At 40.4% G+C, this 57,671-nt stretch carries 38 protein-coding genes and 1 tRNA gene (2 of these 39 cut by a window edge); 21 read left to right on the top strand and 18 right to left on the bottom strand.

Annotated features, from left to right (window positions below):
• The 8 genes in view from ACESQI_RS12325 to ACESQI_RS12290 are tightly spaced (at most 46 nt apart) and all read right to left on the bottom strand, a layout consistent with a single transcriptional unit that may run on beyond the window.
• Nucleotides 1-537 carry the 5' end (the start) of a hypothetical protein gene (locus ACESQI_RS12325; protein WP_373126193.1) on the bottom strand. The gene continues 1,185 nt to the left of window position 1, outside the view, so 537 of the gene's 1,722 nt are visible here — the first part of the coding sequence; its start codon is at nt 535-537; its stop codon lies beyond the left edge, outside the window.
• 10 nt (nt 538-547) lie between these two features.
• On the bottom strand, nt 548-2,128 hold the full coding sequence (locus tag ACESQI_RS12320) for a dockerin type I repeat-containing protein (RefSeq protein ID WP_195448589.1): 1,581 nt from the start codon (nt 2,126-2,128) through the stop codon (nt 548-550).
• Nucleotides 2,129-2,136: 8 nt separating this feature from the next.
• Nucleotides 2,137-3,759, bottom strand: a complete 1,623-nt coding sequence (locus ACESQI_RS12315; protein ID WP_007484081.1) for a dockerin type I repeat-containing protein — start codon at nt 3,757-3,759, stop codon at nt 2,137-2,139.
• Between the two features lie 21 nt (nt 3,760-3,780).
• Nucleotides 3,781-6,942: an SUMF1/EgtB/PvdO family nonheme iron enzyme gene (locus ACESQI_RS12310; RefSeq protein WP_373126190.1), complete on the bottom strand. Its 3,162-nt coding sequence runs from the start codon at nt 6,940-6,942 to the stop codon at nt 3,781-3,783.
• Nucleotides 6,943-6,988: 46 nt separating this feature from the next.
• Complete coding sequence (locus ACESQI_RS12305; RefSeq protein WP_007484077.1) at nt 6,989-8,641, bottom strand: carboxypeptidase regulatory-like domain-containing protein; 1,653 nt, start codon at nt 8,639-8,641, stop codon at nt 6,989-6,991.
• A 17-nt stretch (nt 8,642-8,658) separates the two neighbouring features.
• A complete protein-coding gene (locus tag ACESQI_RS12300; protein WP_007484075.1) occupies nt 8,659-10,197 on the bottom strand; it encodes a hypothetical protein in 1,539 nt (512 codons plus the stop codon).
• Between the two features lie 31 nt (nt 10,198-10,228).
• Nucleotides 10,229-11,098 (bottom strand): hypothetical protein, encoded by an 870-nt coding sequence (locus tag ACESQI_RS12295; protein ID WP_052322914.1) that lies wholly within the window; start codon nt 11,096-11,098, stop codon nt 10,229-10,231.
• Between the two features lie 2 nt (nt 11,099-11,100).
• Nucleotides 11,101-11,703 carry a hypothetical protein gene (locus ACESQI_RS12290; RefSeq protein WP_007484071.1) on the bottom strand — a complete coding sequence of 201 codons (603 nt, stop codon included), beginning with the start codon at nt 11,701-11,703 and terminating at the stop codon, nt 11,101-11,103.
• Nucleotides 11,704-12,777: 1,074 nt separating this feature from the next.
• Here ACESQI_RS12290 and ACESQI_RS12285 point away from each other — a divergent pair.
• Nucleotides 12,778-13,533, top strand: a complete 756-nt coding sequence (locus tag ACESQI_RS12285) for a LytTR family DNA-binding domain-containing protein (RefSeq protein WP_007484069.1) — start codon at nt 12,778-12,780, stop codon at nt 13,531-13,533.
• 30 nt (nt 13,534-13,563) lie between these two features.
• Here ACESQI_RS12285 and ACESQI_RS12280 read toward each other — a convergent pair whose 3' ends face one another.
• The 3 genes from ACESQI_RS12280 to ACESQI_RS12270 form a co-directional block, all read right to left on the bottom strand.
• The gene (locus ACESQI_RS12280) at nt 13,564-13,941 is read right to left on the bottom strand and encodes a DUF2141 domain-containing protein (RefSeq protein ID WP_373126187.1); all 378 of its coding nucleotides are present in this window, start codon (nt 13,939-13,941) and stop codon (nt 13,564-13,566) included.
• A gap of 824 nt (nt 13,942-14,765) precedes the next feature.
• On the bottom strand, nt 14,766-16,223 hold the full coding sequence (locus ACESQI_RS12275) for an aminoacyl-histidine dipeptidase (protein ID WP_007484065.1): 1,458 nt from the start codon (nt 16,221-16,223) through the stop codon (nt 14,766-14,768).
• Nucleotides 16,224-16,243: 20 nt separating this feature from the next.
• Nucleotides 16,244-17,230: a lysylphosphatidylglycerol synthase transmembrane domain-containing protein gene (locus ACESQI_RS12270; protein WP_002559301.1), complete on the bottom strand. Its 987-nt coding sequence runs from the start codon at nt 17,228-17,230 to the stop codon at nt 16,244-16,246.
• A gap of 70 nt (nt 17,231-17,300) precedes the next feature.
• Here ACESQI_RS12270 and rsmA point away from each other — a divergent pair, with 70 nt between their 5' ends.
• The 4 genes from rsmA to ACESQI_RS12250 all read left to right on the top strand — a co-directional run bounded on the left by rsmA (nt 17,301) and on the right by ACESQI_RS12250 (nt 23,124).
• Nucleotides 17,301-18,119, top strand: coding sequence for a 16S rRNA (adenine(1518)-N(6)/adenine(1519)-N(6))-dimethyltransferase RsmA (rsmA, locus tag ACESQI_RS12265; RefSeq protein ID WP_002559300.1), 819 nt, complete (start codon nt 17,301-17,303; stop codon nt 18,117-18,119).
• The gene (locus ACESQI_RS12260; protein ID WP_002559299.1) at nt 18,100-19,791 is read left to right on the top strand and encodes a phosphoethanolamine transferase; all 1,692 of its coding nucleotides are present in this window, start codon (nt 18,100-18,102) and stop codon (nt 19,789-19,791) included. The genes rsmA and ACESQI_RS12260 overlap by 20 nt, the downstream gene beginning before the upstream one ends.
• Nucleotides 19,792-19,809: 18 nt before the next feature.
• The gene (mgtE, locus tag ACESQI_RS12255) at nt 19,810-21,150 is read left to right on the top strand and encodes a magnesium transporter (protein ID WP_002559298.1); all 1,341 of its coding nucleotides are present in this window, start codon (nt 19,810-19,812) and stop codon (nt 21,148-21,150) included.
• A 120-nt stretch (nt 21,151-21,270) separates the two neighbouring features.
• Nucleotides 21,271-23,124, top strand: coding sequence for a DUF349 domain-containing protein (locus ACESQI_RS12250; RefSeq protein WP_002559297.1), 1,854 nt, complete (start codon nt 21,271-21,273; stop codon nt 23,122-23,124).
• A 141-nt stretch (nt 23,125-23,265) separates the two neighbouring features.
• Here ACESQI_RS12250 and ACESQI_RS12245 read toward each other — a convergent pair.
• Nucleotides 23,266-23,336: transfer RNA gene (locus tag ACESQI_RS12245), tRNA-Gln, on the bottom strand.
• Nucleotides 23,337-23,641: 305 nt separating this feature from the next.
• Between ACESQI_RS12245 and rsfS the strand changes: the two genes are divergently transcribed.
• From rsfS to ACESQI_RS12230, 3 genes are read left to right on the top strand one after another with little or no spacing between them, the layout of a single operon-like run.
• A complete protein-coding gene (gene rsfS, locus ACESQI_RS12240) occupies nt 23,642-24,001 on the top strand; it encodes a ribosome silencing factor (RefSeq protein WP_002559296.1) in 360 nt (119 codons plus the stop codon).
• Between the two features lie 9 nt (nt 24,002-24,010).
• Nucleotides 24,011-26,041, top strand: coding sequence for an ATP-dependent zinc metalloprotease FtsH (gene ftsH / locus ACESQI_RS12235; RefSeq protein ID WP_002559295.1), 2,031 nt, complete (start codon nt 24,011-24,013; stop codon nt 26,039-26,041).
• Nucleotides 26,042-26,053: 12 nt separating this feature from the next.
• On the top strand, nt 26,054-26,893 hold the full coding sequence (locus ACESQI_RS12230) for a phosphatidate cytidylyltransferase (RefSeq protein ID WP_007484060.1): 840 nt from the start codon (nt 26,054-26,056) through the stop codon (nt 26,891-26,893).
• A gap of 77 nt (nt 26,894-26,970) precedes the next feature.
• Here the strand turns inward: ACESQI_RS12230 and ACESQI_RS12225 are convergent, their stop codons facing one another.
• The 3 genes from ACESQI_RS12225 to surE form a co-directional block, all read right to left on the bottom strand.
• Nucleotides 26,971-27,714 carry a NigD-like protein gene (locus tag ACESQI_RS12225; protein ID WP_373126182.1) on the bottom strand — a complete coding sequence of 248 codons (744 nt, stop codon included), beginning with the start codon at nt 27,712-27,714 and terminating at the stop codon, nt 26,971-26,973.
• Nucleotides 27,715-27,805: 91 nt separating this feature from the next.
• Nucleotides 27,806-28,942, bottom strand: coding sequence for a lipid-A-disaccharide synthase (gene lpxB, locus ACESQI_RS12220; RefSeq protein WP_195348664.1), 1,137 nt, complete (start codon nt 28,940-28,942; stop codon nt 27,806-27,808).
• The gene (gene surE, locus ACESQI_RS12215; RefSeq protein ID WP_002559291.1) at nt 28,942-29,709 is read right to left on the bottom strand and encodes a 5'/3'-nucleotidase SurE; all 768 of its coding nucleotides are present in this window, start codon (nt 29,707-29,709) and stop codon (nt 28,942-28,944) included. The genes lpxB and surE overlap by 1 nt, the downstream gene beginning before the upstream one ends.
• 387 nt (nt 29,710-30,096) lie before the next feature.
• On the opposite strand from surE, the gene ACESQI_RS12210 reads away from it, so the two are divergent.
• The 5 genes from ACESQI_RS12210 (at nt 30,097) to ACESQI_RS12190 (ending at nt 36,280) form a co-directional block, all read left to right on the top strand.
• Complete coding sequence (locus ACESQI_RS12210) at nt 30,097-30,864, top strand: ParA family protein (protein ID WP_002559290.1); 768 nt, start codon at nt 30,097-30,099, stop codon at nt 30,862-30,864.
• Between the two features lie 9 nt (nt 30,865-30,873).
• Nucleotides 30,874-31,764 (top strand): ParB/RepB/Spo0J family partition protein, encoded by an 891-nt coding sequence (locus tag ACESQI_RS12205; protein ID WP_002559289.1) that lies wholly within the window; start codon nt 30,874-30,876, stop codon nt 31,762-31,764.
• On the top strand, nt 31,765-32,640 hold the full coding sequence (locus tag ACESQI_RS12200) for a DUF5683 domain-containing protein (RefSeq protein ID WP_234130731.1): 876 nt from the start codon (nt 31,765-31,767) through the stop codon (nt 32,638-32,640).
• A gap of 26 nt (nt 32,641-32,666) precedes the next feature.
• Complete coding sequence (locus tag ACESQI_RS12195) at nt 32,667-33,962, top strand: lytic transglycosylase domain-containing protein (RefSeq protein ID WP_002559287.1); 1,296 nt, start codon at nt 32,667-32,669, stop codon at nt 33,960-33,962.
• A 68-nt stretch (nt 33,963-34,030) separates the two neighbouring features.
• Entirely contained in the window at nt 34,031-36,280 is a 2,250-nt protein-coding gene (locus tag ACESQI_RS12190; RefSeq protein ID WP_007484056.1) for a bifunctional (p)ppGpp synthetase/guanosine-3',5'-bis(diphosphate) 3'-pyrophosphohydrolase, read from the top strand.
• 44 nt (nt 36,281-36,324) lie between these two features.
• On the opposite strand, the gene ACESQI_RS12185 is transcribed toward ACESQI_RS12190, so the two are convergent.
• Nucleotides 36,325-36,669 (bottom strand): MerR family transcriptional regulator, encoded by a 345-nt coding sequence (locus ACESQI_RS12185; RefSeq protein ID WP_002559285.1) that lies wholly within the window; start codon nt 36,667-36,669, stop codon nt 36,325-36,327.
• A 2-nt stretch (nt 36,670-36,671) separates the two neighbouring features.
• On the bottom strand, nt 36,672-37,640 hold the full coding sequence (locus ACESQI_RS12180) for a M23 family metallopeptidase (RefSeq protein WP_002559284.1): 969 nt from the start codon (nt 37,638-37,640) through the stop codon (nt 36,672-36,674).
• Nucleotides 37,641-37,832: 192 nt separating this feature from the next.
• Between ACESQI_RS12180 and alaS the strand changes: the two genes are divergently transcribed.
• The 8 genes from alaS (at nt 37,833) to ACESQI_RS12140 (ending at nt 56,913) form a co-directional block, all read left to right on the top strand.
• The gene (gene alaS / locus ACESQI_RS12175) at nt 37,833-40,451 is read left to right on the top strand and encodes an alanine--tRNA ligase (protein WP_002559283.1); all 2,619 of its coding nucleotides are present in this window, start codon (nt 37,833-37,835) and stop codon (nt 40,449-40,451) included.
• A 195-nt stretch (nt 40,452-40,646) separates the two neighbouring features.
• On the top strand, nt 40,647-42,863 hold the full coding sequence (locus ACESQI_RS12170; protein WP_373126176.1) for a GH92 family glycosyl hydrolase: 2,217 nt from the start codon (nt 40,647-40,649) through the stop codon (nt 42,861-42,863).
• 16 nt (nt 42,864-42,879) lie between these two features.
• Nucleotides 42,880-43,434 carry an RNA polymerase sigma-70 factor gene (locus tag ACESQI_RS12165; RefSeq protein ID WP_002559281.1) on the top strand — a complete coding sequence of 185 codons (555 nt, stop codon included), beginning with the start codon at nt 42,880-42,882 and terminating at the stop codon, nt 43,432-43,434.
• A gap of 51 nt (nt 43,435-43,485) precedes the next feature.
• The gene (locus ACESQI_RS12160) at nt 43,486-44,484 is read left to right on the top strand and encodes a FecR family protein (protein ID WP_007484053.1); all 999 of its coding nucleotides are present in this window, start codon (nt 43,486-43,488) and stop codon (nt 44,482-44,484) included.
• A gap of 67 nt (nt 44,485-44,551) precedes the next feature.
• On the top strand, nt 44,552-46,828 hold the full coding sequence (locus tag ACESQI_RS12155; protein WP_007484051.1) for a GH92 family glycosyl hydrolase: 2,277 nt from the start codon (nt 44,552-44,554) through the stop codon (nt 46,826-46,828).
• Between the two features lie 463 nt (nt 46,829-47,291).
• The gene (locus tag ACESQI_RS12150) at nt 47,292-50,669 is read left to right on the top strand and encodes a SusC/RagA family TonB-linked outer membrane protein (protein WP_373126173.1); all 3,378 of its coding nucleotides are present in this window, start codon (nt 47,292-47,294) and stop codon (nt 50,667-50,669) included.
• 20 nt (nt 50,670-50,689) lie between these two features.
• Nucleotides 50,690-52,513: a SusD/RagB family nutrient-binding outer membrane lipoprotein gene (locus ACESQI_RS12145; RefSeq protein ID WP_007484049.1), complete on the top strand. Its 1,824-nt coding sequence runs from the start codon at nt 50,690-50,692 to the stop codon at nt 52,511-52,513.
• An 89-nt stretch (nt 52,514-52,602) separates the two neighbouring features.
• Nucleotides 52,603-56,913, top strand: a complete 4,311-nt coding sequence (locus ACESQI_RS12140; RefSeq protein ID WP_373126170.1) for a discoidin domain-containing protein — start codon at nt 52,603-52,605, stop codon at nt 56,911-56,913.
• Nucleotides 56,914-57,480: 567 nt separating this feature from the next.
• On the opposite strand, the gene ACESQI_RS12135 is transcribed toward ACESQI_RS12140, so the two are convergent.
• Nucleotides 57,481-57,671: the final stretch of a hypothetical protein gene (locus tag ACESQI_RS12135; protein ID WP_373126169.1), read on the bottom strand. The gene runs 631 nt beyond the window's last position; only the last 191 of its 822 coding nucleotides appear in the window; its start codon lies off the right edge, out of view; the stop codon is at nt 57,481-57,483.

Raw genomic sequence — 57,671 nt, 5'->3', positions numbered from 1 at the left:
AGATACATGCCCCGTAAAGTCCGGTTGTTTAATCGTAGTTCCCGGTCTTTCGTTTTCTAACGGGACAATGATAATCTGGCTTACTGCCAAGTCATAACTTCCTGTAGGCAACATAGAAGAGACGGCAACGGATATATTAACCAATGCTCCCTTTTCTCCACTAAATGCCTGATTTTTCATAGAAAGGATGACCACCGTGTAACGTCCATCCTCCCGTCGATTGCAACTTAAAGAGTGGCTACTCTTTTTGCGATCGGTTAGCGTAATGGCAGGCACCTCCTCTTCGTCTTCATTGATTATGGTGTTAACAGACAAACCTTCCGGTAGTATCACATCAAACTGTAAAGCAGTCACCGAAAGAGAATTTACCAAATCGAAAGAAAGTGTCGCATTAGTACCTGCCGACAACGTAGCAGGTGCTAAAGTCAGTTGTGCCGTTCCGGCTGCAGAAGCGTTGTTTTCCGCCTGCACAAGTGCTGTATAAGCAAAAAGAAAAAAGCAAATACAAGCTAATCTTACTATAAATCTCTTCATCATTTCAGTCTATTTATTGTTTATCCAATATTAACTGGACAGTAGCTACCGCATCATCTACCGATACCTGTCCATCTCCATTCAGATCGGCATTACCCTCCACAAATGAAACAGAAGACTTGCCTAAGATATGATTGACGATCGCAACTACATCTGCCGTATCCACAGAACTATCACCATTGGCATCTCCTTTTACAATATCAGGAGATATTCCCCCTCCTTTTGTCACTACAGCTGTCACCACCAACGAAGGCAATTTGCCTTCCATCTGAGAAAAGACCTGGATAACTTCTCCCTCCTTCATTGCCCCAAGTGATACTTCCCACGAGTTATCGAGTATAGTCGATGAATAGATGCCTTCACCGGCTATCACTGTAATTTTTCCACCCGTAGGAGCGGTCCCTTTAACCAAACATTTGCTGCCGGCTTCACACGAAGTGACAGTCGGATAATCGGTCTGCGCTTTCAAATAAGGATAAGATTCTCCTTCGGCAATGGTCCATGTGTTATTGAAATCCCAACCGATACCAATATACGTAGTAGAACGCTTCAACGTTTTTTCGCCATAAGAGGTTCCGTTCTGTTTGTTATCTTCAGCAACAATTTCTTTCCCGTTCTGAAAGAGTCGGGTTTTGGCCCAGGCGAGATTACCTGTACCAACAAGTTGAGAAATACGATATGGAATATAAGAAGAAGAAGTTGTACTTATTTCATCTGCGATACATACGTTATTTGAAATGTAACCATTACTTTTAGAACTTACCCCGATAATACCACCAACTGATTCCTTGCCTTTCATGCTTCCCATTACATAATTATATTTTACAAAATCAGAAGTACTATTAGTTATATAACAACCAGAAACGCCTCCTGAATGCTGACCAGTTGCAGAAACATTACCAGAAAAGATATTATTCGTTGCAGTACCTTTTAATCCCCCCACTATACCTCCAACATTATCTGTTCCCATAACAATAGTGTTGCAATAGCATCCTGTTATACTATTACCTAAGTATCCAACAACACCTCCAACATAGGATCTCCCTGTCACGACTCCACTTATAACCAAACAGTTAGCAATCATTGTAGATAATGAATAGCCAGATAATCCTCCTACATTATCTCGACCTTCTATTATCGGTTTAACCAATATAACATTACTTATTTTCCCATAATTGTACCCAAATAATCCTACATTATCTCGGCCTTTTATTATCGGCTTAACCAACATAACATTACTTATTGTTCCGCCACAGTTGCCAAATAATCCTATATAATCAAGAGACGAACGATCTATTTTTAAGCCATAAATACATTTGTTATTTCCATCAAATGTTCCAGAAAATGATGTACCACCAGTGCCAATAGGCGCCCATCCGGCAGTAGGATTATTATCATTGATCCATTCCGTAAGATCAATATCATTCATCAGCTTATAAGAAGCTGTTAAATCATTCCTTACCTCCGACAATTCATATGCATCAGTTATCTGATAAGGGTCATTGGCTGTGCCTGAGCCATTTCCACTAAACTGCGCCTGTGCCCCAACAGTAAACAGAAGTAAGCATAAAAGAAATAAATATTTTCTCATCATCCTATTATTTATTGTTTATCTAAAATCAATTGGACAGTAGCTACCGCATCATCTACCGAGACCTGCCCATCTCCATTCAGATCGGCATTGGCCTCTACAAATGAAACAGAAGATTTACCTAAGATATGATTGACAATAGCAACTGCATCGACCGTATCCACAGAACCATCGCCATTGGCATCACCCTTTAAAATCTCCGGAGTATCTCCACTACCAGATGTTGCTACAGCTGTAACAAATATAGACGGCATTAAACCAGCATAACGAGTCATGACTTTCACCATTGTTCCTTTGGATATGGCACCTAATGTCACCGACCACTTATTATCAAGAATATATGATTCATAAATATCATTTCCAACCATGACATATACGCCACCATTTCCTGTAGCCGTGCCAGAAATACTTCCTTTATTTCCTGCGGTAAAAGAAGTTACTGTAGGAGGCGCACTCTGCCTCTTATTATAAGGGAAAGTTTCTCCTTCCACAATAGTCCACTGATTGGAGAAATCAAATTCCATACCCTCATAAGTACTTTGTTTCTTTAAAGTTTTAAGACCATAAGCTGTCCCATTATAATTATTATCTTCTAATGTAACAGATTTCCCATTTGCAAAAGCCTTAGTTCCGGAATAAGCAAAATTATTGGGCCATTCATTGTCAACGATTCGGTAAGGAGAAGAGGAAAAAGCACTAATTGTATCGGCCATTGATACATTATATTTTAGCAAAGTAGAACCATCGCTGATAAAATTTCCAGCTATTCCACTTACATGCTCCTCCCCTATAATGCCTCCCACAACAATATTTTGCAGACATTCACAATATGACAAATTACCTAGACGAGTCAGTTCACCTAAAATTCCACCCACATAAGATTTCCCCTGTACTTTCCCCATAAATGAATTATCACGAATAGATACTTTACAACTATATCCATAATTTGTAACACCCCAATTATTAGTAGATACATACCCATTTGCGCTTCCACAGATTCCCCCACATTTTGTTCCTTTAGCATTAATGACAGAAGAACTGTAACAACCTATAATACCAGCTGTAGTTACTCCAGGCACATAAATACTTACATTTAAACTTCCAACAATCCCTCCGACGCAATTAATTCCAGAAACAACTCCCCCAAAAACAACGATATTTTCAATATTGCAATGCTCTCCTTTTGAATTATTGTAAGTAACCAATGGGGCACTACCTACCAACGCGCCAACATTATCATTACCCGTCACTATAGGCGCCAGTAAAGCCAGATTCTTAATAGTCGTTTGCAACACATGCCCAAAAAGTCCAACATTATCCATTGTTGTTCTTTTAATATATAGCCCCTTGATAACTTTATTATTCCCATCAAACGTCCCTTGAAACGGAGTATCTGTGTTTCCTATCGGACTCCATCCTTGTGTTGGGTTATCCTCTTCAATCCACTGCTCCAAATCAACATCATTCATCAACTTATAAGAAGCTAACAAGTCATTTCTAACCTCAAACAATTCATCCGCATTTGTTATCTGATAAGGGTCACTGTCTGTTCCGGCACCTTTACCTCCAAATTGTGCTCTAACCAAAGTCGTGGTACATAATAAGAGACACAAGACAAATAGATTCTTCTTCATATTATTCTTTCTTTTAGTTATTTATTCCATTACTAATCTCACACCAAGTGTAGACATACTGTTTGAGGAAGCTATAAAGCTCCGCATAGATACCCTGCAATCATTGGCAGTATCACTGTAACTGCCTCCACGTATCACACGATTGCTACCCGATGCAGCCCCTGTCGGATTCGTTTGAGATGCGCTACTATAATTAGCATACCAATCCGAACACCATTCCCAGACATTACCACTCATATCATAAATATTCAATTCATTTGGAGTTTTCTCCGCAACAGGGTGTGTTTTAGCACCGGAGTTTCCACTAAACCAGCCAACAGAGCCACAAGAAGTATTTCCACTCCATCTCGTACCTTCACTGTTGTTTCCACCACGGGCAGCAAATTCCCATTCCGCCTCAGTTGGCATACGGAATCTTTTACCCGTCAATGAATTCAGCTTATTAATAAAGGCCAGGCATTGGTCATACGTAATATTGTAAACCGGATAGGTATCTCCACGCCCGTAAGTACTACTTATATTCGGATAACCTCCCGTCACTACATACCATAGATATTGGGTAACCGGAGTTTTACTCATATAGAAAGTAGAAACAGTCACTTTATGAACCGGTTTCTCGTCCGCATTGGCATTTACATCATAATTAGTGCTTGAAGAAGAAGTGGATTGAGCACCCATGTCGAAAGTTCCCCCTGTTACTTTTGCCATGTCCAACGTGGTCGAACCATAAGAAGTCTCTACCGTCAAAGTGGTATAAGGATTCACTTCCGTCTTGGTAGTTGTAAACGAGTTTTCCGCACCATAAGTAGTGCCTTTTTCATTGATGGCATAGGCACGGACATAATACTTCGTCTCAGGAATCAGCCCGATAGCTGTTTTAGCAAGCGAGGTAGCCTTTCCACAAGACAGTTTCTTATCCGATACAGTAGGGAAGGAACTGGTAGAATAACAAAAACCAGCATCTGCCAACGTTCCGTTTCCAAGCGATGTCACTGTTGCCGTAAAGGCAGCAGAGGTATTGCTGATAGTACCGAAAGTAATCCCGGACACGGCAGGAGCAGTTACCTCCAACGTGGTGAAAGTCATATCACTGCTATAGGCCGTTCCGGCTTCATTGGTGGCATAAGCACGAACATGATACAATGTATTCTCGGATAGTCCGGTAACCGTACGCCCGAATGCGGAGTTTGATGCACCATAACTGACTTTATTATCATTTATAGTGGGATTGGCTGACAGGCCATAACAGAAACCACAATCCGAAACTTTACCATCGCCATTGTCTGTTACGGAGCAAGCGAGTGAAACCTTTGAAACGCCTATTTCCGATGCAGTCACCGTTGATAAAGCGGGTAAAGTGATTTCATGAGTAGTAGTAAATGTCACATTGTTCCCATAATAAACCGTCCCGCCGGATGTATTGGCATACGCGCGTACATAATAAACCGTTTTGGGAGACAGCCCCTCCATTCTGCATGCAAAAGTATTGCCGTTGTCCGAAGAAACAGCTTTATATCCTGATATCGTCGGATTACTGGAAGTACTCCAACAAACACCGCGTTCCGTAACGGTATTTCCACCCAAAGCTGTAATCGTCCCCCCACTTATAGCAGCCTGATGGGTGATACTCGTCACCTGAGCAGTGGTCAAACTCAAATCACCTAATTTTGTTACAAACGTAACTTCATCTCCATAGGAAGTACCTATCTCATTCGTAGCATAAGCCCGGACATGATAAGTAGTGTTAGCAGAAAGATTCGTTAAAGTAGAATTGAAAGCACCGGTACTCTGGGTTTTACCAAGTTGGGTTTTAGTCGATAAATCGATAGTCGGATTAGCAGAAGTGCTCCACACATGTCCATATTGAATCAGTGAAGGCACATTACCCAGATTAATAATATTTCCGGAGAAACCGGCTTGTTCCGTACGTATATCAGAAGCGCTACCCGTCTCTACTGTCGGTTTAGAGGGAGTGCCGGAAGTGTTCAATCTCATCTCATTACTGTAGGAAACGCCCTCTGCATTTTCGGCATAAGCCCGTACATAATAGGCTGTATTGGCCTCTAAGCCGGTAAGGTTGTATGTAAAATCCTTGGGAACGATGCAATCTCCCAAATTACAGATCCCCGGTAAGTCTACAGTAGGTTCCTGCTCCGTACTCCAGCAGAAGCCATGACGGGTAACTTTGGCACTACCTATAGAAACAACAGCCCCTTTTAACTGTGCACTGTTGAAAGTAGGATTATCGATAGATATAAAAGATACGGTAGGTTTGGTTTTAGAAGGAATATTCATTTTAACCGGCACGGAGACCGACTGATCACCTACCTTAAGAGAAAGTTCTCCTGTATAATCTCCTGTAGACAACACTGAACGATTGACAGCAACTGTCACGACTTCCGAATAAGTAAATATCCCTTTTGTCTTATCAGGTACAATCCACTCATTGGAAGGAGTAAGAGAATAAGAAATAGTACCTGTACCCGTATTTGTCAATGTCAATTGCATGGAAGAGGTAATGGAACCAAAATCTAACTCTTCGGGAGATAAACTAACAGCAATGCCGGCTACGGACATTGTCACTTTGACTACAGCACTTCCTCCATTGGAAGTTATGGCAATTGTCTGGGAATAATTCCCCCGGCTCAATTCTGTCCGATCCACAGATACGACTACAGAAGATTGTTCGGTCACCGTAGTGTTTCCGGAGGTGGGAAGACAAGACAACCACTGGGCGTCTTCACTTATTTGCCATTTCAGAGTGCTCTGCCCGCTATTTGTGATATTAAGCGTAAGCGTTGTGGCAGATGGCCCAAAATCAAGACTTCCGGGACTGACCGTCAATACCGGTGAGAGAGGTTTTAATTGTATATCAGCCTGCGTTGTCTCGGCAGCCATCACAGTCACCTCTTTCGTATTACTTTGATAATCATCTTTATTCACCTGAATCTTATACAGACCCGCTTCGATTGCATTGAATTCAAAACGTCCGTCACTACCTGTAGAAGAAGTCTTTCCCAAAGGAGTGAGAGAAACAGATGCACCGGAAAGCGGTTCCCCTGTCTGGCTATCACTCACAATGCCCACTAAATCACCGGTCGTATCGATCACATCTTTTGTACACGATCCAATAGCAACCAAAAGTATTAATACAACAACAGCTCTAAGAATTGCTTTCATCATAATTATATAGTAGTTTAATGCCCAATCATCATCACGTTCCAAGCCTTTAACGGACTTTTTCCGAATTATAGATTTGTTTCACCTCGTCAGCACTCAGCATACGGGTTTTATAAACTCTCAGATTGTCTATAGTCAGCGAAACCGGTGACAGCGACGGCTCATATTGGTTTCCTATCTTTCCTCCAAAGACAAATTTAAGTCCTCTATTGTAGTGTTTCGCATCAGACATCCCTTCCGATTCGGAGAATGGATTATCAGATTCGGTTATCTGATCGGTATAAATACCATCTACATACAAGCGAGTCGTAATTGTTGCATAAGTCGTATCATTAAAATCCGAAACCAATGTCACCATATGCCAAGCATCCCCTAAAGAATTATGTACAAACGAAGTCATCTTTGAGTACTGGTAACAAAGGTTATAATGGGTTACTACAAATTTCAAAAAGCCGTTTTCCATCGCTAAAACAAACATGTTGTCGTTCAGTTCCTTCCGAACCACATGGAATATATGACCGTCACTCAATCCTTTTACCCAAAACGAGATACTCATCTTTTTCTGGTCTACCAACCCGTCCGGAATAGACAGATAAGCAGACTCTTTTGCCGGAATCTTTAAGGCTTTTGTTCCATTATAGCTATCAACAAACGAACTTCCAATTCCTATTCCGGTCAGTTCCGTCTCAGTCTGATCCATTATTGCATCTTCAAAGGTATAATAGGCATATAAGCCGTTCGTCACATCTATAACAGGAGGATCGGGCGTATCACCCCCGGCTTCTTCCGCATTGATTGTCACACGAAACGATTCTCCATCTCCTTCTACCAGAATCGTTGTACTCATGCTACCTATCACTTTGGTACGATCCAAATCGACTTTTACTGTGCTGCTGTTGCCCATGCTTGTAGTGCCTGTTTTGGGAGTTACTTTTATCCAATCCACATCAATACCGCTGACTGTCCAATTTACATTCCCTGCATTGCCTATATTTTTAATGTCAAATGTCAATGAAGAATAATCTTTGCCAAAGTTGAGCACATTCGTATTCAATGCTATTTTGGATGACTTATTCTCTGCCTCGGCAGTGATCTTCAAAGCAAGTGATTCCTTATCTGCATTGATCAGAATCGTCGCCTCTTTGCTCTCCGTCAATCGTTCACGAAGCAAGTTCACTTGTATGGCATGACTTTTACCGGCTTCTACAGTTCCGGTAGATGGATTTATTTCCAACCAATTCACATTTTCCAAACCGGAAATATTCCAGTTGAATTTAGTTGTACCACGATTAATGATATCAAAAGAAAGGGAAGTGTTTTTTACTCCGAAGTTTAGTGTAGAGACACTTAACACCAATTTGGCATCTGCCTTTATTGGAGTAAGTGTAATATCACCGCTTATCGTTTTCCCGGTCTCAACATTTATCAGTTTGGTATTATTCGTATACCCCTCCTTTTGAGCCTGTAATTCATACTGACCGGATTCCAAGCTCTGAAATTCAAATGTCCCGTCGCTGCCGGTCGTCCGCGACAGGCCTCCCGGAGTCAATCTCACCGTTACATTACTTAGTATTTCACCAGTAGAGGTATCCGTGACTTTTCCATAAACTCTCCCGGTTAAATCTACCTCATCTTTAGCGCAAGCTGCAAATAAAAAAACAAATAAAAAAAAACAGCAATACCTCACATTCAATATTCTCATGTCCAAATTATTTATATTTAATAAAACTTTACGATTTCCACTTCCGAATTTTTAAACTGAGGCATCGCCTCACCAATATCAGCACCGATGTATGTAGGATCGCATACCGTGTACTTTTGCCCGTTCACCATCACATAATCCCCCTCTACATTTGAAGTGAACCGCACGGCTGTAGCCAGGTGTTTAGGATAATGCAACAACACAACATCAAGGTGTAGCAACCTGCGCACCAGATTGGAATATAAGATAGCCCGATCTTCACAATCCGAATAGGGGTAGTAGAAAGTTTCGTCTACGAAGAAAGGCCTCTCATATCCAAACTGCTCCTCATCCGTCATATATTCAAAGGCTGTCTGCACAAAGTTTATCAGCATATTCGCTGATTCTGCTTCTGTTTTACCGGCAATACCCTCTTTTAGGGTCGGTAGTATATCATCCGACAGTACATCACTCATAGGCGTGTTGGCATACATATCCCATTTACAACTGGGATAATGACTGTACAGATCCATCAAGTTCTGATCCACCTGTGTTTCCACGCTCAGTTGTGGATAACGCTTAGAAATCAAGCGACGAACCGGACTTAGCTTCTGATCCATCAGTTCAATCTTCTCGCGTATCATTACAGAACAGCTTTGAGATTGCGGAGAGAACTTTTGTGGAAATGTATAGTATCCTTCTGTCCCTTTCGGATCATCAACGGTATAGTATCTCTTTCCGTCTAATTTCAAATAAGAGATTTCATAAACATCCTCCTCTATGGCAAGTAACAACACCAGATGGCTACCTTTACGAGCACATTTTACATCATAACCACTTTGCGCCAATAAAAAGACCCGCATCAAGACTGCTTCATTCGAATAATTTCCTCCGAAAAAGGCATTACACAATGTACCTAACATCTGTACATAAGCATAATCACTTAAATGCATCGCTTCGCGCCAAGCCAAACAATCATCTACTACTTTATCCATACGGCCGTCAGCCAGTATTTTCCATTTGGCACTAACTACATTTTCGTCTACACTACTGAGGGTAAACTTATCCCGTTCTTCCAACCTCACCTTCAAAAGAGTACCATAAAAACGGGTATTAAACGTAGGTACAGGAGTAACAGATGGGCGTAAAGGTTGATCGAGTAGCGGATTTGACGGTGTTCCCGGAAGAGGTGCGGGAGTATCAGGCATAATATTTAGTGGAACCCGCGGTTGAGGTTTGGGTATGGTCACAATTCCTTTTACCGGTAACTTTACCGGTAGTGTATTGTGACCATCATCAAACTTTATGACCGGTTTTAGCGGATCCGGGCAGGGAGGAGCTTCAACACCTCTATAATGTTGATACTCTATCCAACGCTGTGCCAAATAATTTGCAAATTCCTTATTACGCTGGGCACGGTAGTTTTCAAACTCAGTACGCCTTTTCTGTCTATATTGCTCAAACTCTTGACGCCTCTGTTGGACATAACGATCATAATCCGTTGTCTGCTGAGCAAAAACGGATATAGAAAAGGAGAAGGACACAAGAAAAAGTAGTAGTAGTAGTTTGTTGTTCATTCGCTTTCGTTTGTTAGAATTAAATAAGGGGTCAGAACCGATAAGCGAATACCAGTCCGCACCCACCATTATCCATCACAGTAGGCACCAACGAGAAACTGGGTCTACCCGTAGGTTTCACAATGACCCGTTTGGCTCCTTTAGCGGCAATGGCATCTATCAGGTTATAAACATACAATGCCGCAGCCGCTCCAATACAGAAGTTACGCCCATTCTCCCAATTATCTGCTTTTGAACTATAATCCTTGGCAAATTTGGGCTGTTCTTTCATCTTTTTAATATAAGAAGAGCGCAAATTCTCGCAGACAATGATACCACCGATACATACGACTTCACCTCCGAGAATGCAAAGTCCTTTTGTCGTACTGCCCTTATACATTTGTCCCCAACCAGGGATTAATGAACGGGCAAAACCTTGCATGCCGTAATACCGGCTAAAGGAAATATCATCAAAAACAGGTGCATATCCTTTACGAGCGACAGCATACAGAGTATTCATTTTAAGCATACGTTTTCCACCTACAATTGTCTCTACCAGAAATTCATCTACTAACTTTGCTGTTAAATTAACCGGTGTCCCTTCTACCCGAAAAGAATAATTACTTTTCGTAACTATATTTTCCCTAAACCGACCATTTTCCATTGTAGAAGTCGTCTCATCAGTAGTCATACTAACTTCACTAATCCTCACAGACTGTTCTAACTCAATACGGGAAGCTAAATATTTCAAACAAAGTTTTTTCGCCGATTCTACATCTGTAGCTAATGCTTCTATACGAACATAATAAAAAGAAGAATTACTAGGATGAGGCAAACTGGACATCCAACGTGGTTCTTCTGTATTTGCAAACATCGGCAAACAGAAAATGAGTACCCACATTATCGATATAAAACGATTCATTCTCATTTCTTTTCTCGTTGTTTACGATATTCTTCCAAAGCAGAGTTATATACTTTATCAAATTCCTGTTCATTAAAACGTACTTCCAATTCTTGCTGCTTACCAAGTTCGTTATTGATCTTAGTACCCAAGTCTTTCAAAGATTGATTCATCTCAACACAAACTTCATAAGTCCAAACCCCAGCCTCATCTTGTGTCTTTTCCGAACAAACAACAGTCGTTTGAATAGAAGCATTATCAATAACTCCAATTACAGTCTGCGAACGTTTCCCCATAGATTTTATGCTTTTATTACTCTCCAAATCTTCGCCAAATTCTTTATCTACAAGACTAAAAGTACGATATAGATTCACCCCTATTTGAGTTTGGCCCCTCTTTATCGCATCTGTCATAGCCTTGCCCTTGTCATAACTACGTGCTATCCCATATCCACGAATTAGATTTGGAACAAAGACCTGATCTTCGCATGACATTGCTTTAGAAGATGCTGGATATTCCGGCTGAGAATACGGTACATTATAATGTTGTGCTTTCTTTGAACTTCCACAAGAAGCCACCAATCCCATCAACCCTAGAGACAAAACTGCAAATAAAATTTTCTTCATAAGTTTCATTATTAATGTTAATAATTAAGTTGAGTTTACTTGTCAAAATCTTAGGTCAAAGATAAATAAACTATCTTTTGCTTACAACCTGGGTTTTCCGACATTATCCAATAACAGATCATTACTCAATATTAACAGGACAAAAAATAAAGATGATAGGTATTATTTTATTTCCACGAAACTCCAATACAACTTTTTTTTGTGTACCTCCTTCAGTATCTGGGATCCATATTTTTTGTTTTTTTTCATACAATTACCTATAGAACTGAACAAAAAAATTAGATTACGCTATATTGCTTAAGCTGAAACGATGGGAGGCAGATGAATAATGAGGAGAGGAATCCGAGGACGGTTGCTATTGACACTAAGGACGGTTGCTACTAATTTATTGTAAAATAGAGGCTTCATTTCTTCCAAGCAGAGTCTCTACTATAGTTGAAAAGAGCGTCTGTTTGCTATAAACACGTTACTTCTCACATAATTTTACTCCATTCATCACCTTGACCTTTTTGCTGAAAAGCCTTATAGGAAGTCGTTTCGGGTTAAAGGACCGTTCGGCTCATGTTTCAGGGAAAAGATGTAGTTGCTTTTTTGAAAAGATGTAGCAGGTTTCCGAAAAAGATGTCGCAGTTTTTTCGACTTTTCTAGCCTTCACCCTCAAACACCTTCCTATAAGACTTTTCAGCAAAAAGGTGAAGGTGGTAAATGGGGTGTTTTTATTGTGAATAGCTCTATTAATCCCGTGTTTATTTATTGATTAGAACAAATCGGAATAATAATGAATCAAGGTATCAAAGAAAAGCATTAAGTTCTTCCATAAGAATAATCTACATCCTACGTCTTTTTTTACAATGAAATACCCCAAACATAAGCTAACAGGGCAAAAAGTGTAAATGACAGGAAAAATACAACATACTATTAACTCATGCACATGAAATTATAAAGAATTTATTTCCTAAATTCGCACCCCGACAACAGTATAAATTATAGAGGAAATATTAGGAAAATACCTGATACTATAATCAACTTATTATTCTTAAAAATTACAATTTTAATATAAACTAAAAGTTACTTATGAGTATCCCAACCAAAGTTGTCATCATTGATGACGATAAATCTTCAATAACCGTTCTTGCCAATGAGCTGAAGGTTTATCAAGATGTAGTAGTCGTAGCTACTGCATCAGATAGTTACGACGGCGAACAAGTCATACTGAAACATAAGCCTCAACTGATATTCCTCGATATTGAACTACCTTGTATCAGTGGCCTGGAATTTCTGGCTACATTACATTCCAAGATAGATTGGGATATAAACATCATTTTTTATACATCTTACGACAAGTATATGTTGCAAGCTTTTCGCATGGAGGCATTCGACTTTTTATTGAAGCCGATCAACAAAGATGACCTGTTACTGGTTATGAACCGATATTATTTAAATAGAAAAAACGCACAGCCTTCGCTTCTATCTTCGATTCATTATCCCATAGAAAAACCACTTCTGATAACGACAGTTGTCAATGATAAAATTATTCTGCGTCCGCAAAATATTGGGTATTTCCGATATAATTCCGAACGTAAACTGTGGGAAATCGTATTGGATGACTTTCGGCACGTTATCTTGAAACATAACACAACGGCAAATGTGATATTAAACTACGGAACAGAATTTATCCAAATACACAAAACGTATATCATCAATATAAACTACCTAAGCATGATACAGGAAAATGCCTGTATCATGTTGTATCCGTTCAATACAGTTACCGAACTGAAGGTCAGCAAGATATACAGAAAGAAGTTGTTTGAGAACTTTTATAATTTATAGAAGAATAAAACAGGATATTACGTCAAGGAGCTACTTCAAACGGATCACTATCGTGGTATCTTCTTTCCATTCAAAACGACATTTCTTATAGGCAGGCGCTCCCATTATGCCTTCGGCATTGTTGCTGAAACCGAACTTCTCCGTCGGACGGCCAAAAGAACCGGTATCCAGTATGCCATTCCCATTCTCATCCTGAAAAAGAGAAATAGCATACGCTCCGGCAGGTAAACCCCGACAAGGAATATTCAACGTAGTATCTGTCACCTCCACTTTAAACCCGAAAGCAGGCTTCTTCATGAATGACTCTTCCGAACTATAAATACCGACTAAAAGGTTTCCCTTTACATGTTCAATGCCCTCCACCTTGAGGGTTAACGTCTGGGCGCTGCCCATTACACTTGTTACCATAACTAAAAAGAATCACCCCAAAAACAATTGGAGTACTTTCTGGTCACTCCCAAAGAGTCATGGAATAATAAAAACAAATTCCACCCGGGGTTATAGTTATCAAAAAAAGAATTATAAATATTCAGAAGAATGAATCAAAAGGCTGAATAAGATCGTTGCGACAATCTTAACGCACTGATTTACAATAACAACAAAAATATAAAGACAAGGTATACAAAAATGTACATTTTTAGTATACAAGATAGTACACTCTTGTCATGCAAAAGTGTACAATCTTAGAGTACTGAATTGTACACTCTTGCATACGAAGGTTATATTGTTAAAATCATACGTTAACAATGTTAATTCACAGACAACCTATAACATCATAATAGGAATTACATTCAGCCGAGCATACTATTGTAACGATTTACGATAAATCAATAATTAATAGGAGGAATAAAAGGCAACACTATTGAGTTGAAAACATTTAACATACAACCCTTTTACAACATCTTGTATATCAATAAGTTACATACAAACTTTTTTCTCTACGAGGATCGGGTCGAAACTCTACGAGAAACGACCCGATCCTCGTAGAGTTTCGACCCGATCTCCGTAGAGAAACCTAATGAAGATTTATAAAACATGACACACCTATATAAAGAAGAGATGGCAATCAGTCTTTTATTGTAACAAAAAAAGAAAGATAAATATAACACCTCTCTTACCACACACAGCAACAGAAAATTGTATTTATTGAACAGACTCCTATTTACTCAAAAAGCCCTGTCCACCAAATTAAGTGAACAGGGCTTGTATACTTTGAATGAGTTTTTATATATTTACTTTACCGGAGTCTGTTCTAATGTAGCCACCAGGAAATCATAGAATTTTTGTACGGTAGGAATCAATGCACGTTCGTCCGGAGAGTGCGGTGAACGCAATGTAGGGCCAAAGGAGATCATATCCAGTCCCGGAATTATAGCACCAATGATACCACATTCCAACCCGGCATGAATTACTTTCACAGCAGGTTCTACGCCAAACTGTTTCTTATAAGATTCTTTCATTGCATGCAAAATCGGAGAATTTACATTCGGTTGCCAGCCGGAATATCCGCCTGTCATTGTTACTTTCATTCCGGCCATAGAGAAACAGCATTCAAGACTTGTAGTCAAATACTCTTTCATACTGTCACTTGAGCTACGAGCAAGAATCTTGATATCTGCCTTACCACCACCAATACTAATAATAGCCAGGTTAGAAGAAGTTTCTACGGTATCAGGAACGGTAGGAATCATGCGGGTTACCCCATTCTGACAGGCAAAGATAGCATCTACCAGATTATCCTGAATCTCTTCCGGAATCTGCCCTGCAGGCATATCTACCCGTTCGGCTTTGAAACTGATAGGAGTCTCGATAGCAGAAAACTCTTCATTGAAAAGATCCTCACAGTATTTTACCAGGCCTAACAACTCTTCTTCATTTTCAGCAGGAATAGTAACAATGGCAGAAGCCTCACGCGGAATAGCATTACGCATATTTCCACCCTCCCAGCAAGACAGGCGAGCTTCGTAAGTAGCAATAGCTTCGCGAACAAAACGTACAAGCAACTTATTGGCATTTGCACGTCCCTGATTGATTTCCAATCCGGAGTGTCCACCGCGTAATCCTTTCAATGTAACTTTGATGGCAATATCGCCCTCTTCGGGTTCCACCTCTTTATATTCAAGCGTAGCTGTAACATCCATACCCCCTGCACAGCCGATATAGAGTTCGCCTTCATCTTCCGAGTCAAGATTCAACAGGATTTCTCCGTTCAACGTTCCCGGTTTAAGTCCGAAAGCACCATACATCCCAGTCTCTTCATCCTTTGTGATAAGAGCTTCCAATGGACCATGTTTCAAATCTTTAGCTTCCAAAACAGCCATGATAGCAGCCACACCCAGTCCATTATCGGCACCCAGCGTAGTACCTTTGGCTTTCACCCAGTCACCGTCTATATAAGTTTCAATAGGATCTTTTTCAAAATCATGTATTGTATCATTATTTTTCTGGGGCACCATGTCCATATGAGCCTGTAAAATTACTCCTTTGCGGTTTTCCATACCCGGAGTAGCGGGTTTGCGGATAATAACATTACCAACTTCGTCTACAAATGATTCCAGTCCCAGGCTGTTTCCGAAATTAAGAAGAAACTCAGTTATTCTTTCCATATGTCCCGACGGACGCGGAATCTGAGTTAATGAATAAAAATGCTTCCACACATTCTGTGGAGCTAAAGAGAGGATTGTACTCATAACGAATTAATTTTAGGTTCTTATTTTCGTTGTCTATGAGTTAGTGGTAAAGCCACTAAACCATATATTCCCAACAAAACTACTAAAAAGGTTTGAATTCCGTGTACAATCAAGGCAAATATTCCTGCATCGGTTGCATTTACTCCGTAAAGCATCATCATCGAGATAACAGCAAAATGCCAGGGCCCGGCTCCGTTGGGAGTAGGAACGATCACAGCAAATGTACCCCCTACAAACATAACAAGTGCGGCAAGAATGCCCAGGTGAACAGTAAAATCAAAACAATAGAATGTGAGGTAAAAGTGAAAAAAATAACAAACCCAAATAAGGATTGTATACAAAATGAAAAGAGGAATATTTTTCACATTCTTCAAAGACATCACTCCTTCCCAAACATTAAGGACAACTCCCTTTACTTTTTCAAAGAAAGATAACGCTCGCATCAAATAGTAAAGAAGCACTATTACTCCAATGATGCAAAACAAAACGATATAGAACCATACGGATGTCAACAAGTGAACAATGGAAGGTATCTTAGTCCCGGTTTCCTCAAAGAAAGTGAGAAAAACAGGCATCTGTAATAAGAATGTGATACCGGCAATAAAAACAATGCAAATAGTATCAATCAGCCGTTCAGTAACTACCGTACCCAAAGATTTTGCAAACGATACATCATCATATTTGGCAAGGACACCACAACGGGACACTTCTCCTACCCGAGGTAATATAAGATTGGTAGCATAGGAAATGAAAATAGCATTTACACAGTCGCTCGTTTTCGGAAAAACGCCCAAAGGTTCCAATGTCTGCTTCCAGCGCCAACCGCGAAAGACGTGACTAAATACGCCAAACGCTAATGAAAAAAGCATCCACCACCAATTTACGCCATGACGTAACACATCACCCGCCTTTGCAAAATCGAAGTCACGATAGACCCAGTACAAGATAAAGCCTCCCAAAACTAATGGTAAAATAAGTTTCAGAGCCTTTTTTATTAGTTTCTTCATTCTTAATTCTTTATTCTTCAAGTAAAAGAATTACCTTTGTCGACTGCAAAAGTAACTATTTAGTTGATAAATGAAATTAGTAAAGCCTAAAAAGTTTCTCGGACAGCATTTCCTGAAAGACCTTAAAGTGGCACAGGATATTGCCGACACTGTTGATACGTTTCCTACACTTCCTATTCTGGAAGTTGGACCGGGAATGGGTGTGCTCACACAGTTCCTCGTAAAAAAGGAACGCCCGGTGAAAGTAGTAGAGGTAGATTATGAATCGGTAGCCTATCTGCGCGAAGCTTATCCGTCACTGGAAGACTGTATTATTGAGGACGACTTTCTCAAAATGAATCTGCAACGTGTTTTTAATGGCAACCAGTTCGTGTTAACCGGAAATTATCCTTATAACATATCCAGTCAGATTTTCTTCAAGATGCTCGAAAATAAAGATCTGATACCTTGTTGTACCGGTATGATTCAAAAAGAAGTAGCCGAACGTATTGCAGCAGGGCCGGGAAGCAAGACTTATGGTATTCTCAGCGTATTGATACAAGCATGGTATCGGGTGGAATATCTCTTTACGGTCAGCGAGCATGTCTTCAATCCGCCCCCAAAAGTAAAAAGCGCCGTAATACGTATGACACGTAATGAAACAATTGAACTGGGATGTGACGAGAAGTTGTTCAAACAAGTAGTAAAAACCACTTTTAATCAACGAAGAAAAACATTACGCAACTCTATTAAACCGATATTAGGCAAAGAATGCCCGCTGACGGAAGATGTTTTATTCAATAAACGGCCGGAGCAACTATCGGTACAGCAGTTTATCGACTTGACTAACAGTGTAGAAGAAGCTCTAAAGAGTCACAAGGCAAAGATCGATGTTGACAATATGGAATAAAATAAATAAAGATACATTGGAAAAAGGAAGAATAGGAATCTTATTTTTTATCCTATTCCTTCCTTGCCTGTCCAGCCTGTTCATGTCTGTCGATATACAAAAAGAATTCAGCGACAGGATTGGCTATCTACTTTTATATATACTTGTATTATTACTTCCTCTTTCTTTTTTGAAGAGCAAATTCTATTTCCTCTTTGAAGGTGTTTTCCTGTTATTTGCCCCAATCGAGATAATACACCTGAAACTGTTGGGAATGCCGGTTTCGTCTCCATTCATAACCTCTATGCTTCAAACAGACTTCAAAGAGAGCATGGAAGTTCTGTCTTCTTTCAAATTAGAAATTATCATAATGCTGTTAGTATGGGGGATTTACTTTATACAAGTATATAAAGTTCCAAACCGCTACTTAGGTACTAAATGGTTTCGCATAGCTTTAATTCCTCTTTTCATCATCTGGAATGTTACTCTGTTTGCAAACACATTCCTGTCATCCCCTTCCGGCAGCACTTTTTCGGGACGTTTGGTAGTCAGTTCGTACCGGGTTGTGCACCAGTATTATAAAATCTTTCCCGTGAATTTGTTCCTATCTTATACCAAGCATTTGAAAGACAACTCGGAGGTCAAGGCTATGAATGAAAGATTAAAGTCGTTTAAATTTGGTGTGCAAAGCCTGACTCCACCCAATGAAAAAGAACTATATGTTCTGGTCATCGGAGAATCTGCCCGTGCAGACCATTTCTCTATAAATGGTTATGAAAGAAAAACAACTCCACTACTTGAGCAAACAGAGAATCTGGTTAGCTTTAGAGATGTACTTTCTACAGCCAATATTACGGTCAGGGCACTTCCATTATTGCTAAGCCGTGCCACTCCGGAATCACCGGAGATAGCATATCAGGAAAAAACACTTCCGGAAGCGTTTAAAGAGTGTGGTTTTTCTACAGCGTGGATTGCCAACCAATCTTTCAATGATCCTTATGTTCTTCGGATAGCTCATAACTCTGACTACCATCACTTTGAATTGGTAGACTACAGTGCCGACAATAATTATGATGAAAAATTATTGCCCAAACTGGACAAAGTACTTGCTTTCAACAAGCAAAAGCAATTTATTGTAATTCATACATTGGGCAATCATTTCAAATACAACTACCGGCATCCCGAAAACTTTGAAAAGTTCAAACCGGCAATGCCTAAGGATTTTAGTTACAATGAGATTGGTAAAGACAAAAAAGCCATTGTCACTAACTCATACGACAACTCGGTTTTGTATACCGATTTTATACTATCTGAAATTATAAAAAGGGTACAACAACAATCATGCATAGCTGCTGTCAGTTACATTTCCGATCATGCAGAAAATCTGTATGATGACGGCACCGAAGAATTGATGCACAGCAGCTCAAATCCGAGCCGGAATGAAGTACACGTACCCTTTATCGTATGGCTTTCTGATTCCTATAGGAAACAGTTTCCGAAAATATATGATATATTGAACAGTCATAAAGACAGTCCAATCAGCTCCAACAACTTGTTTCACACGATGCTGAAGATTAGTAATATCACCTATCCGGATGAAAAGCCCAATCTCAGCATTACATCCGAAGAATTTCAGGGAGACAGTATCAGAGAAGTATTAACACCCAATGGAAAAATAGTATATCTTCATTAAATATCAGATATAAGTAAGATGAACGAGGAATACATAGACAACGTTAAACAACTTATTGAGCAGAAAGATGCCAATAAGGTTAAGGAATTTCTTATCAACCTTCATCCGGCTGATATAGCCGAGTTGTGTAATGACCTCAACCCGGAAGAAGCCCGTTTTGTCTACCGGTTGCTCGATAACGAAACCGCTGCCGACGTATTGGTAGAAATGGACGAGGACGTTCGTAAAGAATTCCTTGAAATTCTGCCTTCCGAGACAATCGCCAAACGCTTCGTCGATTACATGGATACGGATGATGCCGTAGACCTGATGCGAGAACTCGATGAAGAAAAACAGGAAGAGGTTCTTTCACATATCGAAGACATCGAACAGGCAGGAGACATCGTTGACCTTTTAAAGTATGACGAAGATACTGCCGGTGGTTTGATGGGAACCGAAATGGTACTCGTCAACGAAAACTGGAGTATGCCGGAGTGCCTGAAAGAGATGCGCCAACAAGCAGAAGAACTGGATGAGATCTACTACGTATATGTAATAGACGATGACGAGCGACTACGTGGTATTTTCCCTTTGAAGAAGATGATCACTTCACCTTCCGTATCAAAAGTGAAACACGTGATGCAAAAAGATCCGATCTCCGTACATGTAGACACACCAATCGACGAAGTTGCCCAAATCATTGAAAAATATGACCTTGTAGCTATCCCGGTATTAGATAGTATCGGACGACTCGTCGGGCAGATCACCGTTGACGACGTAATGGATGAAGTACGTGAACAATCGGAACGTGATTATCAGTTAGCTTCCGGACTTTCACAAGACGTAGAAACAGATGATAACGTTCTCCGTCAAACCACTGCACGTCTCCCCTGGCTACTTATCGGTATGTTGGGTGGTATTGGCAATTCCATGATATTAGGAAACTTCGATGCAACTTTTGCTGCTCATCCTGAAATGGCTCTCTATATCCCACTGATCGGAGGTACGGGAGGAAATGTCGGAACACAATCTTCAGCACTCGTCGTGCAGGGATTGGCGAACAGTTCTCTCGATACTAAAAACACTTTCAAGCAAGTTACCAAAGAGGCAATAGTGGCATTAATCAATGCAACAATTATTTCTTTATTAGTATATACATATAATTTTATTCGCTTTGGCGCCATGGCAACCGTTACCTATTCTGTATCTATCAGTTTATTTGCAGTAGTGATGTTTGCTTCTATTTTTGGTACTTTAGTCCCGATGACGCTTGAAAAGCTTAAAATAGACCCTGCCATTGCCACAGGACCGTTTATTGCCATTACGAATGACATTATCGGTATGATGCTTTATATGGGAATTACTGTTTTATTGTCCTAAATGAAAGATAAATAAAAAAAAATCAGGCAAAAAAGTATGAAGTAATCGTTTTATTTCATTAATTTGTGACCTAATGTAATAAAGAGGAGTTAAATCCCCATTTCCTAAAACGAATATACAATGATGGACTCTCATGACACTAACCAACCTTTGAATCCAGGGGAGTTAGAAGAAGAAAAGAAAACAGTTGAGGTTTCTGAAACTATAACAGAAACTCCAACCGAAGAAACAAATGCTGAAAAACAACCCGAAACAGCTCCTCGGCTGGCAACAAAAGAGGAAGTACTTGTGCGGATGAAAGAACTTGCTCAAGATGCAGAAAATGCCAACAAGCAAGAATTGGACAGTTTAAAGCAATCTTTTTATAAGATACATAATGCCGAACAGGAAGCGGCGAGGAAGCTATTTGTTGAAAATGGCGGTTCAGAAGAAGACTACGTACCACAGAGTGATGCGATAGAAGAAGAGTTCAAAAATGTGATGGCTGTTATCAAAGAAAAAAGAAGTGCCCAGGTTGCCGAACTGGAAAAGCAGAAAGAAGAAAATCTGCAAATCAAGCTTTCAATCATAGAGGAACTCAAAGAATTGGTAGAATCGCCGGATGACGCTAACAAATCATATACAGAATTCAAGAAACTACAACAGCAGTGGAATGAAACCAAATTGGTTCCCCAGGCTAAAGTAAATGAACTCTGGAAGAACTATCAGTTATATGTAGAAAAATTCTATGACATACTGAAGCTCAACAACGAATTCCGCGAATATGACTTCAAGAAAAATCTTGAAATAAAGAATCGTCTTATCGAAGCAGCTGAAAAGCTCGCAGATGAAGAAGATGTTGTTTCGGCTTTCCATCAACTACAGAAGTTACACCAGGAATTCCGTGATACAGGTCCTGTAGCAAAAGAACTTCGTGATGAGGTATGGAACCGTTTCAAAACAGCATCTACAGTAGTCAATCGTCGTCACCAACAGCACTTCGAAGCTTTGAAAGAAGCCGAACAACATAATCTGGATCAGAAAACGGTGATTTGCGAAATTGTAGAAGCTATCACCTACGACGAATTGAAAACATTCTCAGCCTGGGAAAATAAGACCCAGGAAGTTATTGCCCTGCAAAACAAATGGAAAACAATCGGCTTTGCACCGCAAAAGATGAATGTAAAGATATTCGAACGTTTCCGTCATGCCTGCGATGACTTCTTCAAGAAAAAAGGAGAGTTCTTCAAAGCATTGAAAGAGGGAATGAACGAAAATCTGGAGAAGAAAAAAGCATTGTGTGAAAAAGCAGAAGCATTGAAAGACAGCACAGACTGGAAAGCAACAGCCGACGCATTGACCAAATTGCAGAAAGAGTGGAAAACGATCGGACCGGTTTCAAAAAAATACTCAGATGTGGTATGGAAACGTTTCATTTCTGCTTGTGACTATTTCTTTGAACAGAAAAATAAGGCAACTTCTTCACAACGTTCCGTCGAAATAGAGAATATGGAGAAGAAGAAAAACATCATCAGCCAACTAACCGCCATTGACGAGTCTATGGACACGGAAGAAGCGGGAAAACTGGTTCGCGAACTGATGAAAGACTGGAACGCCATAGGACATGTGCCATTCAAGGAAAAAGATAAGCTGTACAAACAATACCATACTCTGATTGATCAGCTGTTTGAACGCTTTAATATAAGTGCTTCAAATAAGAAACTGAGTAATTTCAAATCTAATATCAGCAACATTCAAGGAGGAGGACCGCAGACTCTATACAGAGAACGCGAAAAATTGGTTCGCGCATACGAAAATATGAAAAGTGAACTCCAAACTTATGAAAACAATCTTGGCTTCCTGACATCTGCTTCTAAAAAAGGAAATAGCCTGTTAACGGAACTCAACAGAAAAGTGGACAAGTTAAAAGCTGACTTAGAATTGGTTTTGCAGAAAATTAAAGTAATTGACGAATCAATTAAAGAAGAAGAATAAACCAAAACAGTAAAGATATAAAAAATGAAGGGAGTGCATCAAAAGAATATAAATGATTGCACTCCCTTTATTTTCCATATAGGTTTTAGCTTATAAAAAAAGCGCAAAACATCTCCAGGACATTTCACGCTTTCTTGTTTGTTGGGCTATCTGGACTCGAACCAGAAATGACAGGACCAGAATCTGTAGTGTTACCATTACACCATAGCCCAATACTTATTTTTCAACGATCGACTCCGTTGTTTCTCGTTTGCGGGTGCAAAGATACAAAGAATTTGGGAATTTCAAACATTTCACATATTTTTTTTGCAAAAAATCAATGATGTCCTCCCTATTTTTAAAGATACATCCCTAAAAAACACAAAAAAAGAAGAGTTTTACGACATAACTTTCTTTGATACAAGAATTCAGCGTATATTTGTAACCTATATTATGTTAATATAGCAAGAAACAAAGACAAGAGCTTCCTTGTTATAAAGAGAAGTAAAAGCATTGATTATTAAATTTCAACCGATAAATGAACGAGACGAAAATATTAATTGAAAAAATAACAGAAGGAATTCAAGAGAAAAAAGGTAAAAACATCGTTATAGCCGACCTGACAAATATTGGCGATACAATATGCAAATATTTAGTAATTTGTCAAGGTAACTCACCCAGCCAAATAACAGCCATCGTTGATTCAATCAAAGATTTCACCCGGAAAGGCACAGACATTAAACCATTTGCAATAGATGGTCTGCGAAATGCCGAATGGGTAGCTATGGATTATTCAGATGTGCTGGTACACGTATTCCTGCCCGAAACCAGATATTTCTATAATCTGGAAAATCTTTGGGCGGATGCCAAGTTAACAACGATCCCCGACATTGACTAATTTTTCAATATGGAAGATAAAAACAAGAAACCCAATAAAGTAAATATGCCCAAGTTCAATCTGAACTGGATGTACATGATTATAGCCCTAATGCTCCTGGGCCTTTGGTGGAGCAATCAGGGAGGTACTATAAGCAAACAGATTCCTTACGACGAATTCCAACAGTACGTTCGTGAAGGGTATGTGAGTAAAGTAGTAGGATATGACGACAGTTCGGTTGAAGTATTTATCAAACCGCAGTTTGTGGGCAAGGTATTCAAACAAGATTCAACCCGCGTTGGCAAAAACCCAATGATTACCACTGAAGCTCCCACACGTGAGAGTCTTGGTAATTTCATTGATGCCCAAAAACAAGAAGGCCATTTTGATGGTTCCATAAGCTACGATAAAAAGAACAACATATTTGGTTCTATTCTGATAAACTTCTTGCCGATCATCTTCCTCATCGGACTGTGGATATTCTTTATGCGTCGAATGAGTGGTGGAGCAAGCGGAGGCAGCGGTGGAGTATTCAATGTAGGAAAGTCCAAAGCACAACTTTTTGAAAAAGGTGGTGCTATTAAAATCACATTTAAAGATGTGGCAGGACTTGCCGAGGCCAAACAAGAAGTGGAAGAGATTGTAGAATTCCTGAAACAACCACAGAAATATACGGACCTTGGTGGTAAGATTCCTAAAGGTGCGTTGTTGGTAGGTCCTCCGGGAACAGGTAAAACCCTGCTTGCCAAAGCAGTGGCCGGTGAAGCGAATGTACCGTTTTTCTCTCTGGCAGGTTCAGACTTTGTTGAAATGTTTGTTGGTGTAGGTGCTTCCCGAGTTCGCGACCTCTTTCGCCAGGCAAAAGAGAAAGCTCCCTGTATCATTTTTATTGATGAAATTGATGCAGTAGGACGTGCCCGTGGTAAAAACCCGGCAATGGGAGGAAATGATGAACGCGAAAATACATTGAACCAGCTCTTGACAGAAATGGATGGTTTCGGTTCTAACAGTGGCGTTATTATCCTTGCCGCTACCAATCGTGTAGACGTATTGGATAAAGCCCTTTTGCGTGCCGGACGTTTCGACCGTCAAATCCATGTAGACCTGCCCGACTTAAATGAACGTAAAGAAGTATTTGGTGTACACCTGCGTCCTATTAAAATAGATGATAGTGTAGATGTAGATTTACTGGCTCGCCAGACACCTGGATTCTCAGGAGCAGACATAGCCAATGTATGTAATGAAGCTGCCTTGATTGCAGCCCGCCATGGAAAGAGCTTTGTTGGTAAACAAGATTTTCTGGATGCAGTAGACCGTATCATTGGTGGTCTGGAAAAGAAAACCAAAATAACAACCGAAGCTGAACGCCGTTCCATTGCGCTGCACGAAGCAGGTCATGCAGCCATTTCCTGGCTACTTGAATATGCCAATCCATTGATAAAGGTAACCATTGTACCGCGTGGTCGTGCATTAGGCGCTGCCTGGTATTTGCCGGAAGAACGTCAAATCACCACTAAAGAGCAAATGCTTGATGAAATGTGTGCCACTTTAGGTGGACGTGCCGCAGAAGATTTATTCCTTGGAAGAATCTCAACCGGAGCAATGAACGACTTGGAACGCGTCACCAAACAATCATACGGTATGATTGCTTATCTTGGTATGAGCGACAGACTGCCTAATCTGTGTTACTATAACAATGATGAATATTCTTTCAATCGTCCTTATAGTGAAAAGACAGCTGAATTAATTGACGAGGAAGTAAAAAAGATGGTCAACGAACAATACGAACGGGCTAAACAGATTCTATCCGAACATAAAGACGGACATAATCAATTGGCTCAATTGTTAATAGACAAAGAAGTTATCTTTGCGGAGGATGTAGAACGTATCTTTGGTAAACGTCCATGGGCATCACGCTCTGAAGAAATCATGGCAGCTAAAGAAAGTAAAGACGCTGCAGATGCAGAGAAAGCTCTTGAAAAGAAAATGAACGAAGAGAAGGAAGCCAAAAAGGAAGCTGAAGCCTCAGCAGAAACACCGGTTACCGAATTACAAAATTAAAATCTAAACACGTTGAAAAACAATTTTATACAAAGAGCGATCACAGGGGTACTATTTGTAGCCATATTGGTAGGATGCATTCTCTATCACCCATTCAGTTTCGGAGCACTTTTTATAGTAATCAGTGCTCTAACAATACGGGAATTTGGTAGCCTGGTCAATCATATAGAAGGTGTCAGCGTCAATAAGAACATCATCATGTTGGGCGGAGCTTATCTGTTTCTGGCTATAATGGGATTCTGCATTGATGCATCAGACTCTAAAATATTCCTTCCTTATTTACTTTTGCTTCTCTACATGATGATTAGCGAACTGTATCTGAAGAAGGAAAGCCCTGTGCTCAATTGGGCTTTCTCTATGTTGAGTCAACTATACATTGCATTACCCTTCGCTTTATTGAGTGCATTGGCTTTTCACAATAATCCGGAAGATTCCTCTGTAAGCTACAACCGGATATTGCCGTTATCTATTTTCGTCTTCATCTGGTTGAGTGACACAGGAGCTTATTGTGTAGGTTCATTAATAGGAAAGCATCGTCTTTTTGAACGTATCTCCCCTAAAAAATCGTGGGAAGGTTCTATTGGAGGAGGCATGGTATCAATAGCTTCGTCTTTTGTATTTGCTCATTTCTTCCCGATTATGAGCGTAGCAGAATGGGCGGGACTCGCATTGGTAGTAGTAGTTTTTGGTACCTGGGGGGATCTTACAGAATCATTATTAAAACGCCAACTTCACATCAAAGACTCCGGGTCTATTCTTCCTGGACATGGTGGTATGTTAGACCGGTTTGATAGTGCATTGATGGCGATACCTGCAGCAGTAGTTTATCTGTACGCATTGACATGGATTTAAAAAAGATTCATATACAGAAACGGGCCTGTCTCCAACAGCAAAGACAGGCCCGTTTTAATTGAAAGCCCGGCAAAACACTATTCCGTCTTACCTGCTTCCAGTGTGTTATAATCAAGGTTTAGAGCTATTTTGGGGACAGACGTCGTTTCTTTCACGTTAAATGTCAACTCAACTTCGCCATTTACGGATGAGTTCAGTTTCAACTTCAACCCCTTCTTTCCTTCAAAGTCCAGAGAATTCAGATTAAATGAAACAGGTTCATAACCAAACCAACCGGACAGATCGTTATGCGTATTATAACGATATTCTAAATGGATATATCCATCATCTTCTGCTTCCTCTATCGTATTACGCACCAGACTAACCCGGTGTGGCCCATAAACAGGTCTGTTCTGTTCGAATATAAGATTCAGATATCCATTAGCAATCCAGATATCACCTTTAAGAATAGAGACCGGATCATTGCCTATCTCTTCTTCATTCTCTGAGGTTAAGTCTTCCACCTGCTTCGTTGTAACAGGAAATAGGTTCTCAACCTTAATAGCCATATCATACTCCCCATAGTTATCATACAAAGGATTGAAAACAACAAGCATACGTTTACCGTCTACCGGTTTAAATCCATAAACATTTGTTGCAGCCGGCCAAAGACTCCCATAATTATCGGACTCTAAATAATACGTATCACCACTCACTACACGAACTGTAGCCCAACTCCCTCCACGTTGTCCGATAGAATATCCATCACTCTCATCACATGATTGCAAAGTAGGAATTAATACCAATAACAACACTAAGAAAAAACAATTCAACTTTTTCATATATGTATTCCTTTCTTTTTTGTTTCTATCAGATAAATAAAAAAGCCGGGCATTTACTGCACCGGCTTTAGATTTATTATCAAAAGATAGCTTATTTTTTAAGCAATTTCATCATTTCACGAGCAGCATGCCGGGGAGCTCCAGCTGGACCAAGACGTTGAGCCATTAATTCATATTCATCCAACATTTTCCGGCGGTACTCCTTATTAAACAAAAGTCGTTCCAACTCTATTTTCATATTCTCAACCGTCATTGTATCAGCAACAAGTTCCTTTACAACTTCACGATCGGCTATCAAATTAACAAGAGAAATAAACTTTACTTTCAGAATATGCTTACGCAAAAAAGACACAAACTTGCCACATGCCAAATAATAACATACAACTTGAGGAATCCGGAAAAGTGCTGTTTCCAATGTTGCTGTACCAGAGGTAACCAGGGCCACATCAGAGTGTTGCAAAAGCCGGTAAGTCTGATTGAAAATAATCTTCACTTGCACATCGCCTACATATTGCTGATAATATTCAAGAGTAATAGAAGGGGCTCCCGCCAGCACCAACTGATAATCAGGAAAAGCAGAAGCTGCTTTTAACATACCGGGAAGATTGTCTTTTATCTCTTGCTTCCGACTTCCGGCAAGAAGAGCAATAACCGGTTTATCCTCCAGATTATTGTCGCGAATAAAATCTCCAAAACTCTCCGAATGAGAATGACAAAAAGCAGTCACCTCATCCACCGTAGGATTGCCAACATAGTGTATCGGATAGCCGTGCTTCTTTTCAAAAAACTCAACTTCAAAGGGAAGAATGGAAAAAAGCTCATCAACATCACGTTTAATGTTCTTTATCCGATATTCCTTCCAAGCCCATATCTTTGGCGAAATATAATAATAGACAGGTATTTGAGTATGAGAGTGAATAAACTTTGCAATATTCAGATTGAAACCTGGATAATCTACCAGAATAACAACATCCGGATTCCAGGATACTATATCTTCTTTACAACACCTCATATTGGCAAAGATAGTGCGCAAATGCAACAATACAGGAATAAATCCCATATAAGCTAATTCTTTATAATGCTTCACCATCGTCCCTCCAACAGCAGCCATCAAGTCACCGCCAAAGAAACGAAAATCGGCCTGCGGATCCTCTTCTTTCAATGCAGCCATCAGATGAGAGGCATGCAGATCACCGGAAGCTTCGCCAACAATGAGATAATATTTCATTATTCAAACCATTTATTCAGTTCGTTCATAAACTCATAATCCGTCACATCCACTTTGGTCGGAGTAATGGCAACGTAACCATTAGCAAGTGCCCAATGATCATTCTTCTCATTCTCCGGTTCATCATCTGTAAACTCTCCTATCAGCCAGAAATAATTGCTATCTCCTTTTCGGGGACAAGCTTCCCATTCATTGGTCCATCGCCCCTTAGCCTGTTCACAGACTTTAATTCCCTTAATATCCTTTGTATCAGGGAAATTTACATTCAGACAAGTTAATAAAGGTAATCCTTTTTCTAATACCTGAGAAGCTATTTGACGGATATACGGGCCTGCTGACTCAAAATCGGCTCCGGGATCATGACTGCAAAGAGAAAAGCCAATAGAAGGAATCCCATTCAGACACCCCTCAATTACAATTCCCATCGTACCGGAGTAATGGACATTCGTTGCCGAATTATCACCATGATTAACACCTCCTACCACCAAATCGGGTTTCCGATCAAGTACTGTATTCCAAGCCAGTTTAATACAATCAGCCGGTGTACCCGAACATTTGTATACGGTCAATCCCACCTCTTTACGAACTAACTGATAATGTACAGGTTGAGTCACGGTAATAGCACATCCACTACCCGAACGGGCAGTATCGGGCGCCATAACTACAATTTCGCCTAACGGACGAAGAAACTTTATAAGTTCACTTATGCCTTTTGCCATGACACCATCATCATTAGAGATGAGTATCAAAGGTCGCTTATTTTCCATAATAATCTCCTTAGTCTTTATAATTCAGTACAAAAGTAGCAAAAAGAACGTTTATCACCAACTCTCCCCTTTTTTAAACCTTCATCCAGACTTTGAAGATATTTAGTTATATGTATTCTGAGAAGGTACAGGAGTTATTATTTACTTTCCCGCATAATCATTTGCAGGCGTTTACAAATCTTAATCTTCTGCAAGTGAGCAAAAAAGCAACCCGTTATTTAATATAAATATGTATATTTGCAGGCCAGGAAAAGGAATACATAAAGATTTCATTGTTCAGTTATTAACAAAACAGATGACTTATCAACAGAATCAGCAAAGTTTCTCTTTTTTCGTAGGTGCTCTGAGTTATTATCACTTATTTCGCAGCCGATAAAATTAGATAATATGGGAAAAATAATTGCTTTGGCCAATCAAAAAGGCGGTGTAGGTAAAACAACGACTACGATCAATCTCGCAGCCTCACTCGCTACACTCGAAAAAAAAGTACTGGTGGTTGACGCAGACCCACAGGCAAATGCTTCATCCGGTCTGGGAGTTGATATTAAGCAATCAGAGTGTACAATCTATGAATGTATTATAGATAGAGCTGATGTACAGGATGCTATCCATGACACAGAAATTGAATCACTGAAAGTCATCTCTTCACATATCAATCTGGTAGGAGCAGAAATAGAAATGCTAAATCTGAAGAACCGCGAAAAGATATTGAAAGAAGTGTTAACCCCTCTGAAGGAAGAATATGATTATATATTAATAGACTGTTCGCCTTCGCTGGGGCTCATCACTATTAACGCACTGACCGCTGCTGATTCTGTAATCATCCCTGTGCAGGCTGAATACTTCGCTCTCGAAGGAATCAGTAAATTATTGAATACCATTAAAATTATAAAATCCAAACTTAACCCGGCACTGGAAATAGAAGGATTCTTACTGACAATGTATGACTCACGCCTGCGTCAGGCCAATCAGATATACGATGAGGTAAAACGCCATTTTCAGGAATTGGTATTTAAGACTGTAATACAGCGTAATGTCAAACTAAGCGAAGCTCCCAGTTACGGTATACCAACCATCTTATATGATGCAGAATCAACCGGAGCCAAAAATCATATGGCATTAGCACAAGAAATTATCAACAGAAATAGTAAATAAACGAGGTATATGGCAACACAAAGAAGAAATGCATTAGGCCGCGGGTTAGACGCTCTGCTTTCAATGGATGAAGTAAAGACCGAAGGTTCTTCGTCTATTAATGAGATAGAGTTGTCACAAATCTCTGTTAATCCGAATCAGCCACGTCGGGAATTCGACGAAACGGCATTGCAGGAACTGGCAGATTCTATCTCTGAAATCGGTATTATCCAACCTATCACATTGCGTAAGCTTACGGAGGATGAATATCAGATTATAGCTGGAGAACGCCGTTACAGAGCCTCACTTAAAGCGGGGTTAAAAACAATCCCAGCCTATATCCGCACAGCCGATGATGAAAACGTAATGGAAATGGCGCTGATTGAAAATATTCAGCGTGAAGATCTTAACGCAGTAGAAATAGCCCTTGCCTATCAACATTTGCTGGAACAATATGAATTGACGCAGGAACGTCTCAGCGAACGAGTAGGTAAGAAACGTACTACTATTGCCAACTATTTGCGCTTGTTGAAGTTACCGGCACCAATTCAGATGGCATTGCAAAACAAACAAATTGATATGGGACATGCCCGCGCATTAATTACGTTGGGAGACCCTAAACTGCAAGTAAAAATATTCGAAGAGATATTGGAGCACGATTACTCCGTACGCAAAGTAGAAGAGATTGTAAAATCACTGAGCGAAGGAGAAACCGTAAAAAGCGGAACACGCAAAATCACACCAAAGCGTTCCAAACTACCGGAAGAATTCAACATGCTAAAGCAACATCTTTCGGGATTTTTCAATACCAAGGTACAGTTGACCTGTTCTGAGAAAGGAAAAGGTAAAATCAGCATCCCCTTCAACAACGAAGAAGATCTGGAACGTATCATGGAAATCTTCGACACGTTAAAGAAGTAAATGACAAGGAAATATAAGATATACAAACCATATATCATCACCCTGCTTCTCTGTTTTCTACAGGTAGCAGGGATTGATGTGTATGCACAAGAACCTGTCAAGGTTACACCACACGACTCCGTAACAGTACGTGAAGCTCCTAAAGCACGTGCGCGCCGGCATCGTGAGACCAATAGTCCGGCAGAGAAAGATTCTTTGGGCACAAACAGAGCTCTGCTCAGTAGAGATAGTATCACTGCACTTAAAATAGACAGTACCCAAATGCAGGCGGTAGCTCCTATAGTAGCTGACAGCTTGGATAAGGCCAATAAGAAAAATCTCAAAGAGATAGAGACAGCTGTAGTCCTGCCCCAACCCAAAGATACTGTGCCTCCTGCCATTCCAGAGAAAATCTGGACTCCTAATCCGACAAAGGCCACCTGGCTGGCAATCGTTTTCCCGGGAGGAGGACAAATTTACAATCGTAAGTTCTGGAAACTTCCCATTATTTATGGAGGATTTGCCGGATGTGCTTATGCACTAAGCTGGAACGGGAAGATGTATAAAGATTACTCGCAAGCTTATCTGGATATAATGGATAGTGACCCTACAACTAATAGTCATCTTGACATTTTACCTCCTACAGGTTATTCAGACAGCCAGGCCAAAGAAGTTTTACGAAAACGTAAAGATATGTTCCGTCGCTATCGAGATCTTAGTATATTCGCTTTTATCGGTGTATATCTGATCTCTGTAATCGACGCTTATGTTGATGCAGAATTATCGAATTTTGATATTACCCCGGATTTAAGTCTGCGGGTTGAGCCAACAATTATTAACGACCAATTCCGCCCGATGAATAAATCGGTAGGTGTACAATGTAGCTTTAGGTTTTAAAAACAACTGAAGATCAACAACTAAGAATGAAAAAACTAAAAAACTATTACCCCTTTATTCTCTTTTTCCTGTTAGCAAGCACACAGGTAAAAGCACAAAGTGTAGACGTAATTATCAAAGAAAACGGAACCGAGCGCCAGGAAAGTATCGACCTTCCGAAAAGTATGACTTATCCGCTTGACAGCCTGCTTAATGACTGGAAAGCTAAAAACTATATCGATTTAGGCAAAGATTGCAGTACTTCTGAAGTGAATCCACTGTTCAGTGACTCTGTCTATATCGACCGTCTTTCGCGCATCCCCGCTATCATGGAAATGCCGTATAATGAAATTGTACGCAAATTTATTGATATGTATGCAGGACGTCTGCGCAATCAGGTCTCTTTTATGTTGAGTGCCTGTAATTTTTACATGCCTATTTTTGAAGAAGCACTCGATGCCTACAACCTCCCACTGGAACTCAAATATCTGCCTATCATTGAATCAGCTTTAAATCCTTCTGCCGTATCCCGTGCAGGAGCTTCTGGGCTGTGGCAATTTATGCTGGCTACAGGTAAGATGTATGGGCTTGACTCAAATAGTCTTGTGGACGAACGCCGTGACCCGATTAAGGCAACCTGGGCGGCAGCACGTTATCTGAAAGAGCTATACGCCATATATGGCGACTGGAACCTTGTTATTGCAGCTTACAACTGCGGCCCGGGAACAATTAACAAGGCCATACGCCGCGCAAACGGTAAAACGGATTATTGGGATATATACAATCTCCTGCCCAAAGAAACCCGCGGATATGTACCGGCTTTTATTGCAGCCAACTATGTAATGACCTACTACTGCGATCATAATATTTGCCCGATGGAAACAAATATTCCTGCCAGTACAGATACGGTTCAAGTAAATAAGAATCTGCACTTTGAACAGATCGCAGACATCTGTGGAGTTAATATCGACCAGATAAAAAGTCTTAATCCCCAATATAAAAAGAACATAATCCCGGGAGATAGCAAATCCTACACGCTTCGCCTGCCACAAAGCCACATTAGTATATTTATCGATCAGCAAGATACAATTTATGCTCACCGGGCTGATGAGTTATTCAGAAACCGGAAAACGATTGCTATCAATGATAATACTCCGCCGAGCAATACAAGGGCCAAAGCTTCTGTTGGAAAAGGAACGCCAACCTACCACAAAATAAAAAGCGGGGAAACACTGGGAACCATTGCAGCAAAATATGGAGTTCGCATAAAAGATATCCAAAGCTGGAACGGATTACGAAATACCAAGATTGCAGCAGGAAAACAACTGAAAATATACAAATAAATACATCTTTGCTTGCATCGAGTTGAAAATTGCTTATTTTTGCAGAAAGCAATGAAAAGATGACATTTATGGATACTAATATACCCCCAAAAGAACTGGCAGAAGAAGAGATGATCGATCAAGCGTTCCAGGAACTACTGAACGATTATCTTGCAACCAAGCATCGCAAACGTGTTGAGATTATAACAAAAGCATTCAATTTCGCCAATCAGGCACATAAAGGTATTAAACGCCGTTCCGGTGAACCTTATATTATGCACCCGATAGCTGTTGCTAAAATTGTATGTAACGAGATAGGCTTGGGTTCAACTTCTATCTGCGCAGCCTTACTTCATGATGTCGTAGAGGATACAGATTATACAGTAGAAGACATTGAGAACATCTTTGGTCCTAAGATTGCACAAATCGTAGATGGACTGACCAAAATATCCGGTGGGATATTTGGTGATCGTGCATCGGCTCAGGCGGAAAACTTTAAGAAGTTATTGCTCACCATGTCAGACGATATTCGTGTAATTCTGATTAAGATTGCCGACCGTCTGCATAATATGCGTACACTGGGTTCCATGTTGCCCAACAAGCAATATAAAATTGCAGGAGAAACGCTTTACATCTATGCCCCTTTGGCCAATCGTCTGGGATTGTATAAGATAAAAACAGAACTAGAGAACCTCAGCTTCAAGTATGAACATCCTGAAGAATATTTGGAAATTGAAGAAAAGCTGAATGCCACTGCCGCAGAACGAGACAAGGTATTCAATGATTTCACTGCACCTATCCGAGAGCAACTGGATAAGATGGGATTAAAATATCGCATATTGGCACGCGTCAAATCCATTTATTCTATCTGGAATAAGATGCAAACCAAGCATGTTCCTTTTGAAGAAATATACGATCTGCTTGCTGTACGTATAATCTTTGAACCCAGAAATCCGGAAGAAGAGCTAAATGACTGTTTTGATATATATGTATCTATCTCCAAAATATATAAACCTCATCCAGACCGCCTGCGCGACTGGGTTAGCCATCCTAAAGCCAATGGATATCAGGCACTGCATGTTACCCTGATGGGTAACAACGGACAATGGATCGAAGTCCAGATTCGTAGTGAACGCATGAATGACGTTGCAGAACAAGGATTTGCCGCCCATTGGAAATACAAAGAAGGAGGCGGTAGTGAAGACGAGGGAGAACTTGAGAAGTGGTTGAAAACCATCAAAGAAATTCTGGATGATCCTCAACCGGATGCTATTGACTTCCTGGATACAATCAAACTCAACCTGTTTGCCTCCGAAATATTTGTGTTCACACCAAAAGGTGAACTCAAAACCATGCCTCAGAATTCCACAGCACTGGATTTTGCTTTCTCATTACATACAGACATCGGCAGTCACTGTATCGGTGCAAAAGTAAATCACAAGCTGGTCCCTCTGAGCCACAAACTGCAAAGTGGTGACCAGGTAGAAATTCTGACTTCCAAATCACAACGTGTACAACCCCAATGGGAGGTATTTGCCACCACGGCGCGAGCTCGTGCCAAAATAGCTGCCATTCTGCGTAAGGAACGGAAAATTAACCAGAAAGAAGGAGAAGAGCTTCTTAACGAGTTTCTTAAAAAAGAGGAAATCCGTCCGGATAATGTGATCATCGCGAAGTTGTCCAAGTTGCATAACATGAAGAATGAAGAAGAACTATTTATAGCCATAGGGAACAAAAGTATTATTTTAGGAGATGCCGACAAGAATGAATTAAAAGAAAAGCAAAGCAGTAACTGGAAAAAATACCTGACCTTCTCCTTTGGAGGAGGAAATAAAGAAAAACAACCGGAAGAAAAAGAGGTACAGGAAAAAGAAGCTATTAATCCGAAACAGATATTGAAGCTTACCGAAGAAGCACTACAAAAACAGTATATCATAGCAGAATGCTGTCATCCTATTCCGGGAGACGATGTTTTGGGTTATATAGATGAAAATGACCGCGTCATCATCCATAAGCGCCAATGTCCGGTAGCAGCCAAATTGAAAAGCAGTTATGGTAACCGTATTATTGCCACCGTATGGGACACACATAAAGTACTCTCTTTCCTTGTGTATATTTATATCAAAGGCATAGATAGTATGGGACTCTTAAACGAAATCACTCAAGTCATATCACGACAACTTAACGTAAACATTCGTAAGTTGGATATAGAAACCAATGATGGTATCTTTGAAGGGAAAGTACAACTCTATGTGCACGATGTAGATGATGTTAAAGCAATCTGTGATAACCTGCGAAAGATTCAGAATATTAAATCTGTAACGCGTGTAGAGAATTAAAAAGATTAAAGATCAAATGAATAAGCTAAAGAGCCGGACGGCGATTATCGTTCGTCCAGTTCTTTTTTTATAGACAGTAATTCTTCTCTGATATCCTTCAAGCGATTGACTATTTCGAAGTTGCGAATGGTGGCCTCTCCATTATCTTTCAACTTTTGGCGCGCACCAGGCAGAGTCATTCCTTTCTCCTTTACCAAATGATAAATCAAGGCAATAGTATCCACATCTTCCTTACGATACTGACGTACCCCCCGCCCACTTGTCTTAGGCGCAATCTGAGGAAATTCTTTCTCCCAGAAACGAAGCAAAGACTGATTTACATCAAACATCTCTGCAACCTCAGCTATCGAATAATATAACTTAAAATTCTTATCTGTATTAATGCCCATCTTTAGTCAAATACTTTACCGTGGTTAGCAGCCAATTGAATCATCCTATCATAATCTTCTGCACTCAAATCCATAAAATAATAGTTCACCGGATTCATCACCTGCCCTTTAAAATGTACTTCATAATGCAAGTGAGGTCCCGTACTTTTACCAGTACTGCCTACTCCGGCAATAACTTCACCACGCACTACCTTTTTTCCAAGCTTTGTTCTGTATTCTCTAAGATGTGCATAGCGTGTACGATATCCAAAGCCATGGTCTATTTCAATCGTATTACCATATCCTGTCTCCCAACCCATCTTGACAACCACTCCATCTCCGGTAGCATACACATCCGTCCCGGGATTGGCAGAGAAATCCATACCGGCATGAAACTTAGCAGTACCATAAATAGGGTCAATACGTGTCCCGTATCCGGAAGCCGTCTTCTTTAAGTCCTTATTCGAAATTGGCTGAATGGCTGGCATGCATCTAAGCATTTCATCTTGATTTTTACACATTGCCACTACATCATCAAATGATTTAGACTGAATATATAGCTGTTTAGTAAGTAAATCCAATTTCTGAGTAGTGTTCACTACCAATTTAGAATTTACCAGATCCATCAGCTCTTCATAACGATTAGTGCCACCATATCCCGCTTTACGGATAGCCGGAGACACCGGATCAGCTTGTAAAATAACACGATACAAATTATCATCACGCTGCTGTACATCCTGCAATACTCCCAATGCATCATCCAATCGGCGGGAAAGCACATTGTATTGTGCCAGTAAACGGCTGTTTTCCATCCTCAATTCTTTCTCGGAAGGAGAACCGAATATGAGCAATAGTACAATAAAACTACCGGCTCCCAGCCCCATACCGATAAAAAGACGACGGAGAATACTCAATGCCCGTTGCCGGACAGTAGGATAAATTCGGTCATAGGTCTGCGTTCGCGGATTATAGATGTAGTAAACTTTGCGCATCTTAGGAAATATTTCGATAGTTAATGGGGCAAAAATAATAAAAACAAGCTATCTTTGCACTGTTTTTTAAGTTTTTATATTTTTGAGTTCTTTACTTTTTAAGTTATTAAGACCTTCAAAGAACTCTTTCCATACATTCTGTATAAACTAAAAAACTTGAAGTCTGAAAAACTAACAAAGCTAAAAAGATATATGTTAACTGCAAAAGAAACCAGAGATTCATTCAAGAATTTCTTTGAGTCGAAAGGACATCAGATCGTTCCATCGGCTCCCATGGTGATTAAAGATGATCCGACCCTCATGTTTACCAATGCGGGGATGAATCAGTTTAAAGATATTATTTTGGGTAACCACCCGGCAAAATACCACAGAGTTGCGGACTCACAGAAATGCCTTCGCGTAAGCGGAAAGCACAATGATCTTGAAGAAGTGGGACATGATACATACCATCACACCATGTTCGAGATGTTGGGTAATTGGTCATTTGGTGATTATTTCAAGAAAGAAGCCATTAGTTGGGCATGGGAATATTTGGTAGATGTATTGAAACTGAATCCGGAATATTTATATGCTACAGTATTTGAAGGTAGCCCCGAAGAAGGACTGGAACGAGACAATGAAGCCGCTTCTTACTGGGAACAATTCCTTCCGAAAGACCACATTATTAACGGCAACAAGCATGATAATTTCTGGGAAATGGGTGACACCGGCCCTTGCGGCCCTTGTTCAGAGATTCACATAGATCTTCGCCCGGCAGAAGAACGTGCTAAGATTTCCGGTCGTGACCTTGTTAATCATGACCATCCCCAAGTGATCGAGATATGGAACCTTGTGTTTATGCAATATAATCGCAAAGCCGATGGTAGCCTCGAAGCACTTCCTGCCAAAGTTATCGACACAGGTATGGGCTTTGAACGTCTCTGCATGGCATTGCAAGGTAAAACCTCCAACTATGATACAGACGTATTCCAACCAATGATCAAAGCTATTGCACAGATGGCTGGCGTTGAATATGGAAAAGATAAACAACAAGATGTGGCAATGCGTGTTATTGCGGACCACATCCGTACTATAGCCTTTTCTATTACAGATGGCCAATTGCCGTCAAATGCAAAAGCCGGTTATGTAATCCGCCGTATTCTACGTCGTGCTGTTCGTTACGGATATACTTTCCTCGGACAAAAACAGGCGTTTATGTACAAACTCCTTCCGGTATTAATCGAAAATATGGGTGAGGCTTATCCGGAATTGATCGCGCAAAAAGGATTAATTGAAAAAGTTATCAAGGAAGAAGAAGAAGCCTTCCTGCGTACTTTGGAAACAGGTATCCGCCTGCTTGACAAGACTATGGCCGATGCCAAAGCAAGCGGAAAGACAGAAATCAGCGGAAAAGATGCTTTTACTCTATACGATACATTCGGATTCCCTCTTGACCTTACAGAATTAATTCTCCGTGAGAATAACATGACTGTAAACATCGAAGAATTTGATGCCGAAATGCAACAGCAAAAACAACGTGCCCGTAATGCTGCCGCTGTAGAGACAGGTGACTGGATTATCCTGAAAGAAGGAACCAGTGAGTTCGTTGGTTATGATTATACTGAATATGAAGTATCAATCCTCCGTTATCGCCAGATCAAACAAAAAAATCAGACCCTCTATCAGATCGTACTTGACAGTACTCCTTTCTATGCCGAAAGTGGTGGTCAGGTAGGTGACACCGGCGTATTGGTAAGTGAATTTGAGACGATAGAGATTATTGATACTAAAAAGGAAAACAACCTGCCCATCCATTTCACCAAGAAACTACCGGAACATCTGGAAGCTCCTATGATGGCATGCGTAGACACAGATAAACGTGCTGCCTGTGCAGCCAATCACTCTGCTACCCATTTGCTGGACGAAGCACTACGCGAAGTATTAGGTGAACATGTAGAACAAAAAGGATCATTGGTAACACCGGAATCTCTACGTTTTGACTTCTCTCATTTCCAAAAAGTAACAGATGAAGAAATGCGCCGGGTAGAACACCTTGTGAATGCCAAAATACGTGCTAATATTCCTCTCAAAGAATATCGTAATATTCCCATTGAAGAAGCGAAAGAATTAGGTGCTATCGCTTTATTCGGAGAGAAGTACGGTGACAGAGTTCGTGTTATCCAGTTCGGATCATCGATCGAATTTTGTGGTGGTATACATGTTGCCGCTACCGGAAGCATCGGCATGATAAAGATCATTTCTGAAAGTTCTGTTGCTGCTGGTGTACGCCGTATTGAAGCTTACACAGGTGCAAGAGTGGAAGAAATGCTGGATACCATACAAGACACCCTGAATGATCTTAGAGCTCTTTTCAACAATACTCCCGACTTGGGCATCGCAATCCGCAAGTACATTGATGAAAATGCCGGATTAAAGAAGCAGTTGGAAGACTTTATGAAAGAAAAAGAGGCCTCAGTTAAAGAACGCCTATTAAAGAACATACAAGAGATCAATGGCTTCAAAGTTATCAAGTTCTGTGCTCCCATACCTGCTGAAACAGTGAAAAACATTGCTTTCCAGCTCCGTGGAGAGATTACAGAAAACCTATTCTTCGTAGCCGGTACTCTTGATCACGAAAAACCAATGCTTACAGTTATGATCAGTGATAACCTTGTTGCCAGCGGATTGAAAGCCGGAAACCTGGTGAAAGAAGCAGCTAAACTGATTCAAGGTGGCGGCGGCGGACAACCTCACTTTGCAACTGCCGGCGGTAAAAATCCGGATGGATTAAATGCGGCAGTAGAAAAAGTGTTGGAATTAGCTGGAATTTAAATTCTAAAAATCGAATAAAAAGTAAGGGGTGTACCAACAAATTGAATGGTACACCCCTCTTTTTTCTCTTTATATCCTCCAAACAAGCAAAATCCTCTATTTATTAACTACAAAGTTCTAACTTTATATCACTTATTCATCTTATATTTTTTAAATTTGTGCTTTGAAACGATGTTAATCACTAACACCTATTGTATGAAAGCACTCTACACACCTCTCCTCCTTGTATTAATTCTCACAGCTTGCACTTCTTCCCAGGAAAGAGCATCTACAGACTACACCCAATATGTTAACCCTTTCATTGGTACTGATTTCACCGGCAACACCTATCCTGGAGCACAGGCTCCGTTTGGTATGGTTCAACTCAGCCCGGATAACGGACTTCCCGGATGGGACCGCATATCGGGATACTTCTATCCGGACAGTACCATTGCCGGTTTCAGTCACACTCACTTATCAGGCACAGGTGCTGGTGATCTGTATGATATCTCTTTTATGCCTGTCACCTTGCCTTATAAAGAAGCAGAAGCTCCATTGGGAATACACTCCAAATTCTCTCATGACGATGAATCGGCAACAGCCGGGTATTATCGGGTGTTACTGAAAGACTATAACATCCATGTAGAGCTTACTGCTACCGAACGTTGCGGTATTCAGCGCTATACCTTTCCCGAAGCCAGAGCCGCTATCTTCCTCAATCTGAAAAAAGCGATGAACTGGGACTTTACCAATGATACCCAGGTTGAAATAGTGGACTCTGTCACGATACAAGGTTATCGTTTTTCCGACGGATGGGCACGTGACCAACATATTTATTTCCGTACCCGTTTTTCAAAGCCTTTCACATCTGTACAAATAGACACTACTGCTATTATAAAAGATGGAGATCATATTGGAACAGCCACTATAGCTCGTTTTGACTTTGACACACAAAAAGATGAACAAATCATCGTCAGCACAGCAATTTCCGGTGTAAGTACGGAAGGGGCAGCTAAAAACCTGTTGGCAGAAGTGCCCGATGACAACTTTGACAAATACCGCAATCTTACCCGCGATAACTGGAACAGGCAACTTTCTAAAATTGAGATAGTAAGTAATAACACCGATGATAAAGTAAACTTCTATACAGCACTTTATCATTCGATGATTGCTCCTACTATTTACAGTGATGTAGACGGGACTTATTACGGCCCGGATAAAAAAACTCACAAGACCGACGGATGGGTAAATTACAGTACCTTTTCCTTATGGGACACTTTCCGCGCAGCACATCCTCTTTTTACTTATACCGAACCGGAACGCGCTAACGACATGGTAAAATCTTTTATTGCTTTCTACGAGCAAAACAAACGCCTACCGGTATGGAATTTCTATGGAAGTGAAACAGATATGATGATCGGTTATCATGCCGTGCCCGTTATCGTTGATGCTTATTTGAAAGGAATAACAGATGTGGACCCCGAAAAAGCATTGGAGGCCTGTATAGCTACTGCCAACATTGATAACTATCGGGGTATTGGGATGTATAAAAAATTGGGCTATGTCCCCTATAATATTGCAGACAGCTACAATGCAGAAAACTGGTCTTTATCTAAAACACTGGAATATGCATATGATGACTACTGTATTGCTAAAATGGCAGAAAAGATGGGTAAAAAGGAGATCGCTGACGAATTCTACAAACGTTCTCTAAACTATAAAAACTTGTATAATCCTGCAACTTCTTTCATGCAACCTAAAGACGATAAAGGAAACTTTATCAAAAATTTCTCACCAGACGAATATACCCCACATATCTGCGAGAGTAACGGATGGCAATACTTCTGGTCTGTACAACAGGATATCGACGGACTTATCGCCCTTACCGGTGGTAAAGAGCGTTTTGCTCAAAAGCTGGATAGCATGTTCACATATCATCCTTCAGCAGATGATGAACTACCTATATTCAGCACCGGCATGATAGGTCAGTATGCACATGGCAACGAACCCAGCCATCACGTTATTTATCTGTATAATGCTGTAGAACAGCCCTGGAAAACTCAACAATACGCAGCCAAAGTGATGCATGAGCTTTATCAGAACTCTCCAGCCGGACTTTGTGGAAACGAAGACTGTGGGCAAATGTCCGCCTGGTATGTGTTCAGTGCAATGGGATTTTATCCGGTAGACCCTGTTTCCGGAAAATACGAAATTGGTACTCCTCTTTTTCCGGAAATGCAGATGCACCTGTCAAACGGTAATACATTTACGGTACTCGCTCCCACTGTCAGTAAAGAGAATATATATATACAAGCTGTCAATTTTGACGGTAAACCTTATAGCAAAAGTTACATCACCCACGAACAGATCATGGAGGGTGCAACTCTTGAATTTGAGATGGGCAATACCCCCGGCCCGGTATGGTATAAGTAACCTAAAAAAACTATGAATGAAGGACGATTTTGATATCACTTACAAAGCTCTTTTTCGTAAGTACTATCCCAATCTGCTCTTCTACGCTACACGTCTGGTAGGTGAAGAGGAAGCAGAAGATGTAGTACAAGATGTCTTTGTAGAACTTTGGAAACGCAGAGATTCCATGGAGATAGGGGAACAAATACAAGCATTCCTCTATCGGGCTGTATATACCCGTTCGCTCAATGTATTAAAACATCGAAACATTGAAAGCGGATACATTGCAATAGTAGAAGAAATTAACCAGAAACGTGTTGAATTCTATCAACCGGATAATAACGAGGTAATCCGGCGAATAGAAGACCGTGAATTGAGAAAAGAAATTTATGATGCAATTAATGAACTCCCTGACAAATGCAAAGAGGTATTCAAGCTGAGCTATTTGCACGATATGAAAAACAGGGAAATAGCAGATGCAATGGGCGTCTCGCTACGTACAATAGAAGCACACATGTACAAAGCACTAAAATATCTACGTGGACGCCTGGATCATCTAATATTCTTATTCATCTTATTTTTTCTAAGATAAGTAAGTGTTTTTATTGATTGAGTTGTTCCTATTTATATAATGAAAGAAAAAATGAATAATCTCAGCGAAGAAGTAATAGCTAAGTTCCTAATGGGAAAATGTACCGAAGAGGAACTTATTCAGGTTAATCTCTGGATAAAAGAATCAGATGAGAATGCACGTAAGCTATTCCGGATGGAAGAAATATACCATCTGGGCCGAGAAAACCATGCTTCTGACAAAAGGAAGATGGATCTGGCTGAAAAGAAATTATATAAGAGACTGACCGAGGAAGAGAGAAAACAAAACAAGGTATTACGAATTCAGCACTGGATGAAATATGCAGCTATTATCACCCTTATCCTACTAACTGGTACGGGAGCAGGCTACTGGATTTACAACAGTGATCAGAGTAGCAATCTGGTTATAGTTACAGCATCCGATGGAAATGTAGAAGAAATACAACTACCGGATGGTACAAAAGTATGGCTGAATCAATCGGCCACATTAAAATATCCCCGGACATTCTCTGCAAAGGAACGAAATATCTACCTGGAAGGTGAAGCTTACTTTGAAGTAACCAAGAATCGGGCAAAACCATTTATTGTACAAAGTGAGGCCATGAGAGTCAGAGTATTGGGAACCACTTTCAATTTCAAATGCAACAAAGCATGTACATCAGCCGAAGCAACATTGATTGAAGGTGAAATTGAAGTAAAAGGAAATAATGACGAAGGAATGGTTATTCTTTCTCCGGGACAGAAAGCCGAACTAAACAGAGCTACAAAGCGGTTAATAGTAAAACAGGTAGACAGCAAACTGGATGCAGTATGGCATGACAATCTGATACCTTTTGAGAAAGCAGATATTTACGGTATTGTAAAAACACTGGAACGTTTCTATGACGTAAAAATCATTCTGGCTCCCGATATAAAAATAGACAATACCTACTCGGGTGTATTAAAAAGGAAAGACAGCATAGAGTCTGTCTTAAACTCATTAAAGAATTCAATTCCAATTGACTATAAGATTGTAGGGAACAATATATTTATATCAGCTCAAAGTAAATAGAAAAAAATCAATTATTATCTTTGCCCTAATTTTAATACACATCATAAAACACTAAATTCATAGTATTATGAAGAGACTTATTTTATTAATCTGTGCTATAAGTAGCACACTCTTTATTCAAGCAAAAGACTGGACACAATATGTCAATCCGCTGATGGGGACTCAGTCCAGCTATGAACTGTCAACCGGGAATACTTATCCTGCCATATCCCGGCCTTGGGGAATGAACTTCTGGACTCCTCAAACCGGTAAGATGGGCAACGGATGGCAGTACGTTTATACAGCCAATAAAATTCGTGGTTTCAAACAAACTCATCAACCCAGTCCATGGATTAACGACTATGGCCAGTTTTCTATCATGCCCGTTGTTGGTAAGCCGGAGTTTGATGAAGAAAAACGTGCCAGTTGGTTTTCACATAAGGGAGAAGTAGCCCGTCCGCACTATTATAAAGTATACCTTGCCGAACATGACGTTGTTACTGAGATGACTCCAACGGAGCGTGCGGTTCTTTTCCGCTTCACCTTCCCGGAGAATGAACACTCCTATATTGTTGTAGATGCTTTCGACAAAGGTTCACACATAAAAGTATTACCTGAACAAAACAAAGTTATTGGTTATACAACCCGTAACAGTGGTGGTGTTCCTCAGAATTTCAAAAATTATTTCGTTATCGAATTCGATAAACCCTTCACATACAAGGCTACCTTTGCCAATCAATCTCTAAACGAAAATGTACTTGAACAAACGGCAGACCACACAGGAGCTGTCATTGGTTTCAAAACCCAAAAAGGAGAAATTGTGCACGCCCGTATAGCTTCTTCATTTATCAGTCCGGAGCAAGCGATGTTAAATCTGCAAGAGCTCGGTAATGACAGCTTCAATGCACTTGTGCAAAAGGGTAAAGATGCCTGGAACGAAGTCTTAGGTAAAATAGAAGTAGAAGGTGGAGATCTGGACCAATACCGCACATTCTATTCATGCCTCTACCGTTCACTTCTTTTCCCACGTAAATTCTACGAGCTGGATGCCAATGGTAATCCTGTTCATTACAGCCCATACAACGGCGAAGTACTACCGGGCTATATGTATACGGATACTGGTTTTTGGGATACATTCCGTTGCCTGTTTCCTTTTCTTAATCTGATGTATCCATCCATGAATAAAGAGATGCAGGAAGGTCTCATCAACACATATAAAGAAAGCGGTTTCTTCCCCGAATGGGCAAGTCCGGGACACAGGGGTTGCATGATTGGAAACAATTCCGCTTCGGTACTTGTAGATGCATATATGAAAGGTGTAAAGGTAGATGATGTAAAAACATTGTATGAAGGACTCATCCACGGCACCGGGAATGTTCATCCTCAAATATCGTCCACAGGCCGCCTGGGACACGAATATTATAATAAATTAGGATATGTACCCTACGATGTAAAGATCAATGAGAACACGGCCCGTACACTGGAATATGCATACAATGACTGGTGTATTTACCAGCTTGCCAAAACACTGAACCGTCCTAAGAAGGAACAAAAGCTTTTTGCACAGCGTGCCATGAACTACCGTAACGTGTTCGACAAAGAATCCAATCTGATGCGCGGACGCAATGAAGACGGTCAGTTCCAATCTCCCTTCTCACCACTGAAATGGGGAGATGCATTCACCGAAGGCAATAGTTGGCACTACTCCTGGTCTGTATTTCACGATCCGCAAGGATTAATAGACCTTATGGGAGGTGAAACATCATTTGTCAACATGCTGGATTCCGTGTTTGCCGTTCCTCCCTTGTTTGATGAAAGCTATTATGGACAAGTGATTCACGAAATACGTGAAATGACAGTTATGAATATGGGTAACTATGCACATGGCAATCAACCCATTCAGCATATGATCTATCTATATAACTATGCCGGACAACCCTGGAAAGCCCAATACTGGTTGCGCCAGGTTATGAATCGCATGTATACTCCCGGTCCTGACGGTTATTGCGGAGATGAAGACAACGGACAGACATCGGCATGGTATGTGTTCTCTGCATTAGGCTTCTATCCTGTATGTCCCGGAACAGACGAATATGTACTTGGCGCACCGTTATTCAAGAAAGCAACTCTCCATCTGGAGAATGGTAACAACCTGGTAATTGATGCCCCTGACAACAATAATGATAATATGTATATAGAATCACTCCTGTTTGATGGTACTAACTATACAAAGAATTATCTGAAACATGAAGATATACTCAAAGGTGGAGTTATAAAATGCAATATGGGCAGTCAACCCAATTTGCAAAGAGGTACGCAACCTGCTGATTTCCCTTACTCCTTCTCAAAAGAGAAAAAGAATTAATAACTCATCCGAACTAAAACTATCAGTCCACGTGTAATATCACAGCGATAGTTTCTATTCACTCCCTTTACTCTCAAACGTTTTATGACGCTTGCATGTAAAGGGAGTGATTCGCATTATACCTTATTGTTGTTTCAATGCTTTGAGAATTTTGTTTCATCGTATTGAAACAACTTTCTCAACCTATTGAGAAAAGTTTCTCAATAGGTTGAAACAAAATTCTCAAACGAATGAAACAGAATGAAACAATGCAAGACCAAACGTATTTCCCGTTAGGAAAAGCCATATTATATAAGTTCTGACAGCCGGAGACCCCATATCCGGACAAAAACAAAGTTTATTTAAAAAAAACACAGATTTACAGTAAGTGTTATTTTCGTCATTATTGTTTCATATATAAACGGGGATAATAATACCTCTAAGGATTAAGATATAACAATTGTATAACCATTAAATTTTTTGTATGAAAAGCAATCATTCTTTTCGAAGCTCCAAATTATGCCGAGCTTTATTGATTCTTTTACTCATGGTAGTTCCGGTGCAATGGAGCATGGCTCAGTTGAACCTTAACACACCTCATACTACCTTAAAAAGCATTATTCAACAAATCCAGGCACAGTCAAAGTTTCAGTTCTTTTATGACGATAAACTGTCTGATATTTCAGTAGAACCGTTGTCATTAAAAAATGCAGCTGTAGAGGATGTTCTGAACCAGGTGCTGAAAGGGAAAAATATTAGTTTCAAAGTTGAAGATAATATCATCTATCTTTCTGAGAAAAAGGATCAGAACAACAAAGAGCAACAACAAACCGGGAAAGAAAAAAAGATCAGCGGACAGGTCGTTGACGAATCCGGTGAACCACTGATCGGGGTGAATGTACTGGTGAAAGGAACCACAAACGGAGTAATTACTGATTTTGATGGAAATTACGCATTAGTAACCAATGAAATAAACCCCGTTATCACATTTTCCTATATTGGATATAAATCACAGGAAATCCCGTTCAAAGGACAGAATGTAATCAATCTGACCCTGCAAAGTGATACTCAGATTATTGACGAGGTAGTAGTGACCGCCTTGGGCATCAAACGTGAAAAAAAGATGCTTGGGTACGCTGTTCAAGACGTAAAAGGGGATGCTCTGACATCTACCGGAGATGCTCAGGTAGCCAATGCCCTGCAAGGAAAAGTAGCCGGATTATCTATCAACTCATCTACGACAGGTCTTGGTGGCTCTGCCAAAATCACCATCCGCGGTAACTCTTCTTTAGCAGACAACAACCAACCTCTCTGGATTGTAGATGGTGTACCTTTCACCGAAGAAAGTTATTCGGGTGCTTCAATGTATGGTGGAGTAGACCGTGGCAGCACTTCATTCGACATCAACCCTGAAGACATTGAGTCTATTTCCGTATTAAAAGGACCAAACGCAGCAGCCCTCTATGGGTCGCGTGCCGGTAATGGTGTGATCCTGGTTACAACCAAAAAAGGAACAAGGAAAGACGGATTTGGTGTCAATTATTCCGGAACTTTCACATGGACTCAGGTTGCTGATGAGTTAGAACGCCAAAAGAAATACGGACAAGGAAATAATGGTGAATATTCACCTCAATCGATATATAGCTTCGGTTCTGAACTGGACGGAAGTTTAAAGACAGCATGGAACGGTGCAGAAATACCCTATTTGAACTATGGCAGTAAAATGAAAGACTACTTCAACACCGGTTTTTCACAAAACCACAGTGTAGCCATTGGAAACATGAAAGAGGATGCACACTTCCGTACCTCCTTCGGATATTCAAATGCAGATGGTATGTTCACCGGAGAATCATTGCGCAAAATCAATATCGATCTGAATGCAGGTATGAAAATGAACAAATATCTGTCAATGGATGCCAAAGTTTCACTGTCAAACACGAAAGCAGAAAACCGTCCGACTTATGGTGCGTATGGAGAAGTTTCGCAATTACTCCTTGTACCCAATAACATACGCCTTTCTGACTTGTCACAATACTCAACCCCCGAAAAATTTCATGTGAACTGGACTCCTCCCACCACTGAGTACCTGAATCCATATTACGTGAACAAACAGCGTCAGAATCAGGATGAACGCTGGCGCGCATTCGGTTTCTACAACCTGAAACTGAACTTTACAGATTGGTTGTATCTCTCTGCAAAATACGCATTTGACTATTATCGTACCCGCATTGTAGAATCGGATCTTTCCAACGGTACGAAATATAATACAATGCAGGAAATAGAAGAAGACCGCCTGACTCGCCAGGAAGAGAACCACTTTGAATCGAATGCAGAATTTCTGCTGATTGGAAACAATAAATTCGGTGAAAAGTTCCAGCTTAATTACATGGCGGGTGCCAACTTTATGTACAGTGACCAGAATATATATGGTGGTGATGTAGAAAATATGACCTACAAGAACCAATGGTACTGGAACTTTGCCAATAATATCAACAACGTAACAGAAAACGGTTGGCGCAGAGCTACCAATTCAGTATTTGGTTCTGTACAGATGGCTTACAATGAGTATGTATCTCTGGATATTACAGCCCGTAATGACTGGTCGTCAACATTGCCAAAGGATAACAATTCTTACTTCTATCCCTCATTCAATCTGGGATTTGTTGCATCCGACTTTGTCCGTACACATTGGAATAAAATGCCCGAATGGATAACTTTCGCCAAAGTACGCCTTTCAGCAGCTAAGGTAGGTAAAGACGCTCCTCCATACGCAATTTATAACCGATGGGAAGGTGGATATCTGAAAGGACAGGCCAAAAAGCCGGAATTATCATCGACCAAGGCCAACAATAATCTGAGACCTGAAACATCCTGGTCTTACGAAGCCGGGTTAGATATGAAATTCTTAAATAATCGTTTAGGATTCGACTTTACCTATTATTATACCCGAACTACTGACCAGATTATGACGATTCCGGAAGCTGCTCCCTGGAAGCTCCGCTGGATCAATTCCGGATTAATCGTCAATAAAGGTGTCGAAGCCATGATCTATGCGACTCCTGTACAAACAAAAGATTTCACATTCAATCTGAACGTAAATCTTTCTCACAACACATCGACTGTAAAGGAACTGAATGAAAAGAAAAAGCATATCTATTTTGAAGGCGATCAATTCATGCCTGTATACGTAGGTGCAGTAGAAGGAGGCAAATTAGGCGATATCTATGCCAAGCGAATGTATAAAAGAGACGAAAATGGTCAGATAATAATGAAGAACGGAGTACCTGTATTTACAACAGATGAGCAGTACAGCCTCGACCATCCGATTGGTAACATACAGCCGGACTTACTAATGTCTGTAACTCCCAGCTTCACTTATAAAGGCTTCACCCTGTCGGCTTTATTCGACATGAAATTCGGAGGAGATGTAGTTTCCGTATCCGAAGCAATCGCTACCAGCCATGGTATTTCCAAACGTACGGAACAAAGAGGCGAACTACTATTGCCGGGAATGAATGAAGATGGTACAGTCAACACACAAAGAATCGATGCCCAACTATTTTATCAGGCAGTAGGCGGACGCCAGCAGGCCGTTGCAGAAGAATTTGTTTATGATGCATCTTTCATTCGTCTGAAAGAAATTTCGTTCGGATACTCTTTCCCAAGCCTGCTTTTAAGAAAAACGCCTGTTTCCAGTCTGAGAGTATCATTCGTTGGACGAAATCTGGCATATCTGATGAAACATACCCCCGGAACAAGCCCGGAAGGTGGATATGACACAAGTATGTTCTCACAGGCACTTGATTTCTCGTCACTGCCCTACTCACGTACTTTTGGTTTCAGTATCAATGTTGGTTTCTAAAATTCTAAAAACAAATAGTTATGTTACAATATAAATCCAATTTAAAGAAGTTACTCATCGCTTCTATACTTTTCCCGGCATTAACAGGTTGTCACGACTTCTCTGACTTAAATCAGGATCTGTACAATCCTCCTTACGTGGAAGGACAAGAACAGCCAGACCCGGATCCCGAACCCGAACCGGAGGGAAAATATGCAGACTTAAATATTAACTATAAAATATCAGACGAAGATATCCAGCAGTTAAAAGAAGGACAGGCCAATGCAGGAACAATTTTCAGCTCATTGACCTATGAGGGTTGCTACAACGACTATCAGATCACAACCAACCTGACACATGATATGTACAGCGGATACATAGCCAACAATAATCCTAACTTCAGGTTTAACTCACCGAACTATGCTTATACAGATGGCTGGTCGGCAAAACGTTGGGATCATTTTTATGCGGACAGAACCGTACGTGAATACTCTCATCTACTGAAAACTTTTAAATTCGTAGACTACGAAAAATATAAAAATGCATTTTATATTACACGTATATACTGGGCATTTCTGGCATCTATGCAAACTGATACCTATGGAGATATTCCTTTGTCGGCCTATGTACAGGCCAAAGTGGTAGAGGGAGATGTCCCCTATGATACTCAGGAAAAAGCATACGATATTATATTCCGCTTACTGGAACAGGCTGTAGACAGCATTGTACCCAATGCATGTGCATTCAAATTCAACCCAGCAGACGATAAATGTTATAACGGGGACGAAGAGAAATGGCTACGTTTTGCCAATACTCTGCGATTGCGCCTGGCACTCCGTATCTCTAACGTAGATCCTGAAAGAGCCCGTCAGGAAGGAGAAGCTGCCATGAGCAACTCATGGGGATTGATGCAGAGTGATGCCGACAATATGCGTACTGTTCCGCGCCATGCACCGGTTGAACAAGGAGGTATCAATGACGGTGGTCAGGAGAATGTTCTGGCAATGTGCAGTTTTGCATACAATGGAGACTGTGTTTTGGCTAAAGATCTGGAACTGGGATACAAAGAACAAAGTTCCGGAGGTACCAAATATGTTGTCATTGATATGGCAACTGGTCCGCAGGAAAAGGTAATAGATCCGCGTTGTGCAATATCATGGTGGAGACCAACACCCCTGGATGAACTGAAGAACAATATGGAGCGGCCTTTTGATGACTTCACAGGATGTGAAATCGGAAGCTATGATATCAGCCATACAGAAACCGTAGCAAAATACAGTGTTACCCGTACAGATATAAAGAACTCAAAAGTACTTGATCCTCTGAAATGGTTCAGTTATGCACGTGAATCAGTGTGGTTGAGCTATGCCGAACAACAATTCCTGTTGGCAGAAGCCTCCCTGAGAAACTGGTCGGGTGCCAGCAAATCACCTCAACAGTATTTTGAAGACGGGATACGGGCATCTATGAATTATTACAAAATATCATCTGCCGATACAGAAAGTTATATTAATGGTCTTAAAATTTACGGAAGTGATGTAGAGAACCCATTTATGACCAACAACAAAGAAGGTATGTTGGAGCAGATTATCACTCAAAAATGGTTAGCTGTTTTCCCTAATGGAAATGAAGGATGGGCAGAATTTCGCAGAACAGACTACCCACGTCTTAGAAACATTCTGAACAACAACTCCGAAGATGTACCTACTGGGAAGTTTATAAAGAGAGTGCTATATCCATATAGTGAAAAAGACAACCCCAATAAGCCGGAAAGTAAAAATAAGCAATCGACACGAGTATGGTGGGATATTGCCGATACTAACAACGACAAAGGGGAAAGAATGACTCCCAATAACTTTCGCTAATAAATAAAAAAGTCCTGCTTTGCTATTAGGTAAGGCAAAGCAGGAAACAAATAATCAATACCTATTATTAATTTCTTAATTTAAGTATTATGAGCACCAAAAGATTACTCTCTGCATTAATCATGCTATTTGCAGTATTTTGTGTAGCCGTGGCACAACAACCGTATGGCGGATGTTGGCACCCGGATAATATTAAAGACTGGTCACCGGAAAAAGATCCGGATGCCAAGTTCAACCGCAGCACAGTACCTTTGCAACCACGATTCCTGGATACCTCCATCAAAGCAAATGCCAACCAGCATGCAGAAGGAAAAGTTGCAGCTTGTCTGACAATGAATCCGATGTGTAGCCAGACTCCGTCACAGGGAGCCGATAATTTCATCGGTTATAACCCAACTTATTGGCAATACATGGACCTGCTTATCTGGTGGGGTGGTTCTGCAGGTGAAGGTATCATTATTCCTCCATCAGCACCAGTCACCGATATTGCTCACCTAAACGGTGTCAAAGTATTGGGACAGTTATTTTTCCCTCCCGGAGCATTCGGAGGACAAGTTGAATGGGTGAAACAAATGTTAACTAACGAAGGTGGCACATATCCATACGCTAAGAAGATGTATGAAATTGCTGCTTACTATGGTTTCGATGGTTGGTTTATCAATGAAGAAACCGGCGGCGGTAGTTCTTCCGAGTGGACTGCATGGGTTGATTACTTCAATCAATGTGCCCAGGAAGGCGGTCATCCGGAAATGGAAATTCAATGGTATGACTGTGGAACTACAATCGGAGGCTATGGAGATATGATGAAATTACATAATACATCTTATTTCTTGAATTACGGTAGTCCTTCAAGCAGCAACATATCTTCACAGATGGCAGCCATGGAAGGATTAGGTTTCTCTAAAGAAGAATGTTTCAGTAAACTGTATTTCGGTATTGAAGTTGCACAAGGTGGTATGAACGGAAATGCCAGCTATTTTAAAAATCTTTTCCCGACAGATAAGCATAACGGTTCCATAGACCTTTTCAATCCGGAAGAGCCTATCTGGAAAGAAGTCGTAAAAGATTATTTAGGGACAGCAGACGCTTGCGGTACAAAAGCATATACAGCTATGGATAAAGTATTCAGCAATGAATCTCGCTACTGGACCAATGAGCAACACGACCCCTCCAATACAGCCGCACGTGATGGTGGTTACTTCCCGGGATTTGCAAATGCACTTATCGAACGTTCTACTATTCAGAATTTACCGTTCATAACTTCATTTAGTGCCGGTTTAGGAAAACACCGCTTCGTTAACGGAGAGAAAAAAGGAACACAAGACTGGTACCATCGGGGTATGCAGGATATCATGCCAACATGGAGATGGTGGGTAGACGTAGCAGCGGATCGTAAAAGCGACCTTGCTTTCTCATTGAACTGGGACGATGCCTACAATATGGGAACAAGTATCAACGTTAAAGGTACATTAGCTGCCAATGTTGATTACCTGACTCGCCTGTATAAAACAAAATTATCAATATCCAATGGTGATAAATTACAGCTTGTATTCAAAGGCGCAACGGCCTCAACGATACAAGTAAAACTTGGGGTTGCAGAAAACAACAACGAATTTACTACATTCAACTTAGGATCAACCACAACATCCAACGGTTGGAATGTGGCTACAGTAGACCTTTCGTCATTGGCAGGAAAGACTGTTTCAGTTATCGCATTGAACTTTAAATCTACTACCCAACAAGCTTACGAACTGACATTAGGACAATTAGGTATCTTGCCAGCAAACTATGCACCGGCTTCAACCCAAATATCCAATCTTACTATATTGAATGAACTGACACAAGATGGTGGTGACATTCGTGCCGTATGGGATGCCTCAACTTCTAAAGATGTACACCATTACAATGTATACATGACTCGTAACGGAGAGAAGAAGTTGGTTGGTCAAACTCGTAACGAAGGATTCTATATTTCTAAGTTTGTACGTACTTCCATCGAAGAAAAAAGTGTTACAGTAGCAGTAACAGCTGTGACGAATGACCTTAAAGAAGGCAATGAAATAACTACAATTGTCGAGTATCCTGCTTTGGATAAACCGGTAGTAAGCCTGAAGGCAAGCAAAACATTGCTAAACGCGGGCGAAGAGATTACGATTACAGCCAATGCTACTAATTTCCCGGAATCTTATCAATGGACTATTCCTGAAAATGCAGAAAAAGTATCTCAGGAAGATAATACACTTACACTGAAATTCAATAAAGAAGGCATATACAACATCACTGTAGCAGTCAGCAACAGTGAAGGAACAACCGAGAAAACGGTTCAGAATCTGATTGAAGTATCAGATGCCAAAGCGGGGGCACTAAGTATCATTTCGGTTGGTAAGACCATTCATTCTGCCAGCGGTTCTCTTCCTCCGGAAGATCCCGAAAACCTGATTGACGGAGTAGAAGTACCAGGTAGTACCAGAGATAAATGGTGTATTGGTGGTAAAAAAGAACATTGGGTAATTATAGACCTTGAAAAGTCCTATCAAATCTACCGCTTCCGTATATTCGACTGTGGACATAAAGAAAACTATTCAGATAACTTCAAGAACTTCAAGATTTGGGTAAGTAATGATGCTGAAACATGGACTGAACCGGTAATAGACGAAAAGGGACGTCCTGAAAACACTAAAGATGATTATATTGCACCAATAGTAGGACGTTATGTGAAATTCATGCCTTATGATGAGGATGCCCCTATCACAATACGTATATGGGAATTCGAAGTATTCGGTCTTGAAGGTGGTCCGCTCTTCTCTTTACCGGCAGATAAGACAATGGATATCAATACCACTGAAGATATAGAGATTAAATATGATTTGAACGGAGACGAAGAAGCAAATAACTTTGGCGTAAAAGTATCCTCAGACAACGAAGATATTGCAGCTATAAGCGACTTCAATGTAAACAAAGCAACTCAGACAGTAACCTTTAAACTTACTGCCAAGAAAATGGGTGCAGCAAACATCTCTGTAAAAATGACCAATGGTGAATGGGAAAATGAAAAGAAATGTAAAGTTGAAGTAGAAGATCCGGCATATACCAATGTATTATCCGGAAAAACAGCTTCAGCCTCATACTGGTATTACGGTTCAACCTGGCAAAGTGCAGATACACAAGTGCTAACTGATAATGATCTTTCAACAACATGGGATGCTTTATGTTACACAAGTGGCGAGAATGTAATTATCACGTTTGACTGTGGTGAAATATACAATTTCGCAAAAGTAGCCTTCAAAGCACAACAAATAGCATCAGACATAAAAGTATATATTGGCATCAAGAACTCGGATGATTCTTATGAATTAGCTGCAAACTACACTCCTACCAGTGAAGTTTCAAGTATAATGACAAACGATATGTTCGGAAGATATCTGAAATTGGTTGTAACCGCACCAGCATATGCTTATTTCAAAGTAGCAGAGATAGAAGCTTATGGTAAATTGTATGAAGGTGAATTACCGGAAGAACCTATCTTTGCATCGATCAACATCAGTTCCGGTTTCAATGTAGACGTAGTGGCAGAAGCAACTCCTGTATCCGGTCTGTTCAGCGATGGACTCGATGATCAGGGATGGATTCTCTACGGAGCAAATGTACAGGCCGAAGGCTCATTGCCTGCCAATGGCGCTGTTACATCTAAAAATGGTATTGAATACCAATTGGCAGATTATACACAAAATAATGCAGCACTCATGAAAGAAGCAAACAGTGCAACATTAGAATTTGAAACGGAACAAAGAGCCAATAGTCTTTACTTCTTGGGCATTAGTGCCAATGGTACATCTACAGTATCAGTGACAGCTAATTACACAGACGGTACATCGGCATCAGCAGGTAATATTACTATCGGTGACTGGTTCGGAAGTAATGAATCTACAGTAGGTGTTTATGGTTTGGGGCGCGTTGGTACAGGTATTACCTCAGAAGCTGTTGCCGACCAAATTGACGCTCGCTATCAGTTCCGTCTATTCGAATGTCCGGTTCAGGTAGATCCTACCAAGAAAGTTCAATCAGTTACATTGAATAAAGTAAGCGGAGGATATCCTGCTATTTTCGCTGTTGCTAAAAAGGAAGTACCGGTAGGTACAGGTATTGAAAACAATATTGAATCAGGCAAAAGCAGTTTGAACATTTATCCGAGTCCTGTACGTAATGGAGAAACTTTATATGTTGAATCTGCTGATGCAAGATTAATTCAATTAGTAACCATGCAAGGTGCAGTACTGTTGCAAACGCAAGCTACAGAAAATGTAACAGAACTCCCGATAAACGGAATTGCACAGGGTATTTACCTATTGATAGTAACTGGTAATGATGGTAGCCAAACAGCTAAAGTGGTTGTCAAATAATCTTGATTGATTCTTTTTAAAAAACCATTTTTAGTAAAGAGACTGTTTCAAACGTTGAAACAGTCTCTTTTGATTTCTCCTTGCTACTTTATTATTTTATAGATATTTTTGATAACTCAAACATAATATATCATTCACTATGAAAATACTTTATGTCATTGTATCTGTCACATGTTTTATTTTTAGCGCATGCATACCCTCTTACTCTTCTGGCGTTTCTTCGCCGGATGGAAAAATCAAATTATCGTTCAGTCTGACTAACAACAAACAAATGACCTATCAGGTTACTGTTAATGACACTCTGGAAATTATCATGGCTAAAGGAGGAGGACAGGCCATAACATTTATACCTGCTTCATAAATTCAACCTGTAAAATAAGTAGTATTTCAAATTTAGTTCATACTATGTGACAGCGTTTTATTGAAACGCAAATGATCACAGATTTTCGCAGATTAAATGGCTGCGCTATACTTGAGAGATGATATGCTTTGCGTGGATCTGCGATAATCTGCGTTTCAATAATAGTATCATATAATTTTGAACGATTACTTATAAAAAAAATTCTCTTATAAGTCTTCGAGATATATTTTATATCCTCTGTACACTCTGGTTCCTACCGGACATTCTACAGTACATTGAGATGTCACATCTTCATACAATTGCAGAACATTCGTATTATTACTACGTGTTTTCGGTTCTTCCCTTATAGATGTCGTAAATTGATATTCCTTATCATCAAATATAAAAGAGAACCCCA

The organism is Bacteroides sp. HPS0048 (assembly GCF_964240755.1).
Classification (GTDB): Bacteria; Bacteroidota; Bacteroidia; order Bacteroidales; family Bacteroidaceae; genus Bacteroides; species Bacteroides nordii.
Note: the sequence above shows the minus strand (reverse complement) of the source record. Positions and strands in the feature narration are given on the sequence as shown.

What these genes read in the sequence shown, in the direction of transcription:
- ACESQI_RS12295 (WP_052322914.1), bottom strand. Translation starts at nt 11,098, where the DNA reads ATGAATCGTTTTATATCGATAATGTGGGTACTCATTTTCTGTTTGCCG.
- ACESQI_RS12280 (WP_373126187.1), bottom strand. Translation starts at nt 13,941, where the DNA reads ATGGTAACAAGTGTAATGGGCAGCGCCCAGACGTTAACCCTCAAGGTG.
- ACESQI_RS12195 (WP_002559287.1), top strand. Translation starts at nt 32,667, where the DNA reads ATGAAAAAACTAAAAAACTATTACCCCTTTATTCTCTTTTTCCTGTTA.
- ACESQI_RS12275 (WP_007484065.1), bottom strand. Translation starts at nt 16,223, where the DNA reads ATGAGTACAATCCTCTCTTTAGCTCCACAGAATGTGTGGAAGCATTTT.
- lpxB (WP_195348664.1), bottom strand. Translation starts at nt 28,942, where the DNA reads ATGAAATATTATCTCATTGTTGGCGAAGCTTCCGGTGATCTGCATGCC.
- ACESQI_RS12305 (WP_007484077.1), bottom strand. Translation starts at nt 8,641, where the DNA reads ATGAGAATATTGAATGTGAGGTATTGCTGTTTTTTTTTATTTGTTTTT.
- ACESQI_RS12170 (WP_373126176.1), top strand. Translation starts at nt 40,647, where the DNA reads ATGAAAGCACTCTACACACCTCTCCTCCTTGTATTAATTCTCACAGCT.
- ACESQI_RS12260 (WP_002559299.1), top strand. Translation starts at nt 18,100, where the DNA reads ATGTTGACAATATGGAATAAAATAAATAAAGATACATTGGAAAAAGGA.
- ACESQI_RS12205 (WP_002559289.1), top strand. Translation starts at nt 30,874, where the DNA reads ATGGCAACACAAAGAAGAAATGCATTAGGCCGCGGGTTAGACGCTCTG.
- ACESQI_RS12165 (WP_002559281.1), top strand. Translation starts at nt 42,880, where the DNA reads ATGAAGGACGATTTTGATATCACTTACAAAGCTCTTTTTCGTAAGTAC.
- ACESQI_RS12310 (WP_373126190.1), bottom strand. Translation starts at nt 6,942, where the DNA reads ATGATGAAAGCAATTCTTAGAGCTGTTGTTGTATTAATACTTTTGGTT.
- ACESQI_RS12285 (WP_007484069.1), top strand. Translation starts at nt 12,778, where the DNA reads ATGAGTATCCCAACCAAAGTTGTCATCATTGATGACGATAAATCTTCA.
- ACESQI_RS12190 (WP_007484056.1), top strand. Translation starts at nt 34,031, where the DNA reads ATGGATACTAATATACCCCCAAAAGAACTGGCAGAAGAAGAGATGATC.
- ACESQI_RS12315 (WP_007484081.1), bottom strand. Translation starts at nt 3,759, where the DNA reads ATGAAGAAGAATCTATTTGTCTTGTGTCTCTTATTATGTACCACGACT.
- ACESQI_RS12150 (WP_373126173.1), top strand. Translation starts at nt 47,292, where the DNA reads ATGAAAAGCAATCATTCTTTTCGAAGCTCCAAATTATGCCGAGCTTTA.
- ACESQI_RS12180 (WP_002559284.1), bottom strand. Translation starts at nt 37,640, where the DNA reads ATGCGCAAAGTTTACTACATCTATAATCCGCGAACGCAGACCTATGAC.
- ACESQI_RS12155 (WP_007484051.1), top strand. Translation starts at nt 44,552, where the DNA reads ATGAAGAGACTTATTTTATTAATCTGTGCTATAAGTAGCACACTCTTT.
- ACESQI_RS12300 (WP_007484075.1), bottom strand. Translation starts at nt 10,197, where the DNA reads ATGAACAACAAACTACTACTACTACTTTTTCTTGTGTCCTTCTCCTTT.
- alaS (WP_002559283.1), top strand. Translation starts at nt 37,833, where the DNA reads ATGTTAACTGCAAAAGAAACCAGAGATTCATTCAAGAATTTCTTTGAG.
- ACESQI_RS12140 (WP_373126170.1), top strand. Translation starts at nt 52,603, where the DNA reads ATGAGCACCAAAAGATTACTCTCTGCATTAATCATGCTATTTGCAGTA.
- ACESQI_RS12250 (WP_002559297.1), top strand. Translation starts at nt 21,271, where the DNA reads ATGATGGACTCTCATGACACTAACCAACCTTTGAATCCAGGGGAGTTA.
- ftsH (WP_002559295.1), top strand. Translation starts at nt 24,011, where the DNA reads ATGGAAGATAAAAACAAGAAACCCAATAAAGTAAATATGCCCAAGTTC.
- rsmA (WP_002559300.1), top strand. Translation starts at nt 17,301, where the DNA reads ATGAAATTAGTAAAGCCTAAAAAGTTTCTCGGACAGCATTTCCTGAAA.
- ACESQI_RS12145 (WP_007484049.1), top strand. Translation starts at nt 50,690, where the DNA reads ATGTTACAATATAAATCCAATTTAAAGAAGTTACTCATCGCTTCTATA.
- ACESQI_RS12185 (WP_002559285.1), bottom strand. Translation starts at nt 36,669, where the DNA reads ATGGGCATTAATACAGATAAGAATTTTAAGTTATATTATTCGATAGCT.
- ACESQI_RS12160 (WP_007484053.1), top strand. Translation starts at nt 43,486, where the DNA reads ATGAATAATCTCAGCGAAGAAGTAATAGCTAAGTTCCTAATGGGAAAA.
- ACESQI_RS12270 (WP_002559301.1), bottom strand. Translation starts at nt 17,230, where the DNA reads ATGAAGAAACTAATAAAAAAGGCTCTGAAACTTATTTTACCATTAGTT.
- ACESQI_RS12320 (WP_195448589.1), bottom strand. Translation starts at nt 2,128, where the DNA reads ATGATGAGAAAATATTTATTTCTTTTATGCTTACTTCTGTTTACTGTT.
- mgtE (WP_002559298.1), top strand. Translation starts at nt 19,810, where the DNA reads ATGAACGAGGAATACATAGACAACGTTAAACAACTTATTGAGCAGAAA.
- ACESQI_RS12225 (WP_373126182.1), bottom strand. Translation starts at nt 27,714, where the DNA reads ATGAAAAAGTTGAATTGTTTTTTCTTAGTGTTGTTATTGGTATTAATT.
- rsfS (WP_002559296.1), top strand. Translation starts at nt 23,642, where the DNA reads ATGAACGAGACGAAAATATTAATTGAAAAAATAACAGAAGGAATTCAA.
- ACESQI_RS12200 (WP_234130731.1), top strand. Translation starts at nt 31,765, where the DNA reads ATGACAAGGAAATATAAGATATACAAACCATATATCATCACCCTGCTT.
- ACESQI_RS12210 (WP_002559290.1), top strand. Translation starts at nt 30,097, where the DNA reads ATGGGAAAAATAATTGCTTTGGCCAATCAAAAAGGCGGTGTAGGTAAA.
- ACESQI_RS12290 (WP_007484071.1), bottom strand. Translation starts at nt 11,703, where the DNA reads ATGAAGAAAATTTTATTTGCAGTTTTGTCTCTAGGGTTGATGGGATTG.
- surE (WP_002559291.1), bottom strand. Translation starts at nt 29,709, where the DNA reads ATGGAAAATAAGCGACCTTTGATACTCATCTCTAATGATGATGGTGTC.